The organism is Kitasatospora sp. NPDC059795 (genome assembly GCF_042732175.1).
GTDB lineage: Bacteria > Actinomycetota > Actinomycetes > Streptomycetales > Streptomycetaceae > Kitasatospora.
Map to the genome: position 1 here is coordinate 1 of NZ_JBHWID010000010.1, position 56,029 is coordinate 56,029.

Here is a 56,029-nt window from a genome sequence, read left to right on the forward strand (position 1 = left end):
CGCGAGGGAGTCCAGGTCAGGCGTCACAACCGACCTTTGGACTCCCTCGCGTCATTTCATGCACGCCAGCGAGCCCTTGGCATCAATCATCTAGAAGAGAGCTGCCCATGTGCTTATGTATATGAGTGAGCGATAGAAGAGTGCCTGACTCCTCTACATGAGCCAACCTTCTGCGGGAAGAATTCGGCAGCGGGTTACGGAAGTTGAGGTTCCGTCAGCCCTTTGCGGCGAACCGGTAGTCCAGAACGAACTGGTCAGCGGCCATCACCGTGTCGCAGACCTCGACCACGTGGCCGGCCGAAGTGGTGGCATTACGGACCAGGTGGATCACCGGCGACCCCGGGCTGAGGGCCAGAGAGGGCGACTCCGCCTTGGTGGCGAGCCGGACCTGCGCCGTCTCGGTGAACTCGGCCAGGCCGTAGTCGTGCTCTTCGAGCCGGGCGTAGATCCCACCGCCACCGGGGTTCTCGGCGAACATCTCCGGGATGTCCTTCACCACGTCCCACGGTAGGTAGGAAGTGGCTTCCTCGGTGGGAGTCCCGTCACGGAAGTACCGCCGCTTACGGGCCAACACCTGGGCACCGACCGGAGCTTCGAGTCGCTCGGCGATCTCCGGCGGGGCCGGAGTCGGGCCGACGAAGAGCACGTTCACTGAGGAGACTCCGCCGGACTGCTCAGCCTCAGCCAGGTACGCGGCCTTGCCCGCGAGCCGGTGAGCTCGGCGGAAGCGGTCGGAGGACTTGCGCTGTACCGGGGGGCGGGAGCGGACGAAGGAGCCGCGGCCGTGGTGCGTCTCGATCGGCTGAGTCGTCCTCAGCTCCCCGACCGCCTTCCGGACGGTGCCGGACGCCACGCCGTAACGCTTCATCAGCTCAGACTCGCTCGGAACCGCAGCCCCAGGGGCCAGGGCGCCGGAACGGATCTGCGTGGAAAGGTCATCCGCGATCTGCTGGTACTTCGCTTTGGCCGTCGAGGCCGCTTCACCGCTCGCCATAGTCCTTCTCAGACTTTCATTCTCCTGTGCATGAGTACTAGCCACCATGTCAAGTTCAACCTTCAGTGCCCCTCCACTCCGTGTCCGTGGCTGGCGTCGTAGTGCGCGAGGACGGGCAGGTCCTGACGATCCGCCGAGCCGACAACGGCACCTGGGAGCCCCCGGGCGGCGTGCTCGAATTGGGGGAGACCCTGGAGGACGGCGTCCGCCGCGAGGTCTTCGAGGAGACCGGCATCAACGTCCGGGTCGACCGCCTCACCGGCGTGTACAAGAACATGGTCCGGGGCGTCGTCGCGCTGGTCTTCCGCTGCACCCCCGAGGGCGGACACGAGCAGCTGTCCGACGAGTCGACGGCGTCTTCTGGCTCACCCCGGACGAGGTCACGGCCACCATGGGCGAGGTCTACGCCATCCGGATCACTGACGCGCTCCAGGACGAGGCGCCGCACGTGCGAGCCCACGATGGGAAGACGTTGGCCCTGGTAGGTGAGTGAGTAAAAGATTTCTTTACGGCTTCAAGGCGCTCGCCGCGCGCGGCCTCAGCCGCTCGCCGTCGCTCCTGTCTTCGTCCCGCTTCGGCGGCGGCTGGCCGCGCCAGGCGAGCCCTTGGGGACAACATGTAGTGCTGGGGCGTGCCTGTGTACAACATCTTTGGGGTGTCAATGATGGCTGCGAGTGTCGCTGTGGCCTGCTTCACCACGAGTGGTCAACGTGAGCAGGCCCCAACACTCGGAGTCGGCACAGCTGTGTCGACTGGAATGTTGGGGCCTGCTGTGTTGGTTGCGGGGTCGAACCGCCTCGATCAGGCCGCGACCGGTCTGTCTCGGCGACCTCGCCCTGCGATGGCCACGACTTCGAGTGGCTCCTGGGCAGAGACGGCGGTCAAGCCCAGCTCCACCTCGAACCGGCGCGCCACGGCATGGCACCGTCAGGTGGCGCAGATCCGAGGACGGTCACGTGCGGGGCCTGGTGAGACACGAGAGTGACTCACGGCCCCTCACGTTGTCGACCCGATGGCAGCTGGTCTCAGAGGATGTGATCGATCTTCGTGAGGTACTGATCGGTGAAGGTGCCCCACCACTTGCGGAGTTCCTTGTATTGGTCGGCGGGCGTCTCGTGCATGGACTCGGCCTTCGCGTAGGCGACCAGGAGCAGGGTGATGGCTTGAATGGCTCGGTGTGCCGTCGCCGGCGCGTCGGAGCGGCCGCCTTGCTCCTTCGACAGCGCCTTCAGGGGCTCATAGAGCTCCTGGTAGAACACATGGCGTTCGTTTAGCCGGATGATCGTCTGGCCCTCGAGGTGGGTGAGCTGGAAGAGGTCGTCCCCGGGGACGTCCACCGTCTCGATGATGAACGGGAGGTCTTTGATCTCCTGCACGTAGGCGGCCTTGTCCTCCTCGTTCTTGTCCCGGCCAGCGTCCTTCGCGAGATTGTCGTACTCCCTTGCGACCTGCGCCTTCGTGAGGTTCGGCTTGGCTCGGGCCTTGGGCATGGTGCGGTCCGCGTCCTTAATGGCGTGGACCAGTGAGTTGTGCTCTCCGGAGTTCTTCGCGTCATCACGATCGGCCTGACCCCAGATCCGGTCGATCTCATCGCGAACCCCAGGGATGATGTTGTCCGCGATGGTCTTGAGCGTGCGGCGGAGCCCGTCGGAGGGGACCGCTCCGCGCTTGACGTTGCGGACGCCCATCATGCGGTCGAGTTCGGGGGTGAAGTGGACCTCGAAGCCGATGTACCGGTCCTTGGTCTTGACCCCCTCCGGAAAGAGCTTGGCGACGAGGTTGTAGTTGATCTCGCGGTCCAGGCGCATGAAGCTGATAGCGCCCTCGTTCTCCGGGATCCTCAACTTGGTCGCGAGGGTGTCGCCACCGAGGCCCTTGACACGCACGACCTCCGGCGGTGCCAGGGTGATCACAACACGCACTGTGTGAGTGGTGCCCTCCACCTTGACGATCTTGTCGTGGAAGACCTGGCCTCGGAGGTCACCGACCTCCTTGCCGGTGGCCTTCAAGTGCTCAGTGAGGACCTGCTCGGCCCAGGTGCCCTTTTGGCGGAAGGTCGGGTCGTGCGGCTTGAGGGGCATGCCATCGACGCTGATGCGGATGCCACCGCCGAGGAACGCGCGGAAGATCCGGGCCAGTTCCTTCTTCAGTTCGACGATGACGTGGTCCGGGGTGCTCCGGCCTTCGCTGTCCGTGACCCTGTCGATCTTCGACCACATCACCACCGTGCCCGAGCCGGTGGGGAGATGCAGTTCCAGATCGGTGGGCAAGGGCTCGTTGTCGGGAGGAGCGATACCGGGGGTGGCACCGTTCTCCTCGGCCTTGAGAGCCTCGTCGAGGTCGAAGGCGACGTGGCGGATCTCGTTGCTGCCCGCCACACGGGACCATGCGTCGATGCGGGTGCCGACGCTGAGGCCCGCGAGCTTGGCGCCGACACCAAACTTGCCGATGGTCTTCTCGGACATGTAGCGCCTGGAGAAGCCCAGCTGCAGGTAGTGGTGGAGCGTGTCGTCATCCATACCGGAGCCGTCATCGACGAAGACGATGCGGCTGAGCACCTTCTTGCGGTTCCGGAGCTCGGTCTCGGTGAGGATCTCGATGTTGTTGGCGTCCGATTCGAGGCTGTTGTCGATGACCTCGCCGACGGCGGAGGGGAAGTTGTGGCCGGAGTCGCGAAGGCTGAGCAGCGCGCGGCCAGAGAGGACGACTGGGATAACGCCCGGGTCGGCGGTGGTCATGGGGTGCTCCTAGTCTCGGAAGGGCGGGGGTGGGGTAGTGCCCGAGTGAGGGCGCGTTCGAGGGCTGATTCCCGGCAGAATGGGCAGCGGCGGGCCGTTCCGGCGGGGCTGGCGGGGTGGATGCGATTGAGGAGAGGGTGACCGGCGGAGAGGTGCCAGTGATACCAATGGGCCTCGGTCGCATACGCCTGGTCGGGGTTGCGGGTCGGTGCGACGATGAAGTGGGTCGCGACCCCCTGCAGGGGGTGGTGGTAGAGGCGCCGGTGCAGGCAGGTGTCCGATCTGCCCACGTACAGCGGACTGATGGCTCCCCGCAGATGGCCCAGCAGCAGGTAGGTCCCGACGGCTCCGGGCTTGACCTGGGTGTGGACGACGCTTCGCGTGAACCGGACGGCTGTGGTGGGGACCCGGCCAGCGGAGGCTACGAAGACGGGGATGTCGGTGGAGACGCTCACGCGGCGTCCTCCAGCAGGACGCGGGTCTGCTCGCGCAGGGAGCGGCGGGCCCGCTCGACGGTGGCGATCGAGACGCCCCTGCGCTGGGCGGAGACGGGCACGGTCTCCTGGCCGAGCATGTCCTGCAGGCACCCGGGCCCGTACGGGCCAAGGGTGAGGGCGAAGGCGGTCAGCTCCCGGAGGGTCTCGGTGACCAGGACCCGTGCTTCGGGGGTGTCGTGGGTGACCATCTCGGCGGTGACCGAGCCGTCTGACCCCAATGTCGTCACCCGGCGGCGAGCGGCGTCGGGCAGCGGCCGGGCGGCCGCGCTCCGGCAGGCGTTGCGCTTGGCACGGATGATCGTTCCGCGTGCGTCGCGCATCACGTTGCGGGTCAGGTGGTCCGCGTTATCGGCCCGCCGGTTCTGGCTCAGGGCCAGGTCCAAGGCGGTGTCGACGATGTCGAGGAACTCGCCGTCCCACGCCCGGGACTTAGCCTTGTTCTGCAGGCGGCTCAAGACCTCAGAGCGCACGTCGTCGTACTGGAGCATCGAGTGCCCCTCTCCTGGTGCCCGGCTGCTGTAGGCCGGACCCATACTGTTGATGCCCGCTCGCCCTTTGGCCGTCGTCGCCGTACGGTCGACTTCGGCATGAGCAGGCTTGTTCAAGTGTAGAGACCGCCGCCGATACCCGTTGGTGACGCCCTCCGGTATCTAAGGGGCCGTCAACTCCCACATCCCCTCACCGGATCGAGAAGAAGGTCGAGATTCCGCCCTGGCCTCAACCCAGGGACCGCACATTGACCGGCATGGCGACGCCTCCAGCTGGAGCGGAAGCTGTTGCAGAGTGGTTCGCTGAGAGCCAGGCCCTGTCCGGAGGATGGCGTGCCCCAAGGTATGTGAGGCCATGATCCGGACCAGCCCCGAACCAGGTCCAACGCCTTATCGCGGCTGCCCAGGTTAGCGGCTCTTGGTTCAGCAGACTGTAAATCTGTCGCGCAAGCTACGCAGGTTCGAACCCTGCACCAGCCACTGGATAGTGAAACAGCCCCCGAGCTGCGGAAACGCAGACCGGGGGCTTTTTCGTGCGCCGGTCCGGAGGGGTCAGCCCGGGTGGTTCTGGCGGGGGAGGGCGAGGGCGACGGTGTCGGCGAACTCGCGGACGGCGCTGGTGCGGGAGACGATGCGGCCGCAGTGGACGACCAGGCGGGAGTGGCCGCCGGCGAAGGCGCCGACGAGGCTGTCGCCGCGGACGGCGAGGAGTTCGGCGGGGAAGCCGGCGTCGACGCGGACGGGGGGCAGGCCGAGGGCGGCGCGGGCCTGGGTGGAGACGGCGTCGTAGGCGGCTTCGGGGGAGAGCGCGCCGCCGGCGGCGAGCAGTCGGGCGGTGTCGAGGGGGTCGGCCCGGCCGACCGGATTGGCGGCGTCGCGGAGGCTGCCCGCGCCGGCCGTGAGGGCGACCCGGGCGTGCGCCAACTCGCGGACCAGGGACGGGCGCAGCCCGATGGGCGGGCCTTCGAGGCCGGTGCAGCCGCCGTTCTGCGGGAGGCAGGCCACCCGCACCCCGGAGTTGGCGAGGACGGTGGATCCGCCGGGCGGCAGCGCGCTGCACGGTCCGAGGGTGACCCGCGGCCGGTGCGGGGCGAGCGCGGCGACCAGGCGGGCGAGCTGGGTCCGGTCGGCGGCGTCGGTGTGCAGGTCGACGGGGCAGTCGGCGTCGGCGGCGGCGGACAGCAGGACCTGGACGTAGCCGACCGGGTCGGGGTCGAGGTCGGGGCAGCCGCCGGCCGCGTCCGCGCCGAGTTTGAGCGCGTCGCGCAGTTGGGCCCGGCCGTCCGCGCCGGCCAGGCCGGTGAGCAGTCGGGGCATCGCGACGGCCTGGAGTTCGGCGAGTCCGCGCAGCGACTGACGGGCCGTGAGTACGGCCTCCAGTCGTCCGAGTCCGTGCACGTCGCCGATCCGGACGTGGGTGCGCTGGGCGGTGGCCCCGTAGCCGAGCGAGGTGAGCGCGGCCTCGGTGACCCGGCGGACCAGATCGGCGGGCCCGTCCGGGGGAGGGCCGGGCAGGGCGGCGGAGAACGCGTTGTCGTAGTGCGCGTGCGGTTCGGCGGGGGCGGGCAGCAGCAGGTAGCCGGAGAGGTCGATGCGGGCGCCGGTGGTGACGGTGGGCTGGCCGGGCATCGCGGGCAGCGGGCCGAGGCTGCCGACGGTGCCGACGGCCTGGATCCGGTCGCCGCTGATCCGGACGTCCACGACCTGGCCGTCGACCAGCCGGGCCCCGGTGAGCAGCAGGACCGGCCCGTGCCCGAGCGGGTTGGGGGCCGGTGGGCGGTCGCCCTCGCTGCGTTCGCTCATCGGCCTGTTTTCCTCCAGTCCCGTTGACCGCCCGGCGGCCCTGGGGCCGGGTTGCGGAGGCCGGTCTGCGGCGCATCCGCGAGAGGTCACTGACGGCCGAGCCTAGGGCCTGTCCGGCCGATCCTGTCGGATCAGCGCGCGGCGGCGGGCGCCCGGCTCGGCGTGCCGGCGAACCGTCCTCGTACTGGGTGTACTTGGACGGTTTGCCGGGGCGTCCAGCCGGGATGATCCGGCGTCGCGCGCCCGGCAGGACCGGTCGGACAGGCCCGAGGGGGAGCCCGGCCCGGACGCTCGGACCCCGGGCCGTCGCCCGTGGCGTGGGAGTCCCCGTGGCCCGAGGGGGCTTCGCGGAGGGGCGTTGCGGTTGCGGCGGGGCTCGAACGGGTGTCGCACGACGGGCCGTCAGTGCGGCCCCGCCGACCTGCGGAGATCGGCCGCGGATACGGATTTCACCTCTGGCCCGGAACCGTGTAATCTCTTCCTCGTTCGCCCCTATAGCTCAGTCGGTAGAGCGTCTCCATGGTAAGGAGAAGGTCTGCGGTTCGATTCCGCATGGGGGCTCTGGTGGAAGGTTCCTCGCTTCGGTGGGGTTCCGTTCATCAAAGCGGTGTAGCTCAGTTGGTAGAGCAAGCGGCTCATAATCGCTGTGTCACCGGTTCAAGTCCGGTCACCGCTACTCCGCGTAGTCGATCGGGGGGGTGCAACTCCCGATCGGCTACTCTTGTCTGTGTTCTTATTCGTTGTCCCAGGAAGGCACTCCCGTGGCTGCCACCGACGTCCGCCCGAAGATCACGCTGGCCTGCGTGGAGTGCAAGGAGCGGAACTACATCACCAAGAAGAACCGGCGTAACGACCCGGACCGTCTTGAGATGAAGAAGCACTGCCCGCGTTGCAACTCTCACACGGCGCACCGCGAGACCCGCTGACTTTGCCTCGACTCCAGGCCGCACCCCACTTCGGGGCGCGGCCTGGAGTCATTTCTGTATGACGGACCGGACGGGCCGGACGGACCGGACCGGCCGAGGTCGAACCACCGGAGGAGTTGCCCATGCCGCTCGACCCTTCGTTCATCGGGCGGACCTACCCGCCCACCGCGCCGTACGAGGTCGGCCGGGAGAAGATCCGCGAGTTCGCGGCCGCGATCGGTGACGCGAACCCGGCGTACACCGACGCCGAGGCGGCCAAGTCGCTCGGCCACCCGGACGTGATCGCCCCGCCGACCTTCCCGTTCATGCTGTCCTTCCAGGCGGCGGCGCAGGTGGTGAACGACCCGGAGCTGGGGCTGGACTACAGCCGGGTGGTGCACGGCGACCAGAAGTTCGTGTACTCCCGCCCGGCGCGGGCCGGTGACCGGCTCTCGGTGACGATCTCGATCGACGCGATCAAGTCGCTGGCCGGCAACGACGTGCTGACGGTCCGTGGCGAGGTGCACGACACCAGCGGCGAGCACGTGGTGACGTCGATCATGACGCTGGTGGCGCGCGCCGCCGACGAAGCCGGGGAGGAGTGACCGTGGCGGTCCGCTTTGACGAGGTCCAGGTCGGCACCGAGCTGCCGGCCCAGTCGTTCCCGGTGACCCGGGCCACGCTGGTCCAGTACGCGGGGGCGTCGGGGGACTTCAACCCGATCCACTGGAACGAGAAGTTCGCCCTTGAGGTCGGCCTGCCGGACGTGATCGCGCACGGCATGTTCACCATGGCCGAGGCCGCCCGGGTGGTCACCGACTGGGTCGGCGACCCGGCCGCGGTGGTCGAGTACGGCGTCCGCTTCACCAGGCCCGTGGTCGTCCCGAACGACGGCGTCGGCGCGGTGATCGAGGTCACCGGCAAGGTCGCCGCGCTGCTCGACGACAACCGGGTGCGGGTGGACCTGGTGGCGACCAGCGCCGGCCAGAAGGTCCTGGGCATGTCCCGGGCCGTCGTGCAGCTGGGCTGAGAGCACGTACCCCCGGGGCCCTGCCGGGCACCCGGGGTTCCGGCCGCTTGCCAAAGTTATTGGCCAATCACTAATCTCTGGCGCATGGCCAGGAACAGCATCCGGATGTCCGCCGAGGAGCGGCGCGAGAGCGTCGTCCGCGCCGCCATGGTGGAGTTCGCCCGGGGCGGGTACCGGGGCACCTCCACCGAGGCGATCGCCCGTCGGGTGGGTGTCTCGCAGCCGTACCTGTTCCGGCTCTTCCCCAACAAGCAGGCGATCTTCGAGGCGGCCTGCGAGTACTGCATCGAGGAGACCTGGCGGGTCTTCGACCAGGTGTCGGAGGGGCTGACGGGGGAGGCGGCGCAGGCCGCGATGTCGCGCGCGTACGTGGATCTGATCGAGGACCGCGAGCAGGTCATGATGCAGATGCAGATGTACGTGTCGGTGTTCGCGGCGGAGTCGGCCGGCGACGTCCAGGTCGGCGAGACGGCCCGGGCGGCCTGGCTGCGGCTGTTCGAGCGGATCGAGGAGCGGATCGGTGGCAGCCGCAAGGAGGCCACCCAGTTCATGGCCTACGGCATGCTGATCAACACCCTGGTAGGACTGGGGTACCCGAAGGATCATCGGATCTGGGCCGAGTTCGAGGGGTACGGCAAGCAGGCCGGGGGCTGCTGAGGCGCTCCGCCCGGGTGGCGGCGCGCCCTTTTTTCGGCCCACGAAAGTTATTGATCAATCACAACCTAGGGGGAAATCCATCGTGAACAGACAAGCCGTCTGGACCCTGGTGGTCGTCAGCACGGCCAGCTTCATGGCGGGGCTGGACAACCTGGTGGTCACCACCGCACTGCCCGCGATCCGCGCCGACCTGGGCGGCGGCCTCGCCGACCTGGAGTGGACGGTGAGCGCCTACACCCTGACCTTCGCCGTCCTGCTGATGCTCGGCGCGGCCCTCGGCGACCGGTTCGGCCGCCGCCGGATGTTCCTGATCGGCCTGACCGTCTTCACCTCCGGCTCGGCCGCCGCCGCGCTCGCCCCGAACATCGGCACGCTGATCGCCGCCCGCGCCGTCCAGGGCGCCGGCGCGGCGATCACCATGCCGCTCACCCTGACCCTGCTGGCCGCCGCCGTGCCCGCCGCCAGGCGCGGTGCCGCGATCGGCATCTGGTCCGCCGTCGGCGGACTCGCCGTCGCCACCGGGCCGCTGATCGGCGGCAGCCTCACCGAGCACTTCTCCTGGCAGTGGATCTTCTGGGTGAACGTCCCCGTCGGTGCGGCCCTGCTACCGATCGCCCGCGCCAGGCTGGCCGAGAGCCGCGGCGAGAACCCCCGGCTGGACGTCCCCGGCACTCTGCTGGTCAGCGCCGGCCTGTTCGGCATCGTCCTCGGCCTGGTCCGCGGCACCCCCGACGGCTGGACCGACCCGCTCGTGCTCACCTCGCTGATCGGCGGCGCCCTGCTGTTGCTCGCCTTCGTCGAGTACGAGCTGCGCTGGGCGCAGCGGCCGATGCTGCCGATGCGCCTGTTCCGCAACCGGGCGTTCAGCGCCGTCAACTCGGCCAGCCTGCTGATGTACCTCGGCATGTTCGGCTCGATCTTCCTGATCAGCCAGTGGTTCCAGGGCGTCGGCGGCTACACCGCCGAACAGGCCGGCCTGCGGATGCTCCCGTGGACGGGCATGCCGCTGCTGGTCGCCCCGCTCGCCGGACTGCTCACCGACCGGATCGGCGGCCGGCCCCTGGTCGTCGCCGGCCTCGCCCTGCAGGCCCTCGGGCTCGCCGGATACGCCCTGCTGATCGACCACTCCGCCGGGTACGGGCAGCAGGTGCCGATCCTGATGGTCTGCGGCATCGGCATGTCGCTGTACTTCGCGCCCACCGCCAACCTGGTGCTGGCCAGCGTCCGGCCCGCCGAGCAGGGCATCGCCTCCGGCGCCAACAACGCGATGCGCGAGGTCGGCGGGGCGCTCGGGGTGGCCGTGCTGTCCGCCGTCTTCTCCGCACAGGGCGGCTACGACAGTGCCACCGCCTTCACCGACGGCATCGTCCCCGCGCTGATGGTCGGCGCCGCCGTGGTCGCGGCCGGATCCGTGGTCGCGGCGCTCGTCCCGAGCCGGCACGGCATGCGGGTCCCGGTGAAGGTCGTCGACCACCCCGTCCCGGCCGCCGCCGAGGTCGCCCGCTCCTGAACCGGCCCGCCGCAGCGACCGCCCGCCGGGTTCCGGCGGGCGGTTACGCTGGGGCGGTGATTGAGCAGATGGACGCACCGCTGGCCCCGTTGACGACGCTGCGCCTCGGCGGCCCCGCCCGCCGACTGGTGACGGCCGAGACGGACGCCGAGGTGGTCGCCACCGTCCGCGCCGCCGACCGGGCCGGCGAGCCGCTGCTGGTGATCGGCGGCGGCTCCAACCTGGTGATCTCCGACGCCGGCTTCCCCGGCACCGTCCTGCGGATCGCCACCACCGGCTTCACCCTGGACGGCGCCCTGCTGGAGCTCGCCGCCGGCGAGGTCTGGTCGGACGCGGTGGCCCGCACCGTCGACGCGGGCCTCGCGGGCATCGAGTTCCTGGCCGGCATCCCGGGCTCGGCCGGCGCGACGCCCGTGCAGAACGTCGGCGCGTACGGCCAGGAGGTCGCCGAGACCATCACCGAGGTCGTCGCCTTCGACCGCCTGCTCGACGAGACGGTGACCCTGGCGGGCTCCGACTGCGCCTTCTCCTACCGGCACAGCCGCTTCAAGGCCGACCCGGACCGCTACGTGGTGCTGCGGGTCCGCTTCCGGCTCGCCGACGAGGGCGGCCTGTCCTCCCCGGTGAAGTACGCCGAGGTGGCGCGCTCGCTCGGCGTCGAGGCCGAGCAGCGGGTGAAGCTCGCCGAGGCGCACGCCGAGGTGCTGCGGCTGCGGGCCGGCAAGGGCATGGTGCTCGACCCGGCCGACCACGACACCTGGTCGGCGGGCTCGTTCTTCACCAACCCGGTCCTGACGGACGCTCAATTCGCCGACTTCACCGCCAAGGTGGGCGAACTCAAGGCCCCCGGCTACCCGGCCGGCGAGGGTCGCACCAAGACCTCCGCGGCCTGGCTGATCGACAACGCGGGCTTCCGCAAGGGCCACGGCGCCGGCCCCGCCACGCTCTCCACCAAGCACACCCTGGCCCTCACCAACCGCGGCTCCGCCACCACCGAGGACCTGCTCGCACTGGCCCGCGAGGTGCGGGACGGCGTACGGGCGGCCTTCGGGGTGGACCTCGTCAACGAGCCGGTGATGGTCGGCGTCAGTCTCTAGAGCGAAACCGCCTCGCGCCGGCCCGAAAGCGCCGGTGCGGGCTCGTCCACCAGCCAGGCGTCGATGTCCGCCAGCAGGTCCTTGACGACGTGCTCCGGCGCCCGCGAGGAGCGCACCGACTGCCGTGCCAGCTCGGCCAGTTCGGCGTCGGTGAAGGCGTGCGACTCGCGGGCCAGCGTGTACTGGTCGGCCAGCCGGGAGCCGAACAGCAGCGGGTCGTCGGCGCCCAGCGCCAGCGGCACCCCGGCCTCGAACAGGGCGCGCAGCGGGACGTCCTCGGGCCGCTCGTAGACACCGAGTGCGACGTTCGAGGCCGGGCAGACCTCGCAGGTCACCTGCCGGTCGGCGAGCCGCTGCAGCAGTCGCGGGTCCTCGGCGGCCCGCACGCCGTGGCCGATCCGCCCGGCGCCCAGGTCGTCCAGGCAGTCGCGCACCGAACCCGGCCCGGCCAGCTCCCCGCCGTGCGGCGCGGCCAGCAGTCCGCCGGCCCGCGCGATCGCGAACGCCCGGTCGAAGTCCCGTGCCAGGCCCCGCCGTTCGTCGTTCGACAGGCCGAAGCCGATGACGCCCTGATCGGTGTAGCGGACGGCCAGCCGGGCCAGCGTGCGGGCGTCCATCGGCGACCTCATCCGGTTCGCGGCGACCAGCACCCGGATGCCCACCCCGGTGGCCTCGGAGGCTTCCCGGACGGCGTCCAGGATCAGCTCCAGGGTGGGGGTCAGCCCGCCCAACAGCGGCGCGTACGAGGTCGGGTCGACCTGGATCTCCAGCCAGCGGGAGCCGTCGGCGCGCTCGTCCTCGGCGGTCTCCAGGACCAGCCGGCGGATGTCGGACTCGTCACGCAGGCAGGACCGCGCGGTGTCGTACAGCCGCTGGAACCGGAACCAGCCGCGTTCGTCGGTCGCCCGCAGTTTCGGCGGATGGCCCGAGCTCAGCGCCTCCGGCAGCCGGATGCCGTTCTTGTCGGCGAGTTCGAGCAGCGTCGCGGGGCGCATCGAACCGGTGAAGTGCAGGTGGAGGTGGGCCTTCGGGAGGCTCCGGACATCACGCAGGCGATCCATTCACCGATCCTGCCGCATAACCGCCCGAAACCGGAACCGCCCCCCGTACCTCGCCCGAACGGGTGAGGTGCGAGGGGCGGCAGGAGCCCGGAAGGTCAGGCGCGGGCCTCGCCCAGCAGCTTCTGCATCCGGCTGACGCCCTCGACCAGGTCGGCGTCGCCCAGCGCGTACGACAGCCGCAGGTAGCCCGGGGTGCCGAAGGCCTCGCCGGGGACGACCGCGACCTCGGCCTCGTCCAGGATCAGCGCGGCCAGCTCGGCGGAGGTCTGCGGGCGCTTGCCGCGGATCTCCTTGCCCAGCAGCGACTTGACGGACGGGTAGGCGTAGAACGCGCCCTGCGGCTCGGGGCAGTACACGCCCTCGATCTCGTTCAGCATCGCCACGACGGTGCGGCGGCGACGGTCGAACGCGGTCTTCATCTCGTCCACCGCGGCCAGGTCGCCGGCCACCGCCGCCAGCGCGGCGCGCTGCGCCACGTTGGAGACGTTCGAGGTGGCGTGCGACTGCAGGTTGGCGGCGGCGGCCACCACGTCCTTCGGGCCGATCATCCAGCCCACCCGCCAGCCGGTCATGGCGTAGGTCTTCGCCACGCCGTTGACCACGATGCACTTGTCGGCCAGCTCGGGCAGCAGGGCCGGCAGCGAGGTGAAGGTCGTGTCGCCGTAGACCAGGTGCTCGTAGATCTCGTCGGTGAGCACCCACAGGTTGTGCTCCAGCGCCCAGCGGCCGATCGCCTCGGCCTCGGCCTCGGTGTACACCGCGCCGGTCGGGTTGGACGGCGAGACGAACAGCACCACCTTGGTGTTCTCGGTGCGCGCGGCCTCCAACTGCTCCACCGAGACCTTGTAGCCGCTGGTCTCGTCCGCGACGACCTCGACCGGGGTGCCGCCGGCGAGCTTCACGGCCTCCGGGTAGGTGGTCCAGTACGGGGCCGGGATGATCACCTCGTCGTTCGGGTCGAGGATCGCGGCGAAGGCGTTGTAGATCGCCTGCTTGCCGCCGTTGGTCACCAGCACCTGCGAGGCGTCCACCTGGTAGCCGGAGTCGCGCAGCGTCTTGGCGGCGATCGCGGCCTTCAGCTCCGGCAGGCCGCCGGCCGGGGTGTAGCGGTGGTTCGCCGGGTCCTGGCAGGCGGCGACGGCCGCGTCGACGATGTAGCCGGGGGTCGGGAAGTCGGGCTCGCCGGCGCCGAAGCCGATCACCGGACGGCCGGCCGCCTTGAGGGCCTTGGCCTTGGCGTCGACCGCGAGGGTGGCCGACTCGGCGATGGCGCCGACCCGGGCGGAGACCCGGCGGTTCGCGGGGGAGACGTTCTCGGGGGTGGGTGCGCTCATGTCTTGCATGGTCCCAGACCGCACAGGCGGCGGGCATCGCGGTTCCACCATGCGTACCGGCGCGTTCCATCATCCGTACGCCCCGGCCGAACGGGTGAGCTCCCGCCGCCGACCGGGTGAGCCCACCGGGGGGATCGCGGTGAATGAGGTTCGACCAATCGGCGAAGAACCCGTACACTCACTGCTCGATGGCTCCCAAGTGCGGATCCTTCGGCCGGGTACACCACACGGCCGGGTGGATACGGTAGGTTGGGGCCAACGACGGAGCCGCAAGGTTCCGAAGGGCACTAGCTCAATTGGTAGAGCACCGGTCTCCAAAACCGGCGGTTGGGGGTTCGAGTCCCTCGTGCCCTGCAGCTCGACTCGTGCCAAGCCCGTTCGCTCCGAAGAGCGAGCGGGCTTGATGCGGAGAAGGCCCCGCCCAGCACTGCTTTCGCCGGATCGCCCGTGCACCAGGCACGGTAGCTCCGCAGGACCCGGATTCAGGTGAGGACGAGTGACGGAGACCACGGGCTCCACCGCAACGCCTGAGAGCGGCAACCCCGAGGGGGCCGACACGGCGGACGAGACCACCGCGGACGGCAAGCTGTCCCGGCGTGAGCGTCGGCGTGCCAACAAGGCGTCCGGCGGCGAGGGTGGCAAGAAGTCCGGCAAGCGGGCCAAGAAGGGCCCGTTCGCCCGCATGGGCATCTTCTACCGCCAGATCATCGCCGAACTGCGCAAGGTCGTCTGGCCCACTCGCAGCCAGCTGATCCAGTACACCACCGTCGTGGTGGTCTTCGTGATCGTGCTGATGCTGCTGGTCGCCGGTCTCGACTGGGTCTTCGCCAAGGGAGCCTTCTGGCTCTTCGGCTGACGCCCGATCAGTCCGACCGAAACCGGGATCCCCGCGGAACCCGCACCGATACTCCACCCCGACCCGGGCCGAACTCCTCGGCCCGGGTCGAGCTGTCGGCGCGAACGGCCGTGGGCGACTACCGTTGAGTCGGTACTGTTGAGGTATCCGTTCCACAACCAGGAAAGAAGCAGCGACCGTGTCTGAGTCCCCCCTGTACGACGCCGACGAGACCGTCCGCGAGGCGGATGTCGCCGCCGAGCTGGACGCGGCCGAGGCTGCCGAAGCCGAGTCCGCCGAGGAGATCGTCACCGGCGCGGACAGCGACGAGGACGAGGTCGAGGTCGCCGACGAGGTCGAGGCGGGCGAGCCGGCCGAGGTCGAGGCCGTGCACGAGGTGGACGACGAGACCGCCGAAGAGGCCGCCGAGGTCGCCGAAGAGGCCGCCGAGGTCGAGGAGGTCGAGTCCGACCCCGTCGCCGAGTTCCGCGAGCAGCTCCGTCGCGCCCCCGGCGAGTGGTACGTCATCCACACCTACGCCGGCTACGAGAACCGCGTGAAGCAGAACCTGGAGCAGCGCTCCGTCTCGCTGAACGTCGAGGACTACATCTTCGAGTCCCAGGTTCCGCAGGAGGAGGTCGTCCAGATCAAGAACGGCGACCGCAAGACCATCCGGCAGAACAAGCTCCCCGGCTACGTGCTGGTCCGCATGGACCTCACCCCGGAGTCCTGGGGCGTCGTGCGCAACACCCCCGGTGTCACCGGCTTCGTCGGCAACGCCTACGACCCGTACCCGCTGACCCTGGACGAGGTCGTCAAGATGCTCGCCCCCGACGTCGAGCGCGCCGCCGCCAAGGAGGCCGGCAAGGCCTCGCCGGTGCGCCCGGTCGAGGTGCAGGTGCTGGACTTCGAGGTCGGCGACTCGGTCACCGTCACCGACGGTCCGTTCGCCACCCTGCAGGCGACCATCAACGAGATCAACCCCGACTCGAAGAAGGTCAAGGGCCTGGTGGAGATCTTCGGCCGGGAGACCCCGGTCGAGCTCTCCTTCGACCAGATCCAGAAGAACTGACCCACAGGTCTCCGGTGCCGGGGCGGGGCGAGAGCCTTCGCCCCGGCACCGTTTTGGTCCAGCACCGCATCAGCGGTTAGCCTGGTCCGATGTCTGTCCTGGCAGCCGGGTTTCGCCCCGGCGCCGGGTAGCTCAGTAACCACCTCTCGGAAGGACCCGGAGAGACATGCCTCCCAAGAAGAAGAAGGTCACGGGGCTTATCAAGCTCCAGATCAACGCCGGTGCGGCCAACCCGGCCCCGCCGGTCGGCCCCGCGCTCGGCCAGCACGGCGTCAACATCATGGAATTCTGCAAGGCGTACAACGCGGCCACCGAGTCGCAGCGCGGCATGATCGTGCCGGTGGAGATCACGGTCTACGACGACCGTTCCTTCACCTTCGTCACGAAGACCCCGCCGGCTGCGCGCCTCATCCTGAAGGCCGCGGGCATCGACAAGGGCTCCAGCGAGCCGCACAAGACCAAGGTCGCCAAGCTGACCTCGGCCCAGGTGCGCGACATCGCCACCACCAAGATGCCCGACCTGAACGCCAACGACCTGGACGCCGCGGAGAAGATCATCGCCGGCACCGCCCGGTCGATGGGCATCACCGTCGAGGGCTGACCAGCCCGTACGTCCACCGTGGTAGGGCCAGCGCGGCCCGTGAATACCACGAACTCCATTAGTTACTAGGAGCAGCAGTGAAGCGCAGCAAGGCCCTCAAGGCCGCGGACGCCCAGGTCGACCGCGCCCGGATCTACGCCCCCCTCGAGGCCGTCCGCCTCGCCAAGGCGACCTCCGTCACCAAGTTCGACGGCACCGTCGAGGTCGCCATGCGTCTGGGCGTCGACCCGCGCAAGGCCGACCAGATGGTCCGCAGCACCGTCATCCTCCCGCACGGCACCGGTAAGACCGCCCGGGTCCTGGTCTTCGCGAACGGTGAGCGTGCCGAGGCCGCGCGTGCTGCGGGCGCCGACATCGTCGGCTCGGACGAGCTGATCGACGAGGTCGCCAAGGGTCGCCTGGACTTCGACGCCGTCGTCGCCACCCCGGACCTCATGGGCAAGGTCGGCCGCCTGGGCCGCGTGCTCGGTCCCCGTGGCCTGATGCCGAACCCGAAGACCGGCACCGTGACCCCGGACGTCGCCAAGGCCGTCAACGAGATCAAGGGCGGCAAGATCGAGTTCCGCGTCGACAAGCACTCGAACCTGCACCTGATCATCGGCAAGGCCTCGTTCTCGGACGAGCAGCTGGTCGAGAACTACGCCGCGGCGCTGGACGAGATCCTGCGGGCCAAGCCGGCCGCGGCCAAGGGCCGTTACCTGAAGAAGGTCGCCTTCTCCACCACCATGGGCCCCGGCATCCAGGTGGACCCGAACCGCACCCGCAACCTCCTCGTCGAGGAGGACCCGGCGGCGCTCTGACCCCAGGTCAGTTCCCCACGCGGTCAACTCACCGGGCCCGCACCCCTTTGGGGGTGCGGGCCCGGTGCCTTTTGTCCGGCGCGTGCCGATGGGTCATCGGATAGAGTCCGATGGCCTTTCGACATGAGAATCGGATAAGAGGGGGACTCTCGTGCGTGCACTGCGTACCGTTGCCGCGGCCTGTCTGGCGGCAGGCCTGTTGACCGCCTGCAGCAGCTCCGGATCGAGCAGCACCACTGCGGACAGCAAGCCGAGCACCGGCGCCTCCGCCGCCGCGTCCGGCACGGCCAGTGCGGACGGCTCGGCCGGCAAGGGCGGTGCCAAGCTCGGCGCCAAGGAGGCGCTGCTCGCCTCGGCCGCCGTGATGGAGAAGGCCGGCAGCGCCAAGCTCACCGTCAGCGGCGGCACCGAGGGCACCGGCGAGTTCGTCTGGAAGGCCCCGAAGTCCTTCCTGCTCAACACCAAGTCCGACGGTGAGGACGCCAAGGTCCTCTTCGTCGGCGACGTGATGTACGTCGGCGTCGGCGCCGACATGGCCGATGCGGCCGGCGGCAAGACCTGGATGAAGATCGACCCGAAGGCCACCGCCCAGGGCGCCCCGGGCGGCAGCGACGCGGGCGGCTTCGCCACCACCATGGAGCTGATGGACCCGGCCGTGCAGCTGGCCGTCGCCGCTCCGACCGCGACCGAGGCCGGCACCGAGTCGGTGGCGGGCCAGAGCACCACGCACTACCGCAGCGACGTCCCGGTGGACGCGCTGGTCGAGAAGATGCAGCTGGCCGCGGAGCTGAAGACCCAGGTGTTGGCCGAGCTGAAGAAGAAGGGCTCGACCGTCACCACCGAGTTCTGGATCAACGCCAAGGGCGAGGTCGTCCAGCAGTCCAGCAGCGGGCTGTCGACCGGCGCCGCCAAGATCGTCTTCAGCTCCCTCGGATCCGTCCAGCCGACCAAGGCCCCGGCCGACTCCGAGGTCTTCTCGCTGACCGATCTGCTGAAGCAGTGATCCCGGTCCCGTCCGGCCCGGGGCAGCTGCCGGGCCGGACGGGACGCGTGACAAGGTGGGGGAGCGGAACGGACGGCCGGAAGGAGGGACCGATGGCGGCACGCGTACGTACGGCGGCGGCCCTGCTGGCGGCCACCCTGCTGCTGGCCGCGGCCGGCGGCTGCACCGGCTCCGGGGCGGACGGCGACAGCGCCCGGCCGGCCACCCCGTCCCCGTCCGGCGTGCAGGCCACGCCCACCGACCGGTCCCCGCACGGGGTGCTGCTCTCCGCCCAGCTGGCGCTGCACGAGGCCAGGCGGTCCGAGTTCCGGGCCATCCTTGGGGAGGATCGGGCCAAGGGCGCGCTGTTCTGGGCGCCCAAGACGGTGCTGCAGTACCGGGACGACGCCGATACCCGGCGGCTGATGGTGATGGACACCTCCGCCTACGTGGGCGGCGACCCGGGGACGGCCGCCCGGCTCGGCGGCCCGCACTGGGAGAAGTACACCGGGAGCCGCAGCCCCTACTCGGCGCTGATCGACCGGATCAGCCCGGTGATCGCCACCGCCGCCGCGGCCGCCGCCGACGACCCGGTGCTGGTCGGCGAGGAGAAGCTGCTGGACGTCACCGTCCAGCACTACCGGGTCACCCTGACCGCCGACCGGTACGCCGCCGCGCAGACCCAGCTCGACCAGGGCCGGCGGCAGGCCCTGGAGGCCGCGCTCGGCCCCGGCGACGTGGTGCTCGACCTGTGGCTCAACGACCGCGACCAGCTGGTCCAGCTGCGGCGGGCGGCCGCCGAGGTGGACACCATCGGCTACAGCGAGTTCGGCAGCTCCGCGATCTCGGTGCAGGCCCCCGCCGAGGCGGACACCGTGCCGGAGTCCGGCGCCACCGCGCCGCCCTTCCCGTAGCGTTTGCCCGGAGCCGATTTGGGGAAATCGGCACGGGCCGATAGGCTGGCCGAGCCAAAGACCGCTGGTTGTCGCCATGTGCCCGAGAGGGCGGGTGGTGCCGAAGGATCCGCCTCGTGCGGGTCGCCCGCGCAGGTTGTGGAGCAGACAGGATCTCCGAGCCGTTTACGGTTCGTCGAGGTCATGCAAGCCCCGTGCGCCTGCGCGCCGGGGCTTTTTCAGCTTCCGGGGGTCCGCGGCGTTGAATGGTCGACTTTTCGAAGGTCGGCCCGACTTCGACATCACGGAAGGAGGCGTAAGCCTATGGCCAGGCCCGACAAGGCTGCCGACGTCGCCGAGATCACGGACAAGTTCCGTGCTTCCAGCGCCGCCGTTCTGACCGAGTACCGCGGTCTCACGGTGAAGCAGCTCAAGACGCTGCGTCGCTCGCTCACCGGCAACGCCGATTACGCCGTGGTGAAGAACACGCTGACCAAGATCGCGGCCAACGAGGCCGGGATCTCCGAGCTGGACGACCTGTTCGCCGGCCCGACGGCTGTCGCCTTCGTCACCGGTGACCCGGTGGAGTCGGCGAAGGCTCTGCGTGACTTCGCCAAGGAGAACCCTGCTCTCATCATCAAGGGCGGTGTCCTTGACGGTAAGGCGCTGTCCGCCGATGAGATCAAGAAGCTCGCGGACCTCGAGTCCCGCGAGGTGCTGCTCGCCAAGCTGGCGGGTGCGATGAAGGCCAAGCCGTCCCAGGCTGCTGCGGTCTTCCAGGCGCTCCCGTCCAAGCTCGTTCGCACCGTGGAAGCGCTGCGCGAGAAGGTCGAGCAGGGCGGTGCCGGTACTCCGGCTCCCGCCGTGGACGCGGAGTAACCACTCCCCGTCCCAGCGGGCCCGTCAGTACGCCCGCCAACCCGTACATCCGGCACCTGCCGAATTAGTGGAAGGACGCCAATCATGGCGAAGCTCAGCACCGACGAACTGCTTGCCGAGTTCGAGGGCATGACCCTGATCGAGCTCTCCGAGTTCGTCAAGGCGTTCGAGGACAAGTTCGACGTCACCGCCGCCGCCCCGGTCGCCGTTGCCGCCGCCGCCGGTGGCGCTGCCGCCGCCGAGGCCGTTGAGGAGCAGGACGAGTTCGACGTCGTCCTCGAGGGTGCCGGCGACAAGAAGATCCAGGTCATCAAGGAGGTGCGCGCCCTGACCTCCCTCGGCCTGAAGGAGGCCAAGGACCTCGTTGACACCGCTGGTGCCAAGGTCCTGGAGAAGGTTGCCAAGGACGTCGCCGAGAAGGCGAAGGCTCAGCTCGAGGGCGCTGGCGCCAAGGTCACCGTCAAGTGACTTTCTCCTCTCTCTGAGAGGTGCTCTTCCGGCCGGGCCGGCCACCCTTCGGGGTGGCCGGCCCGGCCTGCTTTTTTCCGCCTTCGTTCGGCCCGCAGCGGACTCGGATCCTGTCGGTGTCCGGGGGTAGGGTGATCGCTGTCGTCGCGACCCCGTCACAGGCCGTGTGTAACGCCGTGAGTGGTTGGGACGATGAGCAGTACGAGGTCCACACCCTGGTGGGGGCCTTGACGAACAGCACGCGGCGCGCGATTCTCAAGGCGCGTGTCCAAGCGGAACCGCCTCCGATGCATATTCGGCGGCGGCACTGGGAAGGTTCCCCGGTGACGCAGGAGTGGGTGAGACGGCCCGGCCGGTGAGGGATCACTGCCCGGGTTGTCGGTTGTACGGGAGGAGCGTCCGATTCGGTCTCCGAATCAGGGCTTGCTAGCAGTGTCGCCATTGGCTACACTGTCCCTTTGCGCTGCCTATTAGCTGCTCCGTGACTCGTCGCCCGGAGTGGCCCCTGTCCTGACCTGGGGTTTTCCGCCTCGGCCAAGGCCCGGACGGTACGCGCGTAGTGAGCTCCGAGCCCTCGGAAGGACCCCCCTCTTGGCCGCGCCGCGCAACGCCTCGAACAATTCCGCATCCACCGCCCCGCTCCGCGTCTCGTTCGCGAAGATCAAGGAGCCCCTCGAGGTCCCGAACCTCCTGGCCCTGCAGACCGAGAGCTTTGACTGGCTGCTCGGCAATGCGGCCTGGAAGTCCCGGGTCGAGGCTGCCCTGGAGAGTGGTCAGGACGTCCCCACGAAGTCCGGTCTGGAGGAGATCTTCGAGGAGATCTCCCCGATCGAGGACTTCAGCGGGTCGATGTCCCTGACCTTCCGGGACCACCGTTTCGAGCCGCCGAAGAACTCCATCGATGAGTGCAAGGACCGCGACTTCACCTTCGCGGCCCCGCTCTTCGTCACCGCGGAGTTCACCAACAACGAGACCGGTGAGATCAAGTCCCAGACCGTGTTCATGGGCGATTTCCCGCTCATGACCAACAAGGGCACGTTCATCATCAACGGCACCGAGCGTGTCGTCGTGTCCCAGCTGGTGCGTTCCCCCGGTGTCTACTTCGACTCCACCCTGGACAAGGTCTCCGACAAGGACATCTTCTCCGCCAAGATCATCCCCTCCCGCGGTGCCTGGCTGGAGATGGAGATCGACAAGCGCGACATGGTCGGTGTCCGCATCGACCGCAAGCGCAAGCAGTCGGTCACCGTGCTGCTGAAGGCTCTCGGCTGGACCAACGAGATGATTCTCGAGGAGTTCGGCGAGTACGAGTCGATGCGCGCCACCCTGGAGAAGGACCACACCCAGGGCCAGGACGACGCGCTCCTGGACATCTACCGCAAGCTGCGCCCGGGCGAGCCGCCCACGCGTGAGGCCGCGCAGACGCTGCTGGAGAACCTGTACTTCAACCCGAAGCGCTACGACCTGGCGAAGGTCGGCCGCTACAAGGTGAACCGCAAGCTGGGCAACGCCGAGTCGCTCGACTCCGGTGTGCTCACCGAGCCGGACATCATCGGGACGATCAAGTACCTGGTGAAGCTGCACGCCGGCGAGACCGAGTGGCGTGACGGCGAAGGCCGCGACATCGTCATCGAGGTCGACGACATCGACCACTTCGGCAACCGTCGCCTCCGCAACGTCGGCGAGCTGATCCAGAACCAGGTCCGCACCGGCCTCGCCCGCATGGAGCGAGTGGTCCGCGAGCGCATGACCACCCAGGACGTCGAGGCGATCACGCCGCAGACCCTGATCAACATCCGGCCGGTCGTCGCCTCCATCAAGGAGTTCTTCGGCACCAGCCAGCTGTCGCAGTTCATGGACCAGACGAACCCGCTGTCGGGCCTGACCCACAAGCGTCGTCTGTCCGCGCTCGGCCCCGGTGGTCTGTCCCGTGAGCGGGCCGGCTTCGAGGTCCGAGACGTGCACCCCTCGCACTACGGCCGCATGTGTCCGATCGAGACCCCCGAAGGCCCGAACATCGGTCTGATCGGCTCGCTGGCCTCGTACGGCCGGGTCAACGCGTTCGGTTTCATCGAGACCCCGTACCGCAAGGTCGTCGACGGTGTCGTCACCGAGGCCGTGGACTACCTGACCGCCGACGAGGAGGACCGCTACGTCATCGCGCAGGCCAACGCCCCGCTGACCGCGGAGCTGACCTTCGCCGAGCCGCGTGTCCTGGTCCGCCGCCGTGGCGGCGAGATCGACTACATCCCCGGCACCGAGATCGACTACATGGACGTCTCGCCGCGCCAGATGGTGTCGGTCGCGACCGCCATGATCCCGTTCCTCGAGCACGACGACGCCAACCGCGCGCTCATGGGCTCGAACATGATGCGTCAGGCGGTGCCGCTGCTGAAGAGCGAGGCCCCGCTGGTCGGCACCGGCATGGAGTACCGCTGTGCGGTCGACGCCGCCGACGTGATCACCGCCGAGAAGGCCGGCGTGGTCCAGGAGGTCTCCGCCGACTACGTCACCGTGGCGAACGACGACGGCACCTACAACACGTACCGTGCCGCCAAGTTCACCCGCTCCAACCAGGGCACCGCCTTCAACCAGAAGGTGCTCGTGGACGAGGGCGCCCGGGTCGAGGTCAACCAGGTGCTGGCCGACGGCCCCTGCACCGACGAGGGCGAGATGGCCCTCGGCAAGAACCTCCTGGTCGCGTTCATGTCCTGGGAGGGTCACAACTACGAGGACGCGATCATCCTGTCGCAGCGCCTCGTCCAGGACGACGTCCTCTCCTCGATCCACATCGAGGAGCACGAGGTCGACGCCCGTGACACCAAGCTGGGCCCCGAGGAGATCACCCGGGACATCCCGAACGTCTCCGAGGAGGTCCTCGCCGACCTCGACGAGCGCGGCATCATCCGGATCGGCGCCGACGTCGTCACCGGCGACATCCTGGTCGGCAAGGTCACCCCGAAGGGTGAGACCGAGCTGACCCCGGAGGAGCGCCTGCTCCGCGCGATCTTCGGCGAGAAGGCCCGTGAGGTCCGCGACACCTCGCTGAAGGTGCCGCACGGCGAGTCCGGCAAGGTCATCGGCGTCCGCGTCTTCGACCGCGAGGAGGGGGACGAGCTTCCCCCGGGCGTGAACCAGCTGGTCCGCGTCTACGTCGCCCAGAAGCGCAAGATCACCAACGGTGACAAGCTGGCCGGCCGTCACGGCAACAAGGGTGTCATCTCCAAGATCCTGCCGGTCGAGGACATGCCGTTCCTGGAGGACGGCACCCCGGTCGACATCATCCTGAACCCGCTGGGTGTCCCGTCCCGAATGAACCCGGGACAGGTCCTGGAGATTCACCTGGGCTGGCTCGCCAAGCAGGGCTGGGACGTCTCCGGCCTCGCCGACGAGTGGGCCAAGCGCCTGCAGGTGATCGGCGCGGACACCGTCGAGGGCGGCACCAACCTCGCCACCCCGGTGTTCGACGGCGCCCGCGAGGACGAGATCACCGGCCTGCTGGACAACACCACCCTCACCCGTGACGGTGAGCGCCTGGTGAACTCCACCGGCAAGGCCCGGCTGTTCGACGGCCGCTCCGGCGAGCCGTTCCCGATGCCGGTCTCGGTCGGCTACATGTACATCCTCAAGCTGCACCACCTGGTCGACGACAAGCTGCACGCCCGTTCGACCGGCCCGTACTCGATGATCACCCAGCAGCCGCTCGGTGGTAAGGCGCAGTTCGGTGGTCAGCGCTTCGGTGAGATGGAGGTGTGGGCCCTTGAGGCATACGGCGCCGCGTACGCGCTGCAGGAGCTGCTCACCATCAAGTCCGACGACGTCCTCGGCCGTGTGAAGGTCTACGAGGCCATCGTCAAGGGCGAGAACATCCCCGAGCCCGGCATTCCCGAGTCCTTCAAGGTCCTCATCAAGGAAATGCAGTCGCTCTGCCTCAACGTGGAGGTGCTGTCCTCGGACGGCCAGTCCATCGAGATGCGCGACAGCGACGAGGACGTGTTCCGCGCCGCCGAGGAGCTCGGCATTGACCTGTCCCGGCGCGAGCCGAGCAGCGTCGAAGAGGTCTGACGGAGGTCGGGCCGGCCGGGCTGCCTGAACAAGCGCAGCCCGGTCGGTCCGCCCCCAGGCCCCCCTCAGACCAACAGACAGACTCTCGAATCACGAAAGAGGGCTTGACGACCAGTGCTTGACGTCAACTTCTTCGACGAGCTCCGCATCGGACTGGCCACCGCCGACGACATCCGCCAGTGGTCGCACGGCGAGGTGAAGAAGCCGGAGACCATCAACTACCGCACGCTGAAGCCGGAAAAGGACGGCCTTTTCTGCGAGAAGATCTTCGGTCCCACCCGGGACTGGGAGTGCTACTGCGGTAAGTACAAGCGCGTCCGCTTCAAGGGCATCATCTGTGAGCGCTGCGGCGTCGAGGTGACCCGCGCCAAGGTGCGCCGTGAGCGGATGGGCCACATCGAGCTCGCCGCCCCGGTCACCCACATCTGGTACTTCAAGGGTGTCCCGTCGCGACTGGGCTACCTGCTCGACCTGGCGCCGAAGGACCTCGAGAAGGTCATCTACTTCGCCGCCTACATGATCACCTGGGTGGACGACGAGCGCCGTCAGCGCGACCTCCCCTCCCTGGAGGCGCACGTCTCGGTCGAGCGCCAGCAGATCGAGAACCGCCGCGACTCCGACCTCGAGGCCCGGGCCAAGAAGGCCGAGTCCGACCTGGCCGAGCTCGAGGCCGAGGGCGCCAAGGCGGACGTCCGCCGCAAGGTCCGCGAGGGCGCCGAGCGCGAGATGAAGCAGCTCCGCGACCGCACCCAGCGCGAGATCGACCGCCTGGACGAGGTGTGGGCCCGCTTCAAGAACCTCAAGGTCCAGGACCTCGAGGGCGACGAGCTGCTCTACCGCGAGCTGCGCGACCGCTTCGGCACCTACTTCTCCGGCTCGATGGGCGCGGCGGCCCTCAAGGACCGCCTTGAGTCCTTCGACCTGGGCGAGGAGGCCGAGCGCCTCCGCGAGATCATCCGTACCGGCAAGGGCCAGAAGAAGACCCGTGCGCTCAAGCGCCTCAAGGTCGTCTCCGCCTTCCTGCAGACCAGCAACAAGCCCAAGGGCATGGTGCTCGACTGCGTCCCGGTGATCCCGCCGGACCTGCGTCCGATGGTCCAGCTCGACGGTGGCCGCTTCGCCACCTCCGACCTGAACGACCTGTACCGCCGCGTCATCAACCGCAACAACCGCCTGAAGCGGCTTCTCGACCTCGGCGCGCCCGAGATCATCGTGAACAACGAGAAGCGCATGCTGCAGGAAGCGGTCGACGCGCTGTTCGACAACGGCCGTCGCGGCCGTCCGGTCACCGGCCCGGGCAACCGCCCGCTGAAGTCCCTCAGCGACATGCTGAAGGGCAAGCAGGGTCGTTTCCGTCAGAACCTGCTCGGCAAGCGAGTCGACTACTCGGCCCGTTCGGTCATCGTCGTCGGCCCGCAGCTCAAGCTGCACCAGTGCGGTCTGCCGAAGGCCATGGCGCTGGAGCTCTTCAAGCCGTTCGTGATGAAGCGCCTGGTCGACCTGAACCACGCGCAGAACATCAAGTCGGCCAAGCGCATGGTCGAGCGCGCCCGCCCGGTCGTGTGGGACGTCCTCGAAGAGGTCATCGCCGAGCACCCGGTTCTGCTGAACCGTGCGCCCACCCTGCACCGCCTCGGCATCCAGGCCTTCGAGCCGCAGCTGGTCGAGGGCAAGGCCATCCAGATCCACCCGCTCGTCTGCACCGCGTTCAACGCGGACTTCGACGGCGACCAGATGGCCGTGCACCTGCCGCTGTCCGCGGAGGCGCAGGCCGAGGCCCGCATCCTGATGCTGTCCTCGAACAACATCCTGAAGCCGGCCGACGGTCGCCCCGTCACCATGCCGACCCAGGACATGGTGCTGGGCCTGTTCTTCCTCACCTCGGACCGCGAGGAGGTCAAGGGCAAGGGCCGTTCCTTCTCCTCGACCGCCGAGGCGATCATGGCCTTCGACGCCCGCGAGCTGGACGTCCAGGCCCCGATCGACCTGCGCATGCCGGCCGGCACCGTGCCGCCGCGCGGCTGGGCCGCGCCGGTGGACGAGGACGGTCAGCCGACCTGGACCGACGGCGAGCCGTTCCGGATCACCACCACCCTGGGCCGCGCGCTCTTCAACGAGCTGCTGCCCGAGGACTACCCGTTCGTCGACTACGAGGTCGGCAAGAAGCAGCTGTCGGCGATCGTCAACGACCTCGCCGAGCGCTACCCGAAGGTCGTCGTCGCCGCGACGCTCGACAACCTGAAGGCGTCCGGCTTCCACTGGTCGACCCGTTCCGGTGTCACCGTCTCGATCTCGGACGTCATCGTCCCGCCGAGCAAGCCCGCCATCCTGGAGGGCTACGAGGCGCAGGCGGAGAAGGTCCAGCGCCAGTACGAGCGCGGTCTGATCACCGACAACGAGCGCAAGTCCGAGCTCATCGGCATCTGGACCCGCGCGACCAACGAGGTCGCCGACGCGATGTCCGCGAACTTCCCGAAGACGAACCCCATCTTCATGATGGTCGACTCGGGCGCGCGCGGAAACATGATGCAGATGCGTCAGATCGCCGGTATGCGTGGTCTGGTGTCGAACGCGAAGAACGAGACCATCGCCCGTCCCATCAAGGCCTCGTTCCGTGAGGGCCTGTCCGTGCTGGAGTACTTCATCTCCACCCACGGTGCCCGTAAGGGTCTGGCCGACACCGCGCTGCGTACCGCCGACTCGGGTTACCTGACCCGTCGTCTGGTGGACGTCTCGCAGGACGTGATCATCCGCGAGGAGGACTGCGGCACCGAGCGCGGCCTCAAGCTGGAGATCGGCCAGGTCGGCGCGGACGGTGTGCTGCGCAAGGCCGACGACGTCGAGACCAGCGTGTACGCCCGCATGCTCGCCGAGGACATCACTGTCGACGGCAAGCTGATCGCGACCGCCAACACCGACCTCGGCGACGTCCTGATGGACGAGCTGATCCGGAACGGCGTCAGCTCGGTCAAGGTCCGCTCGATCCTGACCTGTGAGTCGGCGGTCGGCACCTGTGCCTTCTGCTACGGCCGCTCGCTGGCCACCGGCAAGCTGGTCGACATCGGTGAGGCGGTCGGCATCATCGCCGCCCAGTCCATCGGTGAGCCCGGTACCCAGCTGACCATGCGTACCTTCCACACCGGTGGTGTGGCCGGTGACGACATCACCCAGGGTCTGCCGCGTGTCGTCGAGCTCTTCGAGGCGCGTACCCCGAAGGGTGTCGCCCCGATCTCGGAGGCGCAGGGTCGGGTCCGCATCGAGGACACCGAGAAGACCCGCAAGGTCGTCGTCACCCCCGACGACGGCTCGGACGAGATCGCCTACCCGGTCTCCAAGCGCGTCAAGCTGCTCGTCAGCGAGGGCGAGGCGGTCGAGGTCGGCCAGAAGCTGACCGTCGGCGCCACCAACCCGCACGACGTGCTGCGGATCATGGGCCAGCGTGCCGTCCAGATCCACCTGGTCGCCGAAGTCCAGAAGGTCTACAACTCGCAGGGTGTGTCGATCCACGACAAGCACATCGAGATCATCATCCGGCAGATGCTCCGCCGCGTGACGATCATCGAGTCGGGCGACGCCGAGCTGCTGCCGGGCGAGCTGGTCGAGCGCGGCCGCTTCGAGCAGGAGAACCGTCGCGTGGTGTCCGAGGGCGGCCACCCCGCCTCCGGCCGTCCGCAGCTGATGGGTATCACCAAGGCCTCGCTGGCCACCGAGTCCTGGCTGTCGGCCGCCTCCTTCCAGGAGACGACCCGGGTCCTCACCGACGCGGCGATCCACGCCAAGTCGGACCCGCTGCTGGGCCTCAAGGAGAACGTCATCCTCGGTAAGCTCATCCCGGCCGGTACGGGTCTGCCCCGCTACCGCAACATCCGGGTCGAGCCGACCGAAGAGGCCAAGGCCGCGATGTACTCCGCCGTCGGCTACGACGACTACGACCTGTCGCCGTTCGGCGCGGGCTCCGGTCAGGCCGTCCCGCTGGACGACTACGACTACGGTCCGTACACCGGCTGATCCTTCGGTCGAACCGCAGGGCGGTCACCCCACTCGGGGTGGCCGCCCTGCGGCGTTCCCGGGGATCCCCTCGGTTTCACCTAGGGGATCCCCCTGGCGACGGAGGCGGCGGAACCACTCCGTGGAGGGAGGCGCGCGGGCCCGGCGGACGGAAGAATCGGGGCTGTCGAAAGGAGGCCGCGGTGAAGCGGATCATGGGGGCGGCGGCGGTCGTGGGACTGCTGGTGATCGGGGCGGTGGGCTGCGGGCCCTGGGGGGATCAGCAGCGCAAGACGGTGTCGTACGAAGTGCCCGGGCAGGTCGACCAGTTGGTCGTCGACGGGACCAGCGGCGGGATCGACGTCAAGGTCGGCGACGGCCCGGTGCAGGTGCTGGAGAAGCGCGCCTGGCGGGACCAGGAGCCGCAGGGCAGCCACGAACTCAAGGACGGGGTGCTGAAGCTGACGTACTCCTGCTCCAGCTGCGGGATCGGCTACGAGGTGCGCGTCCCGGCCGGCACCAAGCTGAAGCTCACCCAGACCAGCGGCGGCATCCAACTGCACGACGTGGCGGGCGACGTGGACGCCAAGGTGACCTCCGGGGGGATCAACACCTTCGGGCTGAAGTCGAAGAACGTGAAGCTGTCGGTGGTCTCCGGCGGGGTGGAGGCCCGGTTCGCCGAGGCGCCGACCCGGGCGGAGATGTCCACCGACTCCGGCGGCCTGATGGTGAAGGTGCCGGCGGGGGAGCAGTACCAGGTGGAGGCGCATGCCGACAGCGGCGGCACCGACGTCAAGGTGCCCTCGGTCGTCGGGGCGCCGCACGTCCTGATCGCCCGCGCCGTGAGCGGCGGCGTGCAGGTGTCCAACGGCTGACCCGGCCGCCGTGGCTGTCGGTGGCGGGGCCTAGATTGAGGTGTGTCGGCAGGCGGCGAGAGCCCCGCCGACACCCCCCGAACTCTGTGCCCGAAAGGGGCGTCGGCCATGTCCGCCACCGTTTCCGCAGACCCGCAGGTGACCTACCTGGAACTCTCCGAGGACCAGGGCAGCGCCCACAAGTTCTACGAAGTCACGGTCAAGGACGCGGAGTTGACGATCCGGTACGGGCGGATCGGTGAGCCCGGCACGACGAAGACCACGGTCTGCCCGAGCGCCGAGAAGGCCGCCGCCACGGCCGCCAAGAAGATCGGCGAGAAGGTTCGCAAGGGCTACGCGCCGGCCGTCCAGGGGGCGCGCCAGCGCCGGTCCGTGACCCGCCGGCAGATCACCTCGACCCGCTCCACCGCCCGTCAGGCGCCGATGCTGTGGCGCTTCCGCTCCGGCTCGCCCGCGTTCGGGGTGTACGTCGGCGAGGAGCACGCCTGGGTCGGCAACGAGAGCGGCGACGTCTACACGCTGACCATGGACGGCCGGGTCACCGGCCGGTTCGGCCTGCCCGACGGCGTCAAGTGCATCGTCGCCGACGACTGGTGGATCTACGCGGGCTGCGACGACGGCAAGGTGTACGACCTCGGCGGCAAGGTGCCGCGGGTGGCGTACGAGATCGCCCAGGACGTCGACATCTACTGGCTGGACATCCACGACGGCGTCCTCGGCGTCGCCGACGCGAACGGCGGGCTGACCACCGTCGACCACGAGGACGAGTTCCAGTGGCGGCGCAACGCCCAGGGCAGCTCCGGCTGGATGGTGCGCTGCGACGCCGACTCCGTCTACCACGGCTGGTCGGCGGGCGTCGCCCGGTACGCCAAGCGCGGCGGCGACCAGCAGTGGCACACCCGCACCAAGGGCGCGGTGCTGTTCGGCTGGCAGGAGAAGGACGAGGTGTTCGCCGGCACCACGCAGGGCTGGGTGCACCGGCTCCGCAAGGCCGACGGCGTCGAGGTCGCCGCGTACAAGTGCGACGCCTCGGTGTTCTCCTGCGCGGCCTCCCCGGACGGCGAGTACGTGTTCGCGGGCGACAACCACTCGTCCGTCTACTGCTTCGCCGCCGACGGCACCCGGCTGTGGAAGCTCGGCACCGGCTGCGGCTCGGCGTACAGCATGCAGTACCGCGACGGCCGCCTGTACGTCGTCACCACGGACGGCTCGCTGGCCTGCCTGGACGCCACGCCCGGCGCCGTGCAGGCCGCCGAGCAGGGCACCCTGCCGGCCACCGCCGAGGTGACCGGCGGCTCCATCGAGCGGGTCGTGCCGTCCGCGGTGCTGGAGACCGTCAGCGTCACCGCGGCCGTCGGCAGCGGCGTCGAGGTGGAGTGCGTCGCCGACGGCAGCCGGCTGCGGGTGCGGGTCGTGTCGCCCGGCTTCGACCCGTCCTGGCGGGTGCAGTTCCCGAAGGACGTCCGGGTCGCCGGCGCGCGCTACCTGGTCGCCGAGGTCCGGGAGTCCGGGTCCGGCGGGTTCTACCGGGCGCGTGGAGAGATCAAGCGGCTGCTGTGACGCCTCCTCGGTGAGGCATCGTCAGGGGCGCTCCCGGCCGGGGGCGCCCCTCGGCGTTCCCCCGGCGTTCCGGCCGGCTTCCGAGGGCCGGGGGAGGGCGGCGGCCGGACGACGATGCGAGAGGATGCGCGGATGCGGATGGGGAGATGGACGGAAGGCCTGCTGGCCTGGGGGAGGGCCCGGCCGTGGGCGGTGGACGCGCCGCTGGTCGCACTCGCCGTCGGGGTCGCGGTGTCCGGGGTGTACTCCGACCCGGAGCACCCCGGCGGCACCTGGTGGGAGTACGCGCTGGCCCTGGTCGGATCGGTGCCGCTGTGGTGGCGACGCCGCAACCCCTGGCTGGTGCTGCTGATCTGCACCCTGCCCACCATGGCGCTGTCCGCGCTGGCGCACTTCGCGATGCCGCAGATCCAGGTCGGCATGGCCGTCGCGATCTACACCGTCGCCGACCGCGGCAAGGACTGGCAGCGCCTGCTGCTGCTCACCCTCAGCGTGGTCGGCAACGTGGTCGGCACCCGCTCCATCAGCGGCATGATGTTCAGCCTGGTGGTGTCCGTCGGCAGCTTCGTCTTCGGCTCACTGGTACGGGAGCTGCGCCGCCTCGCCGGCGTCGAGGCCGAACGCGCCCGGCAGGCCGGGCTGCGCGCCGCCAGCGACGCCGCCCGGGCCGTCGCCGAGGAACGCGCTCGGATCGCCCGCGAGATGCACGACATCCTGGCCCACGCCGTCTCGCTGATGGTCGTCCAGGCCGAGGCCGGGCCGCTCGTGGTGCGCAACAACCCCGACCGGGCGATCCGCGCGTTCGACGCGATCGCCGACTCCGGGCGCGACGCGATGGTCCAACTCCGGCGGGTGCTGGGCGTGTTGAAGGAGGAGGGGGCGGCGCCCGCGCTCGCCCCCCAGCCGCGACTGTCCGAACTCGCCGGGGTGCTCGACCGCGTCCGCGAATCGGGCGTCGACGTCGACGCCCGCATCGAGGAGGGCGGACCCGCGGAGGTGCAGGCCGCGGCGTACCGGATCGTCCAGGAAGCGCTCACCAACGTGGTCAAGCACGCCCGGGCCGGGCGGGTCGTGGTGCGCGTCGCGGTCCGGGACGGCTCGCTGGGGGTGGAGATCGCGGACGACGGGGTCGGGGCCGGCGCCGTCCTGGTCGGCGGGGGTGTCGACGGCCGGTCGGGCGGGCGCGGCCTGCTCTCGATCCGCGAGCGGGCCGCGGCCTGCGGCGGCAGTGCCGAGGCCGGGCCGCGGACCGACGGGCCCGGATATCTGGTGGCGGCCGTGCTGCCGCTCAACATCTGAGAAGGGGTGACGAGTTGACCATACGAGTGGTGATCGCGGACGACCAGGAACTGGTGCGCGCCGGGTTCGGGTGATCCTCGACGCCCAGCCCGACATCGAGGTCGTGGCGGAGGCGGGGGACGGACAACAGGCGATCGACGCCGTACGCGCCCACGACCCCGACGTCCTGCTGCTGGACGTCCGCATGCCGGTGATGGACGGGCTGGAGGCGGCCCGGCGGGTGTGCGCGGAGCTGCCGCGCTGCAAGGTCATCATGCTGACGACCTTCGACGTCGACGACTACGTCTTCGACGCGCTGTACGCCGGGGCGAGCGGGTTCCTGCTCAAGGACGTCCGACGGGACGACCTCGCGCATGCGGTCCGGGTCGTGAACTCCGGGGAGGCGCTGCTGGCTCCGTCCGTCACGCGGCGGGTCATCGGCGAGGTCACGGCGCGGAAGGCCGGCGGCGCGCTGGCGGTGTCGCGGCCGCTGGGGCGGTTGCTGGAGTCCCTGACGGCGCGGGAGCAGGAGACGTTGCGGCTGGTCGCCCGGGGGATGTCCAACGCGGAGATCGCGGGGGAGCTGGTGGTGAGCGAGCACACCGTCAAGACGCACGTCAGCAACCTGTTGCAGAAGCTGGGGCTGCGGGACCGGGTGCACGCGGTGGTCTTCGCGTACGAGGCGGGGGCGGTCACGGCGGGGGAGTGAGAGGGGGGTGGTCTCCCCGGGTTCGCGCTCTCTCTCCCCCCGGAGGGGGAGGTGGGGGGTTCACCGGTGCGGGGGAGTTGCGCCGCGGGCCGTTGCGGGAGGGTTGGGGGTGTCGAAAGAGGCACTCTCGCAAAGGGGTTGGCGATGGTCACGGGGCGTCGGGCGTTGGGGTTCTCGGCGGGGCTGCTCGCGGTGTACGGGGCGGTGCGGTTGGTGCCGGGGTCGCGCGGGGTGGGGGTCGGCTGGACGGTCGGGCACCTGGCGTTGTTCGCGGGGTTGGCGCTGCTGGGGTTCGGGCTGGTGGAGCTGTGGCGGTTGGGCGGCGAGCGCGGGGTCTGGGGCCGGGTCTGGCTGGGGGCGGGTCTCGCGGGGGTGCTGTCGGGTCTCGCGCAGAGCGCCGTCGACCTGTACGCGAACGCGGTCTCCGCGGACTCCGCGGCGCGGTCGGAGCTGTTCGACCGGGTGCAGTCGGTGCCGGGGGTGATGCCGCTGGTGTACACGGTGGTGCCGATGCTGCTGTACGTCGGGCTGCTGGCGCTGCTGGTGCGTCTGACGGTGCGCAGGGCGGTGCGCTGGTGGAGCCCGGTGCTGGTTCTGGTGGGCACGCTGCTGATGGGGGCGTCGCTGGACTTCCTGACGGTCGGCGCAGTGTGCTACCTGGCGGCGTTCCGGCCGGTGATAACCGGTGGCCGGAACGGGCTGCGGGCCGTACCGTCCCGGGCATGACGGAGAAGCGGCCGCTGGTGGCGGTGCTGACGGGGGCGGGAATCTCGACGGATTCGGGGATTCCCGACTACCGGGGACCGCAGGGGCTGTGGCAGCGGGATCCGAGTGCGCAGGAGCTGGTGACGATCGGGCCGTACCTGGCGAGCGCCGAGGTGCGACGGCGGTCCTGGCTGATGCGGCGGGACGCCGGGGCGGTGGACGCGAAGCCGAACGCGGGCCACCGGGCGCTGGTGGACCTGGAACGGGCCGGGGTGCCGATGCGGGTCCTGACGCAGAACGTGGACGGCCTGCACCGGGCGGCGGGCCTGCCGGCCCGGAAGGTGGTCGAGCTGCACGGCACCGCCGCCGAGGTGCAGTGCGTCCGGTGCCGGGTGGTCTCTCCGATGGCGGCGGCACTGGAACGCGTCGCGGCGGGCGAGGACGACCCGGCGTGCGCGGAGTGCGGGGCGGTGCTGCGGCCGCGCACCGTGATGTTCGGCGAGGCACTGGACGAGCGGACGTTGCAGCAGGCGGACGCGGTCGCCAAGGCCTGCCAGGTCTTCCTGGCGGTGGGCAGTTCGCTGCAGGTGATGCCGGCGGCGCTGCTGCCGCGGATCGCGCTGGAGCACGGCGCGAAGCTGATCGTGGTGAACGGCGAGCCCACCCCGTACGACGACGCGGCGTCAGAAGTCGTCCGGGAGCCGATCTCGGAGGCGCTGCCGAAGCTGGTCCGACGGCTGGTCAGCGGCGACCTCGCCCGGGGCTGATCGAAAACCCGCAGGTCGGACGGCATACGATGGCAGTCCGACGAGCAGGGAGAGCGCACCGTGGCGATCGACGTCTTCGACCCGTGGTCGGCCGAGTTCGTGGCCCACCCGTACCCGGCCTACGCCGCGCTGCGCGAGCAGTCGCCGGTCGTCCACTACGGGCCGAGCGACCAGTGGCTGGTGTCCCGGTACGCGGACGTCAACGCGCTGCTGCGGGACCGGCGGTTGGGGCGCACCTACACCCACCGCTTCAGCCACGAGGAGTTCGGGCAGCCCGCGCCGAACCCGGCGCACGAGCCGTTCCACACCCTCAACGACCACGGCCTGCTCGACCTGGAGGGCCCCGACCACACCCGGATCCGGCGGCTGGTGGCGAAGGCGTTCACCCCGCGCATGGTCGAGTCGCTGCGCCCGACCGTACGGCGGCTGGCCGGCGAACTGGTCGACGACCTGCTCGCCGACGGCGGCGGCGACCTGATCGCGAAGGTCGCCGAGCCGCTGCCGGTCGCCGTGATCGCCGAGATGCTCGGCGTCCCCGAGCCGGACCGGCACCTGCTGCGGCCCTGGTCGGCCGACATCACCGGCATGTTCGAACTCAACCCGGACCAGGACACCGCCCGGCGTGCCGTCACCGCCAGCCTCGAATTCTCCGCCTACCTGCGGGAGTTGATCCGCCGCCGGCGCGAGGAGCCGGGCACCGACCTGATCAGCGCGCTGGCCCAGGCCGCCGAGGACGGGCAGGTGCTCAGCGAGCAGGAGATGATCTCCACCTGCGTGCTGCTGCTGAACGCCGGCCACGAGGCGACCGTCAACACCACCGGCAACGGCTGGTGGGCGCTGCTCCGCAACCCCGGCGAACTCGCCCGGCTGCGCGGCGCGGTGGACGAACTGCTGCCCACCGCCGTCGAAGAGCTGATGCGCTACGACACCCCGCTGCAGATGTTCGAACGCTGGGTGCTGGAGGACATCGAGGTGGGCGGCGTGACGATCCCGCGCGGCGCCGAGGTCGCCCTGCTGTTCGGCTCCGCCAACCGCGACCCCGAGCGCTTCACCGACCCCGACCGGCTCGACCTCGGCCGCGCCGACAACCCGCACATCACCTTCGGCGCCGGAATTCACTTCTGTCTCGGCGCGCCCCTTGCCAGACTTGAACTCACCGAGTCCTACGGTGCGCTGCTCCGCAAGGCCCCCGGGCTGACGCTGGTGCGCGAGCCCGAGTGGAACCCCGGCTACGTGATCCGCGGACTCAAGGAACTGCTGGTCGAGGTCTGAGAGGGGCACGGGTCATGGGGCGGGCGACGGGATCGATGCTGGGGCTGGCGATCGGCGACGCCCTGGGCAAGCGCACCGAGTTCCTGAACCTGCACGAGATCGGCCTGCTCAGCCCCGACTGGCGGCAGCTCCCGCTCCCGAAGAAGGCCCTGGTCACCGACGACACCCAGATGACGCTGGCGCTCGCCCGCGCCCTGCGTACCGGCCTCGCCGAGGGCCCGCTCGTCCCGCTGCGCCTCGAACTGCCGCTGCGCGAGGAGTTCGTGGCGTGGTGGCGCTCCCCGGCCAACGACCGCGCCCCCGGCATGACCTGCCTGCGGTCCTGCTTCCGGCTCTCCACCGGCCGGCCCTGGCAGGACGCGTCCGACCTCGGCTCCAAGGGCTGCGGCGCGAACATGCGGGTCGCCCCGCTCGGGCTGGTCCGCACGTTGACGGACCGGCAGGTCTCCGGCGCGTCCCAGCTGCAGTCCGGGCTCACCCACGGCCACCCCACCGCGCTGGCCGCCAGCGAGCTCACCGCGTTCACCGTCCGATGGCTGGCCCAGGGCGTCGAGCCGGCCGAACTGCCCGCCAAGCTGCGCGCCCACGCCCACCAACAGCGCACCCAGTACGACGAGTTCTGGCTCGGCGACCTCGCCTCCCGGGACCACGTCGGCCCGCCCGAGGCCTTCATCGCACGCGGCTGGGACGAGTGCCTCCGCGCCCTGGACCGCCTCGACGCCGCCCTCGCCGCCGGCGACATCGACGCCGACCCCTGCGAGCGGACCGGCGAGGGCTGGGTCGCCGAGGAGGCCTTCGCCACCGCGCTGCTCTGCTTCCTGCTGCTCCCCGACGACCCGGTCGCCGCCGTCCGCCGGGCCGCCGTCTCCGCCGGCGACTCCGACTCGCTGGCCTGCCTGGCCGGCGCGTTCGCGGGCGCCCGGCACGGCGAGGGCGCCTGGCCGGAGGACTGGATCGAGCGGATCGAGCACCGCGACGAACTGCTCGCGTTCGGCGCGCTCTGGGACTGACCTCAGCCCGTCCGGACGGCCGCGAGCCACTCCGGGAAGCCGGTCAGCAGCCGGTCGTACAGCTCGGCGTCGGTGAGGGCGCGCGGGTCGCGGCCGGCCGGGAAGAAGCCCGCGTTGTCGACCGGCCGCTTGGCGGGCACGGGCAGCTCGTCCAGCCGGCGCAGGAACGCGAACTCCTGGTCGGCCGGATCGCCGAAGCCCACGAACTGCCAGTAGAGCGGCAGTTCGGCGGCCAGGCAGAGCATGTCCCGGGCCGCCGCCCGCGAGCTCGGCCCGCCGTCGGTCTGGAACACCACCAGCGCCGGGTCGGTGGCGCCGCAGAGCTGGTAGTGCCGGATCACGGCCTTCATCGCCCGGTGGTAGTCGGTGCGGCCCATGTGCCCGTACGAGGCGTGCAGGCGGTCGATCCGGCCCAGGTGGTCGTCGAGCGAGATCTCGGCGACGCCGTCCACCCCGGTGGAGAAGAACACCACCGGCACCCGCCCGTCGTCGTCCAGGTGCGCCGACAGCGCCAGCACCTGCTCGGCGAAGTGCTGGACGGCGCCGGACCGGTAGTGCGGCCGCATCGAGCCGGAACGGTCGAGCACCAGGTAGACGGCGGCCCGGACGTCCCGCAGCCCGCGCTCGGTGAGGCTCACCCGCGCGGACTTGTACAGGTCGACCAGGCCGGGCGCGGCCGTCGACACCTTCTCCAGGCTCAGGCCCACCGGATCACCGCTCCGGCAGCGGGTATCGCCCGTCCAGCGCCGCGCGGTCGCCGCGGACGTGGGCGACCAGGTCGTCGGCGACCTGCAGCAGCACATCCCGGCCCTCCACCAGCGCGCACCAGTCGGCGGGCAGCGCGGAGACGCCGTACATCGCGCCCACCAGGTTGCCGCAGACCGCGCCCGTCGAGTCGCTGTCGCCCGAGTGGTTCACCGACAGCACCAGCGCGTCCCGGGGGTTCGCGGTGACCAGCGCCGCGTACACCGCGATCGCCAGGCACTCCTCGGCGATCCAGCCCAGGCCGACCCGCTCCACCGACTCAGGCGAACCCGGGCCCTCGTCGGCCACCCGCACCGCCCGGCGCAGCGCCTGCACCGTCTCCGCGTGCAACGGCAACGCCGCCAACTGCTCCAGCGTCGCCGACACCGCCTCCCGCAGCGGCATCCCGGCCGCCACGCGTGCGATCAGCGCGGCGAACGCGCCCGCCGCCAGGTAGCCCGTCGGATGGCCGTGCGTCAGCTGCGCCGCCAGCGCGGCCCGCCCGAACGCCTCGTCCGGGCCCTGCCCGACCAGGCCGAACGGCGCCGAGCGCATCACCGTCCCGCAGCCCTTCGACTGCGGGTTCACCGGGCCCTCCTGGCCGAACGGCGCGGCCTCCCGGTAGTCCAGCACCACGCCCGACATGCAGGCATTGCCCGGCGCCCGGGAGGCGTACAGGAACGGCTGCGCGGCCAGCCAGCCGTCCGGGAGGATCGGACGCTTCTGCCGCTGCGTCTCCAGCCAGCGCCGGTACGCGGCGTGCAGGTCCCGGCGGCGGCCGCCGCGCAGCAGGCCCTCCGCGGTGAACAGCGTCATCTGGGTGTCGTCGGTGATGTGGCCGTCGCGGTCGCCGTCCGCCAGCTCGGTCAGGCCCGAACTGCCGTACTGCCGCCGGATGTTGTCCAGGTGCAGGAACTCCACCGACCACCCCAGCGCGTCACCCAGCGCACCGCCCAGCAGCGACCCGCGCACCCGCTCCGAGAACTCCACTCCGATCCCCCCTCGCGTCCGCCGGGCCGACGCTTCGTCAGCGCGCGATCCGGCCCGAACCACGGTGCAGCGTAGCCCGGTCGGCGGCGGCCCGTCCCTCGACCCAGCCCTCGCCGTCGCTCACCCGCACCCGCTGCGACACCAGCTTCGGGAACATCCGGCCCACCGCGTCGTCCACCGCCTCCGCCCGCGCGGCCAGCACCGGCAGCAGCCCGCCGGCCGGAGCCGCCACCGGCAGCGACCCGCTGCCGTCGGCCGCCGGGTCGCCGGGCTCGGTCGGGTGACCGGCTGCCGCGTCCTCGGCCGGGCGACCTGCCGCCGCGTCCTCGGTGGCCCGCTCGGTGGCGTCCGCCAGCCGCTCCCGGATCCGCGCCGCGTACGCCACCAGGAACGACTGCCGGAACGCCTTCGTCCGCGCCGCCCCGTCCTTGTGCTTGCGGCTGCCCGCCCGGTGCATCGCCGCCGTCGCCTGCACCAGCAGCGAGGTGTACAGCAGCTCCACGCCGTCCAGGTCGGCGTCGAACCCGATCACCGTGCAGAACCCGAACTCCTTCGCCCACACCACCCGGCACCGGTTCGCCGCCGCCACCGCGTCCAGCAGCATCGTCTTCGGGCCCTCGTACGGGTTGTCCACGCCGATCCGCAGCGCCGCCGGCTCGTCCGCCGACGGGCCGCCCGCCGACAGCAGCGCCTCGTCGATCGAGTGCCGCGCCATCAACTCCTGCGCCTTCGCGGTCAGCGCCTCGGCCTCGTCCGGGAACCCCGTCGACTCGGCCTTCGCCAGCAGCGCCCGGATCCGCCCCAGCATCCGCGGCTCGCCGGCCCGCGGCCCGCTCGCCCGCGGCGCGGACTGCCCCGGTACCGGACCCACCGGCTGGACGGGCGGCAGCAGCGCCCATATCCGCAGCAGCTCCAGCGCCGCCGTCGCCAGCGCGAACCGGTCCAGCCGGTGCCGCTCCGCGAACGCCTGCAGGTACGCCTCGTCGGACGGCCACCACGGCTCCGCCTCCAACTCCCGCAGCTGGTCCAGCCAACGCCGGTCCAGCGAGGCCGCCGGATGCCGGCGGCCCTCCGCCGCGATCAGGTCCACCGCCAGCGCCACCTGCACCGGGGCCAGCTCGCGCCGCACCACCCGCACCAGATCGGCCGGCCGCCAGCCCGCCGCCCAGCACCGGCCCACCGACCGCTCCGCGAAACCCAGCAGCGCCCGGCTCACCGCCGGCCACTGGTCCGCCGACGCCGCCAGCACCGACGCCGCGCCGTCCACCACGAACTCCACCCCGTCGGCCGGCGCGCCCACCACCCGGCCCACCGCCTCCGCCAACAGCTCGTCGACGGACTGATCGGTGCTGGTCACAGTGGTCCTGCTTCCTGGGGCGACGGGGGAGGGACGCCTCCCATGATGCCGGAGCGCCCCACCCCGCCGGACCGGTCAGCCGCCCAGGGCGTCCCAGCCGCGCGCGATCTGCCGCTCCGCGGGCGTCCCGTCCGCGGTGAGCAGCGCCAGCAGCGCCGCCCCGTCGGCCGGACGGACCGCGAGGTCCTTGGCGAGGGCCCGCTCCACGACGCCGGCCAGTTCCGGGTCGAGCGCCCGCACGGCGGCGATCCCCGCCGGGTCGGGCTCCTCGTTCCGCACCCGGTGGTAGACGACGAACTGGTTGGCGGTCGCGAACGGGCTCTCGCCGTGCGCCGCGCACACCAGGCAGCACGCCCACGCCCAGACGTCGGCGGCCGGGCCCACCGGCCCCTCGCCCAGCTGCTCCGGGGCCATGAAGACCGGGGTGCCGACCAGGCCGCCGGTCCGGGTCAGCCGGGTGTGGTCGGCCATCAGCGAGATGCCGAAGTCCAGCAGCTTGGGGCCGTCGCTGGTCATCATGATGTTGGACGGCTTCAGGTCCCGGTGCACCAGCCCGCCGCGGTGCAGGGCGTCCAGCGAGACGGCCAGCGCCACCGCCAGCGCCCGCAGCGCCACCGGGTCGGCGAGCGTGCCGCGCTCGCGCAGGAACGCCTGCAGCGGGCGGCCGTCGAGCAGCTCCATGGCGATGAACGGGGTGCCGTCGGCGACGCCGGTGTCCAGCACCCGCGCGGTGTGCGCGGCCGGTGCCTGGGCCAGCACCTTCGCCTCGTTCGCGAACCGGCGGCGCAGGTCCTCGTCGTGCTCGTCGTCGGCGTGCAGGGTCTTCAGCGCGACGACGGTGGCGGAGCCCTGGCGGCGCGCCAGGTAGACGGTCCCGAAGCCGCCCGAGCCGATCAGCCCGAGCAGCCGGTACCCGCCGATCGCGGCCGGCGCGCCGTTCGGCAGCGGCTTGGCGTCGACCTTCGGCAGCCCGCCGGTGTCGAGCACCGTTGCCGCCGGAGCCGGAGGAGCCGCGGGAGCCGGAGGAGCTGCGGCCGACGGGCCGGCCACCGTGGGCTCGGCCGCGAACCGGGCCGCCGCCCCGACCCGTTCGGCCTCCCGGGCGGCCCGCAGCGCCTCCGAGTCGGCGCGCACCTGCCGGGCGATCTCGGCGTCCCGGGCGGCGAGCTCCGCCTCGTTCTGCGCGGCGGCGGCCCGCGCGGCGGCCTCCCGGGCACGGCGGGTGTGCTGCGCCGCGCGGGCCTCGCGGATCGACCGGAGGCGCGCGGAGGCGGCCGCGCCGAGCGTGTCGACGGTCTCCCGGACGGCCCCGGCGGGCGCCTCCGCGGCCGCGGTGACACCCGTCAACGGCGGGGCGGGCGCGGCCGTCGGCAGCAGGTTCAGGCGGCGGGTGGTCCACAGCGAGCACAGCTGCCACACCACCGACCCGATCAGCGCGCCGTTCGGCAGCGCCAGCGGCAGCAGCACGAACTGGGCGGCGAGCACCGGCACCAGGTAGCGGCGCAGCCGGGAGTGCTCCCAGGTGCCGGACGGCATCCGGGCGCACAGCACCAGGAACCGGGTGCGGGCCCACAGCAGCTGCCAGAGCGCGGTCAGCACCAGGCCGGTCAGTGCCGCGCCGAACCCGCCCTCGCCGCCGAACAGCGCGAGCAGCGCGCGCGAGGCCAGCCACGGCGGGCTGGTCCGCACCGCCTCCCGGTCCAGAACGTCGTTCGGGTCGGTGAACTGCGTGTGCATGCCGATCCAGAGCAGCACCGCGAGCCCGCCCGCCACCACCACCGGCAGCACCAGCTCCACCCCGGAGGCGATCCACCGCGGCGGGTACGCGGACCGCAGCGCCCGCAGCTCGGCCTGCCGGCGCGAGGCGTCCCCGGTCAGCAGGGTGCGGATCTGCGCACGCCGGTGCCGGGACAGCAGTCGGGCCCGGTAGCCGTGCTGGCTGCGGCCGAGCGAGAAGGCCGTGACCAGCCGCAGCACCAGCAGCACCCCGAGCATCGGCAGCACGGTGTGCGTCCAGAACGGGCTGTCCGTCCAGCCGTAGTGCTGCGCGTGGTCCGCGGCGGCGATGCCGGTCCCCATGGTGCGTTCTCCCCCCGAGCCCGCGGGGGGTCGGCCCCGGGCGCGCACGCATGATAGCGGCGCGCCCCGGGCCAGGCGCGGGTCAGCGCTCGATCACCCGGGCGAGGATCTCCGGCAGCCGCTTGATCAGCCCGGCCGACGCCACCCGGATGCCCAGCAGGGCCGTCGCCGCGCCGTACAGCACGCCGATCGGCAGCACCGGCCAGGCCGGCGAGTGCGAGATCAGCAGGACACCGAGGAGGATGCCGACCGGCGCGCAGCCCAGCGAGACGCCGAGCATCGACCCGAAGGCGTTGAGCATCACCACGCCGTTCTGACCGGGCGCGGCGCTGCGCATCGGGTTGCCGTCGGCGGGCAGCGCGAACGGGGCGTAGACGCTGATCACGCTGCCCAGGCCGAGGCTGGTGCCGAGGGCGGCGAACGCCACGCCGAGCGCGGGCGCGAGCTCCGCCCACCGCCCGGTGACGGCGGCCAGCACCGGGCCGACCACCAGCAGGACGACGACGCTGTACGAGAGCACGGCGAACACCCGGCCGCGCAGCTCGTCGCGGGCGTCCTGGCGGGTGCTCAGACCGGCCGCGACCATCCAGAACCCGGAGCCGTCCATGCCGAACAGGTTGCCGGCCTGCAGGCCGAGCATCAGCCCGCCGATCCCGATCACGTACACCGAGCCCCAGCCCTGCACCACCGACAGCGCCGAGATCACGCCGGTCATGCCGACGCCGGTGAAGATCGCCGCCTTGGCGCGGGGCTCCCGCCAGGCGTACCGCAGGTGCCGCTGGGCGACGGTGCCGACCCGGCCGGCGGGCAGCAGCCGCCAGCCGCGGGCGGCCCGGCCGTGGTGCACCGAGGAGGTCTCCACCAGCGTGGAGGCGTCGCCGGAGACCATCAGGCTCTGCAGGCTGCGCAGCCACCACCGCAGCAGGACGGCCAACAGGCCGCCGGCCAGCGCGAGTTGCAGCGCCGCGACCAGGTAGGCGCCGTCCCCGGCCGAGCGCACCGCGTCGATCGCGGAGACCGGCGGTATCCAGCGCACCACCGCCGCGTACGGGTGCAGCACCGACAGGTCGAGGCTCTGGTCGGGGCCGCGGACGGCGCTCTGCATGCCCAGGTTGCCGATCTGCACCAGCACCGCGAAGAGCAGGCCGCCGAAGATCGCGAAGTCCTTGCCGCGCCGGCTGGACAGCAGCCGGGCGTTGGCGGCGGCCACCGAACGGGTCAGGGCGATCAGCAGCAGCAGGGTCAGCGGCACGGCGAGCACCGCGACGACTGCGGAGGCCGCGCCCCGCCCGGCCGCGACGGCGGCGCCGGCCAGCATCAGCAGGCCGATCAGCGGGCCCGGGCCGACCAGGCTGCCGAACAGGGTGCCGCGCAGCAGGGCCTGCGGGCGCAGCGGCAGCATGGTGAGCCGGGTCGGGTCGGCGCTCTCGTCACCGGCGAAGAAGAACAGCGGCATGGCGGTCCAGCAGACCGCCAGCCCGGCGGTGAGCACCACGGCGGCGTCGGCGGCGCCGTCGTGCCCGTGCAGCACCACCAGCCCGGCGGCCGCGGACACGCCGAACAGCAGCCCGAGGCAGGTGCCGATCAGGTAGCCGGCGGCCCGACCGGGGCTGCGCCGCAGCCCGTTGCGCAGCAGCCGGACCTTCAGCGAGACCAGCGTGCGGACGACGGCCCGGTCGTCCGCGGAGGTGACGGCAGCGCTCACCGGTGGCCCCCGCCGAGCCAGCCGAGCGCCTGCCCGTCGTCCTCGCGGACGCCGACCAGCCCGAGGAACGCCTGGTGCAGCGAGGTCTCGCCGCGCACCTGGTCGAGCGGCCCGGCGGCGACCACCTGGCCGGCGTTGACCACGGCGACCCAGTCGCACAGCGACTCGACGAGCTCCATCACGTGGCTGGAGAACACCACGGTGGAGCCGGAGGCGGCGTACCGGGTGAGGACGCCGCGGATGGTCTGCGCGGACACCGGGTCGACGCCCTCGAACGGTTCGTCCAGGAACAGCACGTCGGGGTTGTGCAGCAGCGCCGCGGCCAGGCCGATCTTCTTGCGCATGCCGGTGGAGTAGTCGGCGACCAGCTTGTCGGCGGAGCCGGTCAGGTCGAGCACGGCCAGCAGCTCCTCGGCGCGCCGGTCGGTCTCGGCGCCGGGCAGGCCGCGCAACCGGCCGTTGTACTGGAGCAGTTCGCGCCCGCTGAGCCGCTCGAACATGCGCAGGCCCTCGGGCAGGATGCCGATCCGGGACTTGACCGCGACCGGGTCCTGCCAGACGTCGGCGCCGTGCACCAGCACGGTGCCCTGATCGGGCCGCAGCAGGCCGGTGACCATGGACAGCGTGGTGGTCTTGCCGGCGCCGTTCGGGCCGACCAGTCCGATGAACGAACCGGCGGGCAGGTCGAGGTTCAGTCCTGCGACGGCGGTCTGCGCACCGAAGCGCTTCCACAGGTCGCGGATCGAGACGGCGGGCGGCGGGGTGGTCGCCTCCATGGCGGGTGGTCTCCTCGTCGGGTCGGGCCGGGCAGAACGACTCGACCTTATGATCATTTCTTTACCTTTCCATCCCCCATGTGGCGGTATTGCCGTTGCGTGGACCGGCAGTCGACCGGTCACCCCGGGCGATTCGGCAACTACCCGGACCCGCCGTTCGTCCTGCATGCTGAGAGGCGCACGGTCGGTGCGGGGAACGGGAGGTGGCCGCGATGGCCGGTCAGTGGGGAACACCGGCGCCGTACGGGCAGCAGCCCTGGCAGCCGGTGGCGACACCGCAGGGCGCGATGCGGGCCGCGCATGCCGACCGCGAGCGCACCGTGGACGTGCTGAAGGCTGCCTACGCCGAGGGCCGGCTCACCGCCGCCGAGTACGAGCAGCGGATGAGTTCGGCCCACCAGGCCGCCACCTACGGGCAGTTGTCCGCGCTGGTCGTCGACCTGCCGTCCGGGCCGCTGGTCGCCCCGTTCGGCGCGCCCGTCCCGCCGACCTTCATGCCGCTGCCGCCCCCGCTGCCCGCCCCGCGCCCCAACAACAGCCTGGCGGTGGCCTCGGCGATCCTCGGCGGCCTGTGCGTGGTCACCGGCGGCATCACCGCCCTGCCGGCCGTGATCACCGGCCACATGGCCCGCTCGCAGATCCGCCGCACCAAGGAGGACGGCGACGGTCTGGCGATCCTCGGGCTGGTGTTCGGCTGGCTGTCGGTCGCCGGGTGGGCGCTGTTCTTCCTCCTGGTGGTCATGGTGTCGAGCAGCGGCGGTCCGCACTGAGCGGAGATCCCGCCGGTCGGGCGTGGTACGGGCGGTGACCGCTCCGGCGCGCCCCATTTGTTTTGACCGCCGCCTGTGCGCTAGGTACGCTCTGACCTTGTGCCTGGGGTGTGCCCGGGTCCTTGTGCGTGCCAGCAGATCGGCCGCCGCAGCGGAGACTCCACCCGCTCGGTGTGTGCCGTAGCCGCAGCGCAGCTCATGGGATTCCGCGATTCTTCCCCCGAAGAAGGCCAACACGCCCGACCGCGTGGGTCGGTGGGTGGGGGCCATACCGCAGGTTAGTTCCACCAAGCCTTGGCACACAGAAAACGGAGAAACGGTGCCTACGATCCAGCAGCTGGTCCGAAAGGGCCGGCAGGACAAGGTCGAGAAGAACAAGACGCCCGCACTGAAGGGTTCGCCCCAGCGTCGCGGCGTCTGCACGCGTGTGTACACGACCACCCCGAAGAAGCCGAACTCGGCTCTCCGCAAGGTCGCCCGTGTGCGCCTCACCAGCGGGATCGAGGTCACCGCTTACATTCCGGGCGAGGGCCACAACCTGCAGGAGCACTCCATCGTGCTGGTCCGCGGTGGCCGTGTGAAGGACCTTCCTGGTGTCCGCTACAAGATCATCCGCGGCTCGCTCGACACCCAGGGTGTCAAGAACCGCAAGCAGGCTCGCAGCCGCTACGGCGCCAAGAAGGAGAAGTAAGAATGCCTCGTAAGGGCCCCGCCCCGAAGCGCCCGGTCATCATCGACCCGGTCTACGGCTCCCCGCTGGTGACCTCGCTGGTCAACAAGATCCTGCTGCACGGCAAGCGCTCCACCGCCGAGCGGATCGTCTACGGCGCCCTTGAGGGTGTCCGTGAGAAGACCGGCGCCGACCCGGTTGTCGCGCTCAAGCGCGCGCTGGAGAACGTCAAGCCGACCCTCGAGGTCAAGTCCCGCCGCGTCGGTGGCGCCACCTACCAGGTGCCGGTCGAGGTCCGCCCGGGCCGCGCCAACACCCTGGCGCTGCGCTGGCTGGTCGGTTACTCCCGCGCCCGTCGCGAGAAGACCATGACCGAGCGTCTGCTCAACGAGATCCTCGACGCCAGCAACGGCCTGGGCGCTTCCGTGAAGCGTCGCGAGGACACCCACAAGATGGCCGAGTCCAACAAGGCCTTCGCGCACTACCGCTGGTAGTCCCAACCCCGTCACTAGACAGAGAGAGAACGAGCCACCATGGCTGCAACCTCCCTTGACCTCGCCAAGGTCCGCAACATCGGGATCATGGCGCACATCGACGCGGGCAAGACCACCACCACCGAGCGGATCCTGTTCTACACCGGTGTCTCGTACAAGATCGGTGAGGTCCACGATGGCGCTGCCACCATGGACTGGATGGAGCAGGAGCAGGAGCGCGGCATCACCATCACGTCTGCCGCGACGACCTGCCACTGGACCCTCGACGGTGTCGAGAACACGATCAACATCATCGACACCCCGGGCCACGTCGACTTCACCGTCGAGGTGGAGCGCTCGCTGCGCGTCCTCGACGGTGGCGTGACCGTGTTCGACGGCGTCGCCGGTGTCGAGCCCCAGTCCGAGACCGTGTGGCGGCAGGCTGACCGCTACGGTGTCCCGCGCATCTGCTTCATCAACAAGCTGGACCGCACGGGCGCCAACTTCTTCTTCTGCGTGCAGACCATCGTGGACCGCCTCGGCGCCACCCCGCTGGTCATGCAGCTGCCGATCGGCGCCGAGGGTGACTTCACCGGTGTCGTCGACCTGGTGAAGATGAAGGCCCTGGTCTACTCGGCCGACGCCCCCAAGGGCGAGATGTACGACACCGTCGAGATCCCGGCCGACCTGGCCGAGCAGGCGGCGGAGTACCGCGAGGCCCTGATCGACACCGTGTCGAACATCAGCGACGAGGTGATGGAGCTCGCCCTGGAGGGCGAGGACATCCCCGAGGAGCTGCTGATCGCCGCGATCCGCAAGGGCACCCTGGACTCGTCCTTCACCCCGATCTTCTGCGGCTCCGCGTTCAAGAACAAGGGCGTTCAGCCCCTGCTCGACGCGGTCGTGAAGTACCTGCCGTCGCCGCTCGACATCGAGGGCATCGAGGGTACGAAGCCGGGCAACGACGAGGAGAAGATCGTCCGTCAGGCCTCTGACGACGAGCCGCTCGCCGCCCTCGCGTTCAAGATCATGTCCGACCCGCACCTGGGCAAGCTCACCTTCGTCCGCGTGTACTCCGGCCGCCTGGAGTCCGGCACCTCGGTGCTGAACTCCGTCAAGGGCAAGAAGGAGCGCATCGGCAAGATCTACCGCATGCACGCGAACAAGCGTGAGGAGATCGACTCGGTGGGCGCCGGCGACATCATCGCCGTGATGGGCCTGAAGCAGACCACCACCGGTGAGACGCTGTCCGACGAGAAGCAGCCGGTCATCCTGGAGTCCATGGACTTCCCGGCCCCGGTCATCCGCGTCGCGATCGAGCCCAAGTCCAAGGGCGACCAGGAGAAGCTGGGTGTCGCCATCCAGCGCCTGGCCGAGGAGGACCCGTCCTTCCAGGTCAACACGGACGAAGAGACCGGCCAGACCATCATCGCGGGTATGGGCGAGCTGCACCTCGAGGTGCTGGTCGACCGTATGCGTCGTGAGTTCAAGGTCGAGGCCAACGTCGGCAAGCCGCAGGTCGCGTACCGCGAGACGATCCGCAAGGCCGTCGAGCGCATCGACTACACGCACAAGAAGCAGACCGGTGGCTCCGGCCAGTTCGCGAAGATCCAGATCGCGATCGAGCCGCTCGAGTCCGGCGAGGGCTACGAGTTCGTCAACAAGGTCACCGGTGGCCGCGTCCCGCGCGAGTACATCCCGTCGGTCGACGCCGGTTGCCAGGAAGCCATGGAGTTCGGCGTTCTCGCCGGCTACCCGCTCCAGGGCGTCCGCGTGAGCCTGCTCGACGGTGCGTCGCACGACGTCGACTCGTCCGAGCTCGCGTTCAAGATCGCCGGTTCCATGGCGTTCAAGGAAGGTGCCCGGAAGGCGTCGCCGGCTCTGCTCGAGCCGATGATGGCCGTCGAGGTCACCACCCCCGAGGACTACATGGGCGACGTGATCGGCGACATCAACTCCCGCCGTGGCCAGATCCGGGCCATGGAGGAGCGTCACGGCGCTCGCGTCGTCAAGGCGCTGGTGCCGCTCTCCGAAATGTTCGGCTACGTCGGTGACCTGCGCAGCAAGACCTCTGGTCGCGCAAGCTACTCGATGCAGTTCGACTCGTACGCCGAGGTTCCGCGGAACGTGGCGGACGACATCATCGCCAAGGCCAAGGGCGAGTGACGTCCCGGTAATCGGGATGAATCAGACCCTTTAGGCTAGAAGGAGGGCACCCGGGCGTTCACCCGTCCGGGTTCCGCCCGGGAGCCCTCCGGCACCCCCACCCGCGGGACGGCAATGGGGCGCGACCAGCGCCCCGTTCCAATAACCCGATCCAGACCAACTGACGTCGTACGGCGTACAGAACTGTCCTCAGGAGGACTGCAGTGGCGAAGGCGAAGTTCGAGCGGACGAAGCCCCACGTCAACATCGGCACCATTGGTCACATCGACCACGGTAAGACCACGCTGACCGCGGCCATCACCAAGGTGCTGCACGACGCGTACCCGGACATCAACCCCTTCACGCCGTTCGACCAGATCGACAAGGCGCCGGAGGAGCGTCAGCGCGGTATCACCATCTCGATCGCGCACGTCGAGTACCAGACCGAGGCGCGTCACTACGCCCACGTCGACTGCCCGGGTCACGCGGACTACATCAAGAACATGATCACCGGTGCGGCCCAGATGGACGGTGCGATCCTCGTCGTCGCCGCCACCGACGGCCCGATGCCGCAGACCAAGGAGCACGTCCTCCTGGCCCGCCAGGTCGGCGTCCCCTACATCGTTGTCGCCCTGAACAAGGCCGACATGGTGGACGACGAGGAGATCCTGGAGCTCGTCGAGCTCGAGGTCCGTGAGCTCCTCTCCGAGTACGAGTTCCCGGGCGACGACCTGCCGGTCGTCCGCGTCTCCGCGCTGAAGGCGCTGGAGGGCGACAAGGAGTGGGGCGAGAAGCTCCTCGGCCTGATGCACGCGGTCGACGAGGCCATCCCGACCCCGGCTCGCCTCACCGACCAGCCGTTCCTGATGCCGATCGAGGACGTCTTCACGATCACCGGTCGTGGCACCGTCGTCACCGGCCGCATCGAGCGTGGCATCCTCAAGGTCAACGAGACCGTCGACATCATCGGCATCAAGACCACCAAGACCACCACCACGGTCACCGGTATCGAGATGTTCCGCAAGCTGCTCGACGAGGGCCAGGCCGGTGAGAACGTCGGTCTGCTGCTCCGTGGCATCAAGCGCGAGGACGTCGAGCGCGGCCAGGTCATCATCAAGCCGGGTTCGGTCACCCCGCACACCGACTTCGAGGCCCAGGCCTACATCCTGTCGAAGGACGAGGGTGGCCGTCACACCCCGTTCTTCAACAACTACCGCCCGCAGTTCTACTTCCGTACCACGGACGTGACCGGCGTCGTGACCCTCCCCGAGGGCACCGAGATGGTCATGCCGGGCGACAACACCGCCATGACCGTCGCGCTGATCCAGCCCGTCGCCATGGAGGAGGGCCTGAAGTTCGCCATCCGTGAGGGTGGCCGCACCGTCGGCGCCGGCCAGGTCACCAAGATCGTCAAGTAATTGCCGATCTGACCTCTGGTCAACTGCAGGGCCCGGCCCCGTCCCGCGAGGGAGGGGGCCGGGCCCTCGGCGTTTCCGGACGCCGGCCGGCCCGCACCCGGTGTGACGTGCACTGCTGCGGGTGGGCCCGATTGGCGCATCGCCCGCATTCTGTGGCAGGATGTCCAAGTTGCTCGGTTGAGTACCGATGCTGCGCGCCTCCCGTCGGGAGGACCGGAAGCGAGTCCCATGTACTCGTCGTTCCCGTGAATGGCCGTCCATGTGCCCACGTGCTGTGTGTGGGTGCAGTGGTGTGTAAGCGACACCACGGCAGCTGCGGGGCGAAAGTACGGGAATCTTCCGGGAAGCGTATGCGGGGTATCAACCCGGCTCACCTCTCCCAGCAGTTCGAGGCCGACGGACCTGTTCGCCGGTTTTTTGCAAGCGCGAGTGCGACACGCCCGAGCGCGGGGGTCGGAGGAGGGTCGAGTGGCGACGTACGACACAAAGGACTACGGAGTAGCCATGGCGGGACAGAAGATCCGCATCCGGCTCAAGGCCTACGACCACGAGGTCATCGATTCCTCGGCGAAGAAGATCGTCGAGACGGTGATCCGGACTGGTGCGCAGGTTGCGGGCCCGGTGCCGCTGCCCACTGAGAAGAACGTTTACTGCGTCATCCGCTCGCCGCACAAGTACAAGGACTCGCGCGAGCACTTCGAGATGCGCACTCACAAGCGTCTGATCGACATCCTCGACCCCACGCCGAAGACGGTTGACTCGCTGATGCGTCTCGACCTGCCGGCGGGCGTCGACATCGAGATCAAGCTCTGAGAGGCGCACCGAAGATGGCTAAGCAGATTAAGGGCATCCTGGGCGAGAAGCTCGGCATGACCCAGGTCTGGGACGAGAACAACCGGATCGTTCCGGTGACCGTCGTCAAGGCTGGGCCGAATGTCGTGACCCAGGTCCACACCGCCGGCAGCCCGGCCGGCTACGACGCCGTCCAGATCGGCTTCGGCGAGATCGACCCCCGCAAGGTGAACAAGCCCCTCCAGGGTCACTTCGCCAAGGCCGGTGTCACCCCCCGTCGCCACCTGGTCGAGCTGCGTACCTCGGACGCGTCCGAGTACACCCTGGGCCAGGAGATCACCGCCGAGCTGTTCGAGGCGGGTGTCAAGGTCGATGTGACCGGCACCTCCAAGGGCAAGGGCTTCGCCGGTGTCATGAAGCGTCACAACTTCAAGGGCCTCGGCGCCGGTCACGGCACCCAGCGCAAGCACCGTTCGCCCGGTTCCATCGGTGGCTGCGCCACCCCGGGCCGTGTGTTCAAGGGCATGCGCATGGCGGGTCGGATGGGCCACGAGCGTGTGACCACCCAGAACCTGACCGTGCACGCGGTCGACGCGGAGAAGGGTCTGCTGCTCATCAAGGGCGCGATCCCGGGTCCGAACGGCGGCCTCGTCCTCGTCCGCACCGCGGCGAAGGGGCTGTGAAGGATATGAGCACCATTGACATTCTGTCGCCGGCCGGCGACAAGGCCGGCAGCCTGGAGCTGCCCGCCGAGATCTTCGACGCCAAGGTCAGCGTTCCGCTGATGCACCAGGTCGTCGTGGCGCAGCTCGCTGCGGCCCGTCAGGGCACCCACAAGGTCAAGCGTCGTGGCGAGGTCCGTGGTGGCGGTCGTAAGCCGTACCGCCAGAAGGGCACCGGCCGCGCCCGTCAGGGCTCGACCCGCGCGCCGCAGTTCACCGGTGGTGGCGTCGTGCACGGTCCCGTGCCGCGTGACTACTCGCAGCGGACCCCGAAGAAGATGATCGCCGCCGCCCTGCGCAGCGCGCTCACCGACCGGGCCCGCCACGAGCGCATCCACGTCGTCACCGGCGTGACCGCGACCGAGGCTCCGTCGACCAAGGCCGCCAAGGTCCTGTTCGGCAAGATCTCCGAGCGCAAGAACCTCCTCCTGGTGGTCGAGCGCGAGGACGAGCTGGGCATCCTGTCCGCTCGCAACCTGGCGAACGTGCACATCCTGGACGCCGGCCAGCTGAACACCTACGACGTGCTCGTCTCCGACGATGTGGTCTTCACCCAGGCCGCCTTCGAGCGTTTCGTGGCCGGTCCGGCCGCGTCCGCCAAGGCCGTTGCTGCTGAGGGCGAGCTCGAAGGGACTGCCGCCTGATGAGCGAGATCACCTCCAAGACGTACACGGACCCCCGTGACGTCCTGATCAAGCCGGTCATCTCGGAGAAGAGCTACTCGCTCCTCGACGAGAACAAGTACACGTTCGTCGTGGCGCCCGGTGCCAACAAGACCCAGATCAAGCAGGCCGTCGAGGCGGTCTTCTCGGTCAAGGTCGAGGCCGTGAACACGCTGAACCGTCAGGGCAAGCGCAAGCGCTCCAAGACGGGTTTCGGTAAGCGCAAGGACACCAAGCGCGCGATCGTGACGCTGGCCGAGGGCAACCGCATCGACATCTTCGGTGGTCCGGTTTCCTGACGCTTCGTCAGGGACTGGGATCGTCGTAAAGGACGAGGACAGAAATGGGTATCCGCAAGTACAAGCCGACTACGCCGGGCCGTCGTGGCTCCAGCGTGGCCGACTTCGTCGAAATCACGCGGTCCACGCCGGAGAAGTCGCTGGTTCGCCCGCTGCACAGCAAGGGCGGCCGTAACAACGCCGGTCGTGTCACCGCTCGCCACCAGGGTGGCGGTCACAAGCGCGCCTACCGTCTGATCGACTTCCGTCGTCACGACAAGGACGGCGTGCCGGCCAAGGTCGCTCACATCGAGTACGACCCCAACCGCACCGCGCGCATCGCGCTCCTGCACTACGCGGACGGCGAGAAGCGCTACATCATCGCCCCCCGCGGCGTCGCGCAGGGTGACCGGATCGAGAACGGCGCTGGCGCCGACATCAAGCCGGGCAACAACCTGCCGCTGCGCAACATCCCGGTCGGTACCACCATCCACGCGGTGGAGCTCCGTCCCGGCGGTGGCGCCAAGCTGGCCCGTTCCGCGGGTTCCGGCATTCAGCTGCTCGCCCGTGAGGGTCGCATGGCGCACCTGCGCATGCCCTCCGGTGAGATCCGCCTGGTGGACGCGCGCTGCCGCGCGACCGTCGGCGAGGTCGGCAACGCCGAGCAGTCGAACATCAACTGGGGCAAGGCCGGCCGTATGCGCTGGAAGGGCGTCCGCCCGACCGTGCGTGGTGTGGCCATGAACCCGATCGACCACCCGCACGGTGGTGGTGAGGGTAAGACCTCCGGTGGTCGCCACCCGGTCTCGCCGTGGGGCAAGCCCGAGGGCCGCACCCGTCGCCCGAACAAGGCGTCGGACAAGCTCATCGTGCGCCGCCGCAAGACCAACAAGAAGCGCTAGGAGCAGGTCAGATGCCGCGCAGTCTCAAGAAGGGCCCCTTCATCGACGACCACCTTCAGAAGAAGGTGGACGTGCAGAACGAGGCGGGCACGCAGAACGTCATCAAGACCTGGTCCCGTCGTTCCGTGATCTCCCCGGCCATGCTCGGCCACACGATCGCGGTTCACGATGGCCGCAAGCACGTCCCGGTGTTCGTCACCGAGTCGATGGTCGGCCACAAGCTCGGCGAGTTCGCTCCCACGCGCACCTTCAAGGGGCACGTGAAGGAAGACCGCAAGTCGAAGCGTCGCTAATCGCTTCCGAGCTGTAGCGCCAGAACGACAAAGTGACTTACTCCATTAAGGGGACAACCATGGAAGCCAGGGCCCAGGCGCGGTACATCCGCGTCACGCCCATGAAGGCCCGCCGCGTGGTGGACCTCATCCGTGGCCTGCCGGCCACGGAGGCCCAGGCGGTCCTGCGTTTCGCTCCGCAGGCTGCCACCGTGCCGGTCGGCAAGGTGCTCAACAGCGCCATTGCCAACGCCGCGCACAACTACAACCACTCCAACGTGGACGACCTCTACATCTCCGAGGCGTACGTTGACGAGGGTCCGACCCTGAAGCGGTTCCGTCCGCGTGCCCAGGGCCGTGCCTACCGGATCCGCAAGCGGACCAGCCACATCACCGTGGTCGTCAGCAGCAAGGAAGGGACCCGGTAATGGGCCAGAAGGTTAACCCGCACGGGTTCCGCCTCGGCATCAGCACGGACTTCAAGTCCCGTTGGTACGCCGACAAGCTGTACAAGGACTACGTCAAGGAAGACGTCGCCATCCGGCGTCTCATGACGCAGGGCATGGAGCGCGCCGGCATCTCGAAGGTTGAGATCGAGCGCACCCGTGACCGTGTCCGCGTGGACATCCACACCGCCCGCCCGGGCATCGTGATCGGCCGCCGTGGCACGGAGGCCGACAAGATCCGCGGCAAGCTGGAGAAGCTGACCGGCAAGCAGGTCCAGCTGAACATCCTCGAGGTCAAGAACCCCGAGATGGACGCCCAGCTCGTTGCGCAGGGTGTCGCGGAGCAGCTGTCCTCCCGCGTCTCCTTCCGTCGCGCCATGCGTAAGAGCATGCAGTCGACCATGAAGGCCGGCGCCAAGGGCATCAAGGTCCAGTGCTCCGGTCGTCTCGGCGGCGCCGAGATGAGCCGTTCGGAGTTCTACCGCGAAGGCCGTGTGCCGCTGCACACCCTGCGCGCGAACGTCGACTACGGCTTCTTCGAGGCCAAGACCACCTTCGGCCGCATCGGCGTGAAGGTCTGGATCTACAAGGGCGACGTCAAGAACATCGCCGAGGTCCGCGCTGAGAACGCCGCTGCCCGCTCCGGCAACCGCCCGGCCCGTCCCGAGGGCGGTCGTCCCGCTCGCGGTGGCGAGCGCGGTGGCCGTGGTGGCGAGCGCGGTGGTCGCGGCCGTCGTCCCGCCGCTGCTGCCGAGGCCCAGGCCCCGGCTGCCGCGGTGGAGGCTCCGGCCGCCGCTGAGAACACCGGAACGGAGGCCTGACCCTCATGCTGATCCCCCGTCGGGTCAAGCACCGCAAGCAGCACCACCCGAAGCGCCGCGGCGCTGCCAAGGGTGGCACCGAGCTGGCGTTCGGCCAGTTCGGCATCCAGGCCGTGACCCCGGCCTACGTGACGAACCGTCAGATCGAGTCCGCTCGTATCGCGATCACCCGTCACATCCGTCGTGGCGGCAAGGTCTGGATCAACATCTACCCGGACCGCCCGCTCACCAAGAAGCCGGCCGAAACCCGCATGGGTTCCGGTAAGGGTTCGCCGGAGTGGTGGATCGCGAACGTGCACCCGGGTCGGGTCATGTTCGAACTGTCGTACCCGAACGAGAAGATTGCCCGCGAGGCGCTCACGCGTGCCGCGCACAAGCTTCCGATGAAGTGCCGGATCGTTCGGCGCGAGGACGGTGAGAGCTGATGTCGGCCGCTACCAAGGCTGCTGAGCTTCGCGAGCTGGACAACGAGGGCCTCGTTGCCAAGCTCCGTGAGGCCAAGGAGGAGCTGTTCAACCTCCGCTTCCAGGCGGCGACCGGGCAGCTCGACAACCACGGACGGCTCCGGCTGGTCCGTAAGGACATCGCGCGGATCTACACCCTGATGCGCGAGCGCGAGCTGGGCATCGAGACGGTGGAGAACGCCTGATGACTGAGAACACCAACGAGACGCGCGGCTTCCGCAAGACCCGTGAGGGTCTCGTCGTCAGCGACAAGATGGACAAGACCGTCGTCGTCGCCGTCGAGGACCGCGTCAAGCACGCGCTGTACGGCAAGGTCATCCGCCGTACCAACAAGCTGAAGGCGCACGACGAGCAGAACGCGTGCGGTGTCGGCGACCGTGTCCTCCTGATGGAGACCCGGCCGCTGTCCGCGACGAAGCGCTGGCGCGTCGTCGAGATCCTCGAGAAGGCCAAGTAACAAGGTTGTTCGCGGTACGGCCGTATGTGCACCAGGCCCGCAAGGGTGCAGGTGTGAGCAGCGGCCGGCCCGTCAACACTTGTTGACGATCAGGAGAATGCTGTGATCCAGCAGGAGTCGCGACTGCGCGTCGCCGACAACACGGGTGCGAAGGAAATTCTCTGCATCCGCGTTCTCGGTGGCTCCGGTCGCCGCTACGCCGGTATCGGCGACG

Annotated in this window: 53 protein-coding genes, 4 tRNA genes and 1 pseudogene (1 of these 58 cut by a window edge); 46 read left to right on the forward strand and 12 right to left on the reverse strand. The window is 70.0% G+C overall.

What is annotated here, in order from left to right; translation table 11 throughout:
- Window positions 1-214: 214 nt before the first annotated feature.
- Complete coding sequence (locus ACFV4P_RS20890; RefSeq protein WP_380473194.1) at window positions 215-994, reverse strand: GntR family transcriptional regulator; 780 nt, start codon at window positions 992-994, stop codon at window positions 215-217.
- A gap of 80 nt (window positions 995-1,074) precedes the next feature.
- Here ACFV4P_RS20890 and ACFV4P_RS20895 point away from each other — a divergent pair.
- A pseudogene (locus ACFV4P_RS20895) lies at window positions 1,075-1,487 on the forward strand (NUDIX hydrolase).
- A 532-nt stretch (window positions 1,488-2,019) separates the two neighbouring features.
- On the opposite strand, the gene ACFV4P_RS20900 reads toward ACFV4P_RS20895, so the two are convergent.
- On the reverse strand, window positions 2,020-3,732 hold the full coding sequence (locus ACFV4P_RS20900) for an ATP-binding protein (RefSeq protein ID WP_380473196.1): 1,713 nt from the start codon (window positions 3,730-3,732) through the stop codon (window positions 2,020-2,022).
- A 451-nt stretch (window positions 3,733-4,183) separates the two neighbouring features.
- Complete coding sequence (locus ACFV4P_RS20905; protein WP_380473198.1) at window positions 4,184-4,717, reverse strand: hypothetical protein; 534 nt, start codon at window positions 4,715-4,717, stop codon at window positions 4,184-4,186.
- A 397-nt stretch (window positions 4,718-5,114) separates the two neighbouring features.
- Here ACFV4P_RS20905 and ACFV4P_RS20910 point away from each other — a divergent pair.
- A tRNA-Tyr gene (locus ACFV4P_RS20910) sits at window positions 5,115-5,197 on the forward strand.
- A gap of 72 nt (window positions 5,198-5,269) precedes the next feature.
- Here ACFV4P_RS20910 and ACFV4P_RS20915 read toward each other — a convergent pair.
- Window positions 5,270-6,520: a hydrolase gene (locus ACFV4P_RS20915; RefSeq protein ID WP_380473200.1), complete on the reverse strand. Its 1,251-nt coding sequence runs from the start codon at window positions 6,518-6,520 to the stop codon at window positions 5,270-5,272.
- A gap of 488 nt (window positions 6,521-7,008) precedes the next feature.
- Here ACFV4P_RS20915 and ACFV4P_RS20920 point away from each other — a divergent pair.
- The 8 genes from ACFV4P_RS20920 to ACFV4P_RS20955 all read left to right on the forward strand — a co-directional run bounded on the left by ACFV4P_RS20920 (window position 7,009) and on the right by ACFV4P_RS20955 (window position 11,719).
- Window positions 7,009-7,081 (forward strand) — tRNA-Thr (locus tag ACFV4P_RS20920).
- 42 nt (window positions 7,082-7,123) lie between these two features.
- Window positions 7,124-7,196 (forward strand) — tRNA-Met (locus tag ACFV4P_RS20925).
- A gap of 85 nt (window positions 7,197-7,281) precedes the next feature.
- Window positions 7,282-7,446 carry a 50S ribosomal protein L33 gene (gene rpmG, locus ACFV4P_RS20930; protein WP_006604855.1) on the forward strand — a complete coding sequence of 55 codons (165 nt, stop codon included), beginning with the start codon at window positions 7,282-7,284 and terminating at the stop codon, window positions 7,444-7,446.
- Window positions 7,447-7,568: 122 nt separating this feature from the next.
- A complete protein-coding gene (locus ACFV4P_RS20935) occupies window positions 7,569-8,030 on the forward strand; it encodes a MaoC family dehydratase N-terminal domain-containing protein (RefSeq protein WP_073807873.1) in 462 nt (153 codons plus the stop codon).
- Complete coding sequence (locus tag ACFV4P_RS20940) at window positions 8,027-8,455, forward strand: MaoC family dehydratase (protein WP_380473202.1); 429 nt, start codon at window positions 8,027-8,029, stop codon at window positions 8,453-8,455. The genes ACFV4P_RS20935 and ACFV4P_RS20940 overlap by 4 nt, the downstream gene beginning before the upstream one ends.
- 84 nt (window positions 8,456-8,539) lie before the next feature.
- Window positions 8,540-9,112, forward strand: coding sequence for a TetR/AcrR family transcriptional regulator (locus tag ACFV4P_RS20945; RefSeq protein ID WP_380473204.1), 573 nt, complete (start codon window positions 8,540-8,542; stop codon window positions 9,110-9,112).
- A 133-nt stretch (window positions 9,113-9,245) separates the two neighbouring features.
- Window positions 9,246-10,622, forward strand: coding sequence for an MFS transporter (locus ACFV4P_RS20950; protein WP_380473589.1), 1,377 nt, complete (start codon window positions 9,246-9,248; stop codon window positions 10,620-10,622).
- 56 nt (window positions 10,623-10,678) lie between these two features.
- Entirely contained in the window at window positions 10,679-11,719 is a 1,041-nt protein-coding gene (locus ACFV4P_RS20955; RefSeq protein WP_380473206.1) for a UDP-N-acetylmuramate dehydrogenase, read from the forward strand.
- Here ACFV4P_RS20955 and ACFV4P_RS20960 read toward each other — a convergent pair.
- Window positions 11,716-12,780 carry an adenosine deaminase gene (locus ACFV4P_RS20960; protein ID WP_380473208.1) on the reverse strand — a complete coding sequence of 355 codons (1,065 nt, stop codon included), beginning with the start codon at window positions 12,778-12,780 and terminating at the stop codon, window positions 11,716-11,718. The genes ACFV4P_RS20955 and ACFV4P_RS20960 overlap by 4 nt on opposite strands.
- Before the next feature lie 95 nt (window positions 12,781-12,875).
- Window positions 12,876-14,114, reverse strand: coding sequence for a pyridoxal phosphate-dependent aminotransferase (locus tag ACFV4P_RS20965; RefSeq protein WP_380473210.1), 1,239 nt, complete (start codon window positions 14,112-14,114; stop codon window positions 12,876-12,878).
- 281 nt (window positions 14,115-14,395) lie between these two features.
- Between ACFV4P_RS20965 and ACFV4P_RS20970 the strand changes: the two genes are divergently transcribed.
- The 19 genes from ACFV4P_RS20970 to ACFV4P_RS21060 all read left to right on the forward strand — a co-directional run bounded on the left by ACFV4P_RS20970 (window position 14,396) and on the right by ACFV4P_RS21060 (window position 36,872).
- Window positions 14,396-14,468, forward strand: a tRNA-Trp gene (locus ACFV4P_RS20970).
- A gap of 142 nt (window positions 14,469-14,610) precedes the next feature.
- Entirely contained in the window at window positions 14,611-14,970 is a 360-nt protein-coding gene (gene secE / locus ACFV4P_RS20975; protein WP_380473212.1) for a preprotein translocase subunit SecE, read from the forward strand.
- 178 nt (window positions 14,971-15,148) lie between these two features.
- Window positions 15,149-16,021, forward strand: a complete 873-nt coding sequence (gene nusG, locus ACFV4P_RS20980; RefSeq protein WP_380473214.1) for a transcription termination/antitermination protein NusG — start codon at window positions 15,149-15,151, stop codon at window positions 16,019-16,021.
- Between the two features lie 166 nt (window positions 16,022-16,187).
- Window positions 16,188-16,622: a 50S ribosomal protein L11 gene (gene rplK / locus ACFV4P_RS20985; protein ID WP_073807887.1), complete on the forward strand. Its 435-nt coding sequence runs from the start codon at window positions 16,188-16,190 to the stop codon at window positions 16,620-16,622.
- 77 nt (window positions 16,623-16,699) lie between these two features.
- Window positions 16,700-17,422: a 50S ribosomal protein L1 gene (rplA, locus tag ACFV4P_RS20990; protein WP_380473216.1), complete on the forward strand. Its 723-nt coding sequence runs from the start codon at window positions 16,700-16,702 to the stop codon at window positions 17,420-17,422.
- Between the two features lie 151 nt (window positions 17,423-17,573).
- Window positions 17,574-18,425 (forward strand): hypothetical protein, encoded by an 852-nt coding sequence (locus tag ACFV4P_RS20995; protein WP_380473218.1) that lies wholly within the window; start codon window positions 17,574-17,576, stop codon window positions 18,423-18,425.
- Window positions 18,426-18,517: 92 nt separating this feature from the next.
- Window positions 18,518-19,318 (forward strand): hypothetical protein, encoded by an 801-nt coding sequence (locus ACFV4P_RS21000; RefSeq protein ID WP_380473220.1) that lies wholly within the window; start codon window positions 18,518-18,520, stop codon window positions 19,316-19,318.
- 303 nt (window positions 19,319-19,621) lie between these two features.
- Window positions 19,622-20,176, forward strand: a complete 555-nt coding sequence (gene rplJ, locus ACFV4P_RS21005; RefSeq protein ID WP_380473222.1) for a 50S ribosomal protein L10 — start codon at window positions 19,622-19,624, stop codon at window positions 20,174-20,176.
- An 84-nt stretch (window positions 20,177-20,260) separates the two neighbouring features.
- Window positions 20,261-20,644 carry a 50S ribosomal protein L7/L12 gene (rplL, locus tag ACFV4P_RS21010; RefSeq protein ID WP_380473224.1) on the forward strand — a complete coding sequence of 128 codons (384 nt, stop codon included), beginning with the start codon at window positions 20,261-20,263 and terminating at the stop codon, window positions 20,642-20,644.
- 591 nt (window positions 20,645-21,235) lie between these two features.
- Window positions 21,236-24,709 (forward strand): DNA-directed RNA polymerase subunit beta, encoded by a 3,474-nt coding sequence (gene rpoB / locus ACFV4P_RS21015; RefSeq protein WP_380473226.1) that lies wholly within the window; start codon window positions 21,236-21,238, stop codon window positions 24,707-24,709.
- 114 nt (window positions 24,710-24,823) lie between these two features.
- On the forward strand, window positions 24,824-28,717 hold the full coding sequence (locus ACFV4P_RS21020) for a DNA-directed RNA polymerase subunit beta' (protein WP_380473228.1): 3,894 nt from the start codon (window positions 24,824-24,826) through the stop codon (window positions 28,715-28,717).
- Between the two features lie 182 nt (window positions 28,718-28,899).
- Window positions 28,900-29,571: a DUF4097 family beta strand repeat-containing protein gene (locus tag ACFV4P_RS21025; RefSeq protein WP_380473230.1), complete on the forward strand. Its 672-nt coding sequence runs from the start codon at window positions 28,900-28,902 to the stop codon at window positions 29,569-29,571.
- Between the two features lie 108 nt (window positions 29,572-29,679).
- Window positions 29,680-31,131, forward strand: a complete 1,452-nt coding sequence (locus ACFV4P_RS21030) for a WGR domain-containing protein (RefSeq protein ID WP_380473232.1) — start codon at window positions 29,680-29,682, stop codon at window positions 31,129-31,131.
- 132 nt (window positions 31,132-31,263) lie between these two features.
- Window positions 31,264-32,430, forward strand: coding sequence for a sensor histidine kinase (locus tag ACFV4P_RS21035; protein ID WP_380473234.1), 1,167 nt, complete (start codon window positions 31,264-31,266; stop codon window positions 32,428-32,430).
- Between the two features lie 70 nt (window positions 32,431-32,500).
- Complete coding sequence (locus ACFV4P_RS21040) at window positions 32,501-33,118, forward strand: response regulator (RefSeq protein WP_380473236.1); 618 nt, start codon at window positions 32,501-32,503, stop codon at window positions 33,116-33,118.
- A 144-nt stretch (window positions 33,119-33,262) separates the two neighbouring features.
- A complete protein-coding gene (locus ACFV4P_RS21045) occupies window positions 33,263-33,844 on the forward strand; it encodes a hypothetical protein (protein ID WP_380473238.1) in 582 nt (193 codons plus the stop codon).
- Window positions 33,841-34,590 carry an NAD-dependent deacetylase gene (locus tag ACFV4P_RS21050; protein WP_380473240.1) on the forward strand — a complete coding sequence of 250 codons (750 nt, stop codon included), beginning with the start codon at window positions 33,841-33,843 and terminating at the stop codon, window positions 34,588-34,590. The genes ACFV4P_RS21045 and ACFV4P_RS21050 overlap by 4 nt, the downstream gene beginning before the upstream one ends.
- A gap of 60 nt (window positions 34,591-34,650) precedes the next feature.
- The gene (locus tag ACFV4P_RS21055; RefSeq protein ID WP_380473242.1) at window positions 34,651-35,862 is read left to right on the forward strand and encodes a cytochrome P450; all 1,212 of its coding nucleotides are present in this window, start codon (window positions 34,651-34,653) and stop codon (window positions 35,860-35,862) included.
- A gap of 14 nt (window positions 35,863-35,876) precedes the next feature.
- Complete coding sequence (locus ACFV4P_RS21060) at window positions 35,877-36,872, forward strand: ADP-ribosylglycohydrolase family protein (protein ID WP_380473244.1); 996 nt, start codon at window positions 35,877-35,879, stop codon at window positions 36,870-36,872.
- 2 nt (window positions 36,873-36,874) lie between these two features.
- On the opposite strand, the gene ACFV4P_RS21065 is transcribed toward ACFV4P_RS21060, so the two are convergent.
- The 6 genes from ACFV4P_RS21065 to ACFV4P_RS21090 all read right to left on the reverse strand — a co-directional run bounded on the left by ACFV4P_RS21065 (window position 36,875) and on the right by ACFV4P_RS21090 (window position 44,523).
- Complete coding sequence (locus ACFV4P_RS21065) at window positions 36,875-37,579, reverse strand: VWA domain-containing protein (RefSeq protein ID WP_380473245.1); 705 nt, start codon at window positions 37,577-37,579, stop codon at window positions 36,875-36,877.
- Between the two features lie 4 nt (window positions 37,580-37,583).
- Window positions 37,584-38,606, reverse strand: coding sequence for an ADP-ribosylglycohydrolase family protein (locus ACFV4P_RS21070; RefSeq protein WP_380473247.1), 1,023 nt, complete (start codon window positions 38,604-38,606; stop codon window positions 37,584-37,586).
- Window positions 38,607-38,643: 37 nt separating this feature from the next.
- Window positions 38,644-39,963: a DUF2786 domain-containing protein gene (locus tag ACFV4P_RS21075; RefSeq protein ID WP_380473249.1), complete on the reverse strand. Its 1,320-nt coding sequence runs from the start codon at window positions 39,961-39,963 to the stop codon at window positions 38,644-38,646.
- A 75-nt stretch (window positions 39,964-40,038) separates the two neighbouring features.
- Window positions 40,039-42,042: a serine/threonine-protein kinase gene (locus ACFV4P_RS21080; RefSeq protein ID WP_380473251.1), complete on the reverse strand. Its 2,004-nt coding sequence runs from the start codon at window positions 42,040-42,042 to the stop codon at window positions 40,039-40,041.
- An 82-nt stretch (window positions 42,043-42,124) separates the two neighbouring features.
- Window positions 42,125-43,747 carry a transporter gene (locus tag ACFV4P_RS21085; protein ID WP_380473253.1) on the reverse strand — a complete coding sequence of 541 codons (1,623 nt, stop codon included), beginning with the start codon at window positions 43,745-43,747 and terminating at the stop codon, window positions 42,125-42,127.
- Entirely contained in the window at window positions 43,744-44,523 is a 780-nt protein-coding gene (locus ACFV4P_RS21090) for an ABC transporter ATP-binding protein (protein ID WP_380473255.1), read from the reverse strand. The genes ACFV4P_RS21085 and ACFV4P_RS21090 overlap by 4 nt, the downstream gene beginning before the upstream one ends.
- A 212-nt stretch (window positions 44,524-44,735) precedes the next feature.
- On the opposite strand from ACFV4P_RS21090, the gene ACFV4P_RS21095 reads away from it, so the two are divergent.
- The 17 genes from ACFV4P_RS21095 to rplN all read left to right on the forward strand — a co-directional run.
- Window positions 44,736-45,293 carry a DUF1707 and DUF4190 domain-containing protein gene (locus tag ACFV4P_RS21095; protein ID WP_380473257.1) on the forward strand — a complete coding sequence of 186 codons (558 nt, stop codon included), beginning with the start codon at window positions 44,736-44,738 and terminating at the stop codon, window positions 45,291-45,293.
- A gap of 319 nt (window positions 45,294-45,612) precedes the next feature.
- A complete protein-coding gene (gene rpsL / locus ACFV4P_RS21100; RefSeq protein WP_014144289.1) occupies window positions 45,613-45,984 on the forward strand; it encodes a 30S ribosomal protein S12 in 372 nt (123 codons plus the stop codon).
- A 2-nt stretch (window positions 45,985-45,986) separates the two neighbouring features.
- Window positions 45,987-46,457: a 30S ribosomal protein S7 gene (gene rpsG / locus ACFV4P_RS21105; RefSeq protein ID WP_030457432.1), complete on the forward strand. Its 471-nt coding sequence runs from the start codon at window positions 45,987-45,989 to the stop codon at window positions 46,455-46,457.
- A 39-nt stretch (window positions 46,458-46,496) separates the two neighbouring features.
- Window positions 46,497-48,602: an elongation factor G gene (fusA, locus tag ACFV4P_RS21110; protein ID WP_380473259.1), complete on the forward strand. Its 2,106-nt coding sequence runs from the start codon at window positions 46,497-46,499 to the stop codon at window positions 48,600-48,602.
- A 203-nt stretch (window positions 48,603-48,805) separates the two neighbouring features.
- Complete coding sequence (tuf, locus tag ACFV4P_RS21115; protein ID WP_030457430.1) at window positions 48,806-49,999, forward strand: elongation factor Tu; 1,194 nt, start codon at window positions 48,806-48,808, stop codon at window positions 49,997-49,999.
- Window positions 50,000-50,503: 504 nt separating this feature from the next.
- Entirely contained in the window at window positions 50,504-50,812 is a 309-nt protein-coding gene (rpsJ, locus tag ACFV4P_RS21120; protein ID WP_012785157.1) for a 30S ribosomal protein S10, read from the forward strand.
- A 14-nt stretch (window positions 50,813-50,826) separates the two neighbouring features.
- Entirely contained in the window at window positions 50,827-51,474 is a 648-nt protein-coding gene (gene rplC / locus ACFV4P_RS21125; RefSeq protein WP_073807928.1) for a 50S ribosomal protein L3, read from the forward strand.
- Window positions 51,475-51,479: 5 nt separating this feature from the next.
- Window positions 51,480-52,157 (forward strand): 50S ribosomal protein L4, encoded by a 678-nt coding sequence (rplD, locus tag ACFV4P_RS21130; protein WP_380473261.1) that lies wholly within the window; start codon window positions 51,480-51,482, stop codon window positions 52,155-52,157.
- Window positions 52,157-52,474, forward strand: a complete 318-nt coding sequence (gene rplW, locus ACFV4P_RS21135) for a 50S ribosomal protein L23 (RefSeq protein WP_073807931.1) — start codon at window positions 52,157-52,159, stop codon at window positions 52,472-52,474. Before rplD ends, rplW begins: the two co-directional genes overlap by 1 nt.
- 44 nt (window positions 52,475-52,518) lie before the next feature.
- Window positions 52,519-53,355 carry a 50S ribosomal protein L2 gene (gene rplB, locus ACFV4P_RS21140; RefSeq protein ID WP_043914588.1) on the forward strand — a complete coding sequence of 279 codons (837 nt, stop codon included), beginning with the start codon at window positions 52,519-52,521 and terminating at the stop codon, window positions 53,353-53,355.
- An 11-nt stretch (window positions 53,356-53,366) separates the two neighbouring features.
- Window positions 53,367-53,648, forward strand: a complete 282-nt coding sequence (gene rpsS / locus ACFV4P_RS21145) for a 30S ribosomal protein S19 (RefSeq protein ID WP_014136283.1) — start codon at window positions 53,367-53,369, stop codon at window positions 53,646-53,648.
- Window positions 53,649-53,707: 59 nt separating this feature from the next.
- Window positions 53,708-54,055 (forward strand): 50S ribosomal protein L22, encoded by a 348-nt coding sequence (gene rplV, locus ACFV4P_RS21150; RefSeq protein WP_014136282.1) that lies wholly within the window; start codon window positions 53,708-53,710, stop codon window positions 54,053-54,055.
- Window positions 54,055-54,894, forward strand: coding sequence for a 30S ribosomal protein S3 (gene rpsC, locus ACFV4P_RS21155; RefSeq protein ID WP_380473263.1), 840 nt, complete (start codon window positions 54,055-54,057; stop codon window positions 54,892-54,894). The genes rplV and rpsC overlap by 1 nt, the downstream gene beginning before the upstream one ends.
- Before the next feature lie 5 nt (window positions 54,895-54,899).
- Window positions 54,900-55,319, forward strand: coding sequence for a 50S ribosomal protein L16 (gene rplP, locus ACFV4P_RS21160; RefSeq protein ID WP_030457415.1), 420 nt, complete (start codon window positions 54,900-54,902; stop codon window positions 55,317-55,319).
- A complete protein-coding gene (gene rpmC / locus ACFV4P_RS21165; protein ID WP_014136279.1) occupies window positions 55,319-55,543 on the forward strand; it encodes a 50S ribosomal protein L29 in 225 nt (74 codons plus the stop codon). Before rplP ends, rpmC begins: the two co-directional genes overlap by 1 nt.
- The gene (rpsQ, locus tag ACFV4P_RS21170) at window positions 55,543-55,815 is read left to right on the forward strand and encodes a 30S ribosomal protein S17 (protein WP_014136278.1); all 273 of its coding nucleotides are present in this window, start codon (window positions 55,543-55,545) and stop codon (window positions 55,813-55,815) included. Before rpmC ends, rpsQ begins: the two co-directional genes overlap by 1 nt.
- A gap of 102 nt (window positions 55,816-55,917) precedes the next feature.
- Window positions 55,918-56,029 carry the beginning of a 50S ribosomal protein L14 gene (rplN, locus tag ACFV4P_RS21175; RefSeq protein WP_030300391.1) on the forward strand. It continues 260 nt past the right edge of the window, so only the first 112 of its 372 coding nucleotides appear in the window; the start codon lies at window positions 55,918-55,920; its stop codon lies off the right edge, out of view.

What these genes read in the sequence shown, in the direction of transcription:
- ACFV4P_RS20900 (WP_380473196.1), bottom strand. Translation starts at nt 3,732, where the DNA reads ATGACCACCGCCGACCCGGGCGTTATCCCAGTCGTCCTCTCTGGCCGC.
- ACFV4P_RS21090 (WP_380473255.1), bottom strand. Translation starts at nt 44,523, where the DNA reads ATGGAGGCGACCACCCCGCCGCCCGCCGTCTCGATCCGCGACCTGTGG.
- ACFV4P_RS20935 (WP_073807873.1), top strand. Translation starts at nt 7,569, where the DNA reads ATGCCGCTCGACCCTTCGTTCATCGGGCGGACCTACCCGCCCACCGCG.
- rplD (WP_380473261.1), top strand. Translation starts at nt 51,480, where the DNA reads ATGAGCACCATTGACATTCTGTCGCCGGCCGGCGACAAGGCCGGCAGC.
- rpsS (WP_014136283.1), top strand. Translation starts at nt 53,367, where the DNA reads ATGCCGCGCAGTCTCAAGAAGGGCCCCTTCATCGACGACCACCTTCAG.
- rpsG (WP_030457432.1), top strand. Translation starts at nt 45,987, where the DNA reads ATGCCTCGTAAGGGCCCCGCCCCGAAGCGCCCGGTCATCATCGACCCG.
- rplL (WP_380473224.1), top strand. Translation starts at nt 20,261, where the DNA reads ATGGCGAAGCTCAGCACCGACGAACTGCTTGCCGAGTTCGAGGGCATG.
- rplC (WP_073807928.1), top strand. Translation starts at nt 50,827, where the DNA reads ATGGCTAAGCAGATTAAGGGCATCCTGGGCGAGAAGCTCGGCATGACC.
- ACFV4P_RS21060 (WP_380473244.1), top strand. Translation starts at nt 35,877, where the DNA reads ATGGGGCGGGCGACGGGATCGATGCTGGGGCTGGCGATCGGCGACGCC.
- ACFV4P_RS21000 (WP_380473220.1), top strand. Translation starts at nt 18,518, where the DNA reads ATGGCGGCACGCGTACGTACGGCGGCGGCCCTGCTGGCGGCCACCCTG.
- fusA (WP_380473259.1), top strand. Translation starts at nt 46,497, where the DNA reads ATGGCTGCAACCTCCCTTGACCTCGCCAAGGTCCGCAACATCGGGATC.
- ACFV4P_RS20905 (WP_380473198.1), bottom strand. Translation starts at nt 4,717, where the DNA reads ATGCTCCAGTACGACGACGTGCGCTCTGAGGTCTTGAGCCGCCTGCAG.
- ACFV4P_RS21030 (WP_380473232.1), top strand. Translation starts at nt 29,680, where the DNA reads ATGTCCGCCACCGTTTCCGCAGACCCGCAGGTGACCTACCTGGAACTC.
- rplJ (WP_380473222.1), top strand. Translation starts at nt 19,622, where the DNA reads ATGGCCAGGCCCGACAAGGCTGCCGACGTCGCCGAGATCACGGACAAG.
- ACFV4P_RS20890 (WP_380473194.1), bottom strand. Translation starts at nt 994, where the DNA reads ATGGCGAGCGGTGAAGCGGCCTCGACGGCCAAAGCGAAGTACCAGCAG.
- ACFV4P_RS20915 (WP_380473200.1), bottom strand. Translation starts at nt 6,520, where the DNA reads ATGAGCGAACGCAGCGAGGGCGACCGCCCACCGGCCCCCAACCCGCTC.
- ACFV4P_RS20960 (WP_380473208.1), bottom strand. Translation starts at nt 12,780, where the DNA reads ATGGATCGCCTGCGTGATGTCCGGAGCCTCCCGAAGGCCCACCTCCAC.
- rpsQ (WP_014136278.1), top strand. Translation starts at nt 55,543, where the DNA reads ATGACTGAGAACACCAACGAGACGCGCGGCTTCCGCAAGACCCGTGAG.
- rpmC (WP_014136279.1), top strand. Translation starts at nt 55,319, where the DNA reads ATGTCGGCCGCTACCAAGGCTGCTGAGCTTCGCGAGCTGGACAACGAG.
- ACFV4P_RS21080 (WP_380473251.1), bottom strand. Translation starts at nt 42,042, where the DNA reads ATGGGGACCGGCATCGCCGCCGCGGACCACGCGCAGCACTACGGCTGG.
- ACFV4P_RS20945 (WP_380473204.1), top strand. Translation starts at nt 8,540, where the DNA reads ATGGCCAGGAACAGCATCCGGATGTCCGCCGAGGAGCGGCGCGAGAGC.
- ACFV4P_RS20965 (WP_380473210.1), bottom strand. Translation starts at nt 14,114, where the DNA reads ATGAGCGCACCCACCCCCGAGAACGTCTCCCCCGCGAACCGCCGGGTC.
- ACFV4P_RS20950 (WP_380473589.1), top strand. Translation starts at nt 9,246, where the DNA reads ATGGCGGGGCTGGACAACCTGGTGGTCACCACCGCACTGCCCGCGATC.
- rplB (WP_043914588.1), top strand. Translation starts at nt 52,519, where the DNA reads ATGGGTATCCGCAAGTACAAGCCGACTACGCCGGGCCGTCGTGGCTCC.
- rplP (WP_030457415.1), top strand. Translation starts at nt 54,900, where the DNA reads ATGCTGATCCCCCGTCGGGTCAAGCACCGCAAGCAGCACCACCCGAAG.
- ACFV4P_RS21095 (WP_380473257.1), top strand. Translation starts at nt 44,736, where the DNA reads ATGGCCGGTCAGTGGGGAACACCGGCGCCGTACGGGCAGCAGCCCTGG.
- rpsC (WP_380473263.1), top strand. Translation starts at nt 54,055, where the DNA reads ATGGGCCAGAAGGTTAACCCGCACGGGTTCCGCCTCGGCATCAGCACG.
- rplV (WP_014136282.1), top strand. Translation starts at nt 53,708, where the DNA reads ATGGAAGCCAGGGCCCAGGCGCGGTACATCCGCGTCACGCCCATGAAG.
- ACFV4P_RS21050 (WP_380473240.1), top strand. Translation starts at nt 33,841, where the DNA reads ATGACGGAGAAGCGGCCGCTGGTGGCGGTGCTGACGGGGGCGGGAATC.
- ACFV4P_RS21035 (WP_380473234.1), top strand. Translation starts at nt 31,264, where the DNA reads ATGCGGATGGGGAGATGGACGGAAGGCCTGCTGGCCTGGGGGAGGGCC.
- rpsJ (WP_012785157.1), top strand. Translation starts at nt 50,504, where the DNA reads ATGGCGGGACAGAAGATCCGCATCCGGCTCAAGGCCTACGACCACGAG.
- rplW (WP_073807931.1), top strand. Translation starts at nt 52,157, where the DNA reads ATGAGCGAGATCACCTCCAAGACGTACACGGACCCCCGTGACGTCCTG.
- ACFV4P_RS21045 (WP_380473238.1), top strand. Translation starts at nt 33,263, where the DNA reads ATGGTCACGGGGCGTCGGGCGTTGGGGTTCTCGGCGGGGCTGCTCGCG.
- rplK (WP_073807887.1), top strand. Translation starts at nt 16,188, where the DNA reads ATGCCTCCCAAGAAGAAGAAGGTCACGGGGCTTATCAAGCTCCAGATC.